A 54,643-nucleotide genomic window follows, 5' to 3' on the forward strand; every position below is an offset into this window, starting at 1 on the left:
AGGGCTATAGCCCTGCAACCGCTGCTCGTCCGGAAGATTGTATAGCATGCTGTAATTGTGCTATAACTTGTCCGGATTCAGTAATTAGTGTTATTAAAATCGGATAAGGGGTGTAAAAATGACAAAAGTATTGATGAAGGGAAATGAAGCGGTAGGTGCAGCTGCAATTAAAGCAGGATGTAAATATTTCTTCGGTTATCCGATTACACCGCAATCAGAAATTCCCGAATATTTATCAAGAGAGCTTCCAAAAATTGACGGTTGCTTTTTACAAGCAGAATCAGAAGTAGCTGCAATTAATATGCTTTATGGTGCATCAGGTGCAGGAGCAAGAGTTATGACATCTTCTTCTTCTCCAGGAATCTCTTTAAAACAAGAAGGTATTTCTTATATGGCAGGCGCTGAGCTTCCATGTTTAGTTGTAAACATGATGAGAGGTGGCCCAGGCCTTGGTTCTATTCAACCATCACAAACTGATTATTTCCAATCTACAAGAGGTGGCGGAAACGGTGACTACAGAACAATAGTCCTTGCTCCTTCAACTGTTCAAGAAATGGTTGACCTTGTAATTTTAGGATTTGATCTTGCTGATAAATATCGTAACCCAGTTGTTCTTATGGGAGACGGAGTTTTAGGTCAAATGATGGAACCTGTTGAGTTTAAAGAATCTGGAGTAGAAAATATTCCTGATAAACCTTGGGCTGCAACTGGTCAAGGAACAAGAAAAGAAAGAAATATTATTAACTCTATCTATCTTTCTCCAGAAGAAATGGAAGAACATAGTTTAGATTTAATGGCAAAATATAAAACAATCGAAGAAAATGAAGTAAGAGTTGAAGAAATTGGTCTTGATAAAGATTTAGACCTATTATTCTCCGCTTATGGAACAAGTGCAAGAGTTTGCAAAACTGCTATGACTATGCTTGAGGAAAAAGGATATAAGGTTGGTATTATAAGACCTATTACTTGCTGGCCTTTCCCCTATGATTCATACAAAAAAATACCTGAATCTTGTAAAGACATTCTTGTTGTAGAAATGAATCACGGACAAATGACAGACGATGTTAAAATTGGAACTCAAGGAAGACAAAATATTCATTTCTTCTGCAGACTTGGAGGAATGATTCCTTCTGCTGAAGAAGTTTATGAAGCAGCACTTAAGATTTTGGAGGAAAGAAAATGAAAAAACCGGTTTTAAATGAAAATGAAAAATGTATGTACGCATATTCAGAAGGTTTAACCGATGAACCATTGCACTATTGCCCCGGTTGCACTCACGGAATTATCCATAAACTTGTTGCTGAATGTTTAGTTGAAATGAACTTACTTGATAAAGCAATAGGAGTTTGTCCTGTTGGATGTTCCGTACTTGCATACAAGTACTTTAACTGTGATATGTATGAAGCAGCTCACGGTAGAGCTCCTGCTGTAGCAACAGGTGTTAAAAGAGTTCATCCAGATAAATTTGTATTTACTTACCAAGGTGATGGAGACTTAGCATCAATCGGTACTGCAGAAATAGTTCACGTTGCTCATAGAGGAGAAAAAATTTCAACAATATTTGTAAACAATGCTATTTATGGTATGACCGGAGGTCAAATGGCTCCTACAACTTTAATAGGACAAGTAACAACAACTTCTCCTTATGGTAGAGATGAAGCTTGGTCAGGTAAGCCTATAAGAATGGCAGAAATGCTTGCAACAATTGACGGTGCAAAATTTGTAGAAAGAGTATCTGTTGATACACCTGCAAATATTAGAAAAGCTAAAAAAGCTATTAAGGAATGTTTCCAATGTCAACTTGACGGAAAAGGATTTGGTATTGTAGAAGTTCTTTCAACTTGTCCTACTAACTGGGGACTTCCAGCTGTAGATGCACTTCAATGGTTAAGAGATAATATGATTCCTTATTATCCTCTTGGAAACTTTAGAAGGGGTGAATAATATGACTACAAGAAAAATTGTAATGGCAGGTTTTGGTGGTCAAGGTGTTATGGCAATGGGACAACTTATTTCTTATGCCGGCATGCTTGAAGGTAAACACGTATCATGGTACCCTTCTTATGGCCCTGAAATGCGTGGGGGTGCTGCAAACTGTTCAGTTGTTGTTTCAACTGACCCTGTTGGAAGCCCTATTATAGCAGTTGCAGATGATGTAGTAGTAATGAACGAACCATCACTTGAACTTTTTGAATCCCATGTTAAACCAGGTGGAAATCTTTTATTAAATTCTTCCTTAGTTCAATCTGAACCTACAAGAAAAGATATAAACATTTATAAAATTCCTGTAAATGATATTGCAGGACAAATAGGTAATCCAAGAGTTGCCAACATGGTTATGCTTGGTGCATACTTAAAAGTTACTGGCCTTGTTGAAAAAGATTCAATTATAGCAGCTTTCACTAAAGTTTACGGAGATAAGAAAAAGAAATTAATTCCTATAAACGAAAAAGCAATAGGCGAAGGTCAAAATGCTGTTGGCAGTCCTCAAGCAAGTAACTTAGAAGGAAAAGTAAACAGAACTCCTGAACAAAACTACAGCTTAAGAGGCGGAGAAAATCCACAAGAAATCAGTTACATTAATGACATCAGAAAAATGGATAAAGAAGACGAAGAAAAAATATTCTCCAGTGAACTTAATATTGTAAAACAAGCTCTATTAAATGAAATTGAAGGTATTAACTACTTTAAAGTAAGTGCTTCACAATTTAGTGGACAAGAAACAGCTAAGATTTTTGAATCTCTTGCTCATCAAGCAGATGAACATGTTGAATATTTAATGAGACTTAAAGATCAAATTGAAAAACACGAAGCAGGTATTTTTGATAAAATTAAATCAGCTTTTGAAACTCAAAAAGAAGAAGAATGGTCAAAAATCAAAGCAGAAAGAACTCCAATGGCTCTTTCAATTTTCAATTTGGGTATGACCATTAAGAGAAACAACATAGAATTCTATGAAAAAGCAAGCGAAAAATCAGCTATTGAAGATGCAAAAAAACTTTACAAAGAGCTTGCTTATTGGGAAAATTTCCAACTTGGTCAATTAAAAGAACAATATGAAATGTTAAAACGTGAATGGTGGAGCGATCAATCCTTTGCACCATATTAAAATTAAGTAATTTATTTTAATAAACATAAATTTACACACTGTACAAAAAAGGTGATGAGAAAATATAATCTCATCACCTTTTTAATTTTTTTATTATTTCAATTTAATTTTATTTGTGTTATTATATATGTGTAAAAGAAATTATCCTTTTGTATTTTTCTTATTTTTTATTTTTTTACTTTCCTTAAAGAAAAACCGACTATAAAAAGTCGGTTTTTCTTTTTTTTATTTTAAATATTTTTTAAGTTCATCAACCTTATCAGTCTTTTCCCAAGTTAAATCCAAATCATCTCTACCAAAATGTCCATAAGAAGCAACTTGTTTGTAGATAGGTCTTAAAAGATCCAAGTTTTTAATTATAGCTGCAGGTCTTGGATCAAAATGCTTTTTAATAATTTCTTCAATTTCATTGTCGGAAAGTTTTCCAGTTCCGAAAGTTTCCACATAAATTGAAGTAGGTCTTGCAAGGCCTATAGCGTAAGCAAGTCCAATTTCACATCTATCTGCAAGTCCTGCTGCAACAATATTTTTTGCAATATATCTTGCATAATAACAAGCAGATCTATCAACTTTTGTAGGATCTTTTCCGCTGAAAGCACCGCCGCCATGACGAGCGTATCCACCGTAAGTATCCACAATTATTTTTCTTCCAGTAAGTCCCGCATCACCCATAGGACCTCCAACAACAAATCTTCCTGTAGGATTTACAAAATACTTTGTATTTTCATCTAAAAGATCTTTTGGAACAATTTCATCAATTACATATTTTATTAAGTCTTCTTTTATCTTTTCATTTGAAACTTCCGGTGAGTGTTGAGTGGAAATAACAATATTTTCTATTCTTACAGGCTCATTATCGTGATATTCCACAGTAACTTGAGTCTTTCCATCTGGTCTTAAATAATCTAATTTACCACTTTTTCTAACATCAGTAAGTTTTCTTGCAAGCTTATGAGCAAGACTTATAGGCAGGGGCATAAGTTCCTTTGTCTCTTTGCAAGCATAGCCAAACATAATTCCTTGGTCCCCTGCTCCAAGCTCGTCAAAATCTTTTGCTCCTTCTTTAAATCTGTCAACTCCCATGGCAATATCTTGAGATTGTTCTTTAACTGCACATAAGACTGCGCAGGTGTCAGCATCAAAACCGTATTTTGCTCTGTCATATCCTATCTCGCGAACTGTATCTCTTACAATTTGTGTAAAATCAACATAAGTTTCTGTGGAAATTTCTCCCGTAATAACTACCATACCTGTTGATGCCATTGTTTCACAAGCAACCCTTGCCTGCGGGTCTTCACTAATTATGGCATCAAGAATTGCATCTGAAATTTGATCGCAAACCTTGTCCGGATGTCCTTCTGTAACGGACTCCGATGTAAATAACCATTTTTTCATTTGTTTCCTCCGATATATTCTATAAAAATTAATACCTAAAATAAAAAAACCTTAAACCGAAAGTTTAAGGCTGTCCTTATCTTCCGGAATTATCCGTGGGATTTAGCACCACTTACAGGTTGCCGGGTTTCATCGTGCCCATTCACTCCACCACTCTCAATAAGGTATTAACTTCAAGTATAATATCACAAGTTTTTTTTTAATACAAACAAAATTTATTAAAAGTAAAAATTTTAATAAAAATAAGATACAATATTCATAGGTGAAATCATGATAAAAATTGACGGTTTAGTAGAAAAAATTATTTATAGAAATGATGAAAATGCTTGGACTGTTGCCTTAGTTACTACAGAAGATGGAAGCCTTACAGTAACAGGCAATGCTATAAAAATTGAAATTGGAAAAGAATATACCTTTGAAGGAGATTTTTTTGTCCACAAAAAATTTGGCGAACAATTTTCCTTTAAAAATTTAAATGAGCATATTCCTACTTCAAAAGACGGCATTATAAAATATTTGTCTTCAGGCTTAATCCCCTTTATAGGAAGCAGAATGGCTGAAACCATCTATAAAAAATTTGGAGATGAAACTCTTTTAATCTTAGATAAGGAGCCAGAAAAACTTCTTCAGATTCACGGTATAGGCACTAAAAAATTTGAAAAGATATCAGAATACCTTAAAGCAAATAAAAAGGCCTCTAAGGTCATATATGAGCTTTACGGGTATGGAATTAGTCCATCGGCTGCCTTTAAAATTTACACTTTATACGCAAATGAAACTTTAAATGTAATAAGGGAAAATCCCTATAGGATTGCAGACGAAATAAAGGGCATAGGTTTTAAAACAGCAGACTCCATCGCCCTTAAATTAGGCTATAAAAAAGATTCCAAGGAAAGGATAATATCAGCCTTAAAATGGACTATAAATTATGCAGTTAATGACGGCCACACCTATCTACCAAAAGATGTCCTTATAAAAAAATCCTCCAAACTTTTGGAAATTAATGAAGATTTAATTGAAGATCAAATTATAAATTTACAATTCAGTAAATATTTTTATCTTGAAAAAATAAATGATCAAATAAATTGCTACAAAGCCTCAATGTACAAGGAAGAAAATTATGTTGCCGGAAAACTTACAAAACTTTCCTTGCAAAAATTTGAACTTAAAAATAATATTGAAAATTCTATTAAAGAAATTGAAGAAAGAAAAAATATAAAACTTGCAGAAAATCAAAAAGAAGCAGTAAAAGAAGCTTTAACAGGAGGCCTTACAGTTATAACAGGAGGCCCCGGCACAGGAAAAACAACAACTTTAAAAACAATAATAGATTTGGCAGAAAAGGAAAATTTAAAAACAGTTCTTGCAGCTCCAACCGGTCGTGCAGCAAAGAGAATGGAAGAAGCAACTTTAAGAGAGGCTTCAACTATTCATAAATTATTGGAAATCACTCCTAATAGCGATTATTTTGAAATTGAAGAAATTGACGGAGATTTAATTATAGTTGATGAATGTTCCATGGTGGATTTGTTTTTAATGAGCACCCTTCTTAGGGCAGTAAAGGATAATTCCAGGCTTGTCCTTGTGGGAGATAAAGACCAACTTCCCTCCGTTGGCGCAGGCAATGTCTTGTCCGACATAATAAATTCAAAAATAATAAATGTTGTCTACTTAAATAAAATTTTTAGACAAGAGGAAGGCTCTCTTATTGTAAAAAATGCCCACTTGATAAACAGCGGAAAAATGCCCCTTATAGACAATAAATCAAAGGACTTTTTCTTCATTCAAAGCCCCAATGTAAATGAAAGTTTAAATACAATAGTTGATCTTGTTAAAACAAGGCTTCCCGACTTTAAAAACTATGATTCTTTAAAGGATATACAAGTTTTATCTCCAACTAAAAAAGGTCTTACAGGAGTTGACAACTTAAATAAGGTCTTGCAAGAAAATTTAAATCCTCAAAATAAAAAAGAAGAGATAAAATTTATGGACACAATTTTTAGGCCTGGCGATAAGGTTATGCAAATAAAAAATAACTATAATCTCCAATATAAAATCGAAACTGAAAATTATCATGAAGAAGGTCAGGGAATTTTTAATGGAGAGCTGGGCTTTATAGAAAGTGTCGATGCAGACTCTGACACCATGACAATTGTTTTTGATGATGTAAAAAAAATAGAATACCAAAGAGAAAATTTTTCGGAGCTTACTTTGGCTTATGCAAGCACCGTCCACAAATCTCAAGGTTCGGAATTTCCAGCAGTAATAATTCCCCTCCACTCAGCCCCCTTTATGCTTATGACAAGAAACATAATCTATACAGGTATAACTAGGGCAAGTCGCATGGTCGTCCTTGTAGGAGAAATAAAATATTTAAAAACTATGGTGGAAAACAACCATCAAAATAAAAGATACTCATCTTTAGACAGAAAATTAATCGAAACAATGGAAAAGAGAAAAATTTATGGTTTTATATAAGTGTTCAAATTGCAGAGATGAAATTTACAAAAATTATCTTTGTAAAAATTGCTTTTCCCTCCTCAATTTTATAAATGAAGAAGTGGAAGAAGAAAATTATAAAATTTATATAATTTTAAAATACCAAGGACTTTTAAAAAATCTCCTTATAAATTTTAAATTTAAGGACTCAACCTTTCTATCAAAAGTTTTTGGAGATATTATGGCTGAAAAAATTTTATCCATGAATTTAATTTCAAAATATGATTTTTTCTGCCCTATACCTATGTATGAAAAAAATAGGCTTAAAAGAGGCTATAATCAAGTGGAATTAATTGGAGATTATATTAGTTCAAATACCCTTATGCCCTGTAAAAAAGCTTTGAAAAAAATAAAAGCTACAAAAGACCAGGTGGGCTTAAATAAAATTCAAAGAGAAAAAAATTTAAAAGGTGCCTTTTTTGCAGAAAATGTAGAAAATAAAAAAATACTTTTAATAGATGATATCTTTACCACGGGCTCAACTATAAAAGAAGCAAGAAAAGAACTAATAAAAAAAGGCGCCCTTAAAGTGGACGCTCTTGTTTTATGCTCTTGAATATTGGTCTTTCATATAATACTTGTCAATGTAATCCTCAAAGTTAATGGACTCATCTCTATAAGTTCCATCATCAAAAATTTCCACAATTCTATTTGCTATTGTTGAAATAAATTGATGGTCGTGAGAGGTGAAAAGTATATTTGACTTATAATTTATAAGACCGTTATTTACAGCTTCAATACTTTCAAGATCCAGATGATTTGTAGGTTGATCAAAAATCAATACATTTGCCGGTTTAAGCATCATTTTTGAAAACATCATCCTTACCCTTTCTCCTCCAGAAAGAACATTAGCTTCTTTTAAAACCTCATCTCCGGAAAATAACATCTTACCCAAAAAGCCTCTTAAATAAATTTCCGATTGTTCCTCAGAATATTGCCTTAAGAAATCTACCAAATTTAATTTTACATCTTCAAAAAATTTTGTATTATCTTTTGGAAAATATGAGTAAGTTATAGTTTGTCCCCACTTAAATTCTCCCTGGTAATCTTCATCAGCCTTTGTTATTGTTTCAAAAAACTTGGTAATTGCCAGTTCATTCCCTATAAAGGCAATCTTATCATCTTTATTTACCCTCATGGAAAAATCTTTTAATAAATATCCCTCATCATTTTTTAGAGAAAGATTTTCTATATTTAAAATTTCATTTCCAACTTCTCTTGAAAGATCAAAGCCTACAAAAGGATATCTCCTGGAAGAAGGTTTAATATCATCAAGAGTTATTTTATCAAGAAGTTTTTTCCTGCTGGTTGCCTGTCTGCTCTTAGACTTGTTTGCAGAAAAACGTCTTATAAATTCTTGAAGTTCTTTAATTTTTTCTTCTTTTTTCTTATTTTGATCCTTTGCCATCTTTAGAGCAAGTTGAGAAGAATCATACCAAAAATCGTAATTTCCCACAAATAAAGTAATCTTTCCAAAATCTATATCCACCATGTGAGTACAAACTTCATTTAAAAAATACCTGTCGTGGCTTACAATAATTACAATGCCTTCAAAAGCCGCAAGAAAATCTTCAAGCCAGATAACTGCTTTTATATCAAGACCGTTTGTAGGCTCGTCAAGAAGTAAAATATCCGGCTTGCCAAAAAGAGCTTGAGCAAGAAGAACCTTAACCTTTTCAGATTCTAAAAGTTCGCTCATATTTTTATAATGAAGATCAGTTCCTATTCCAAGACCCTGTAAAATTGTTGAAGCTTCAGATTCAGCTTCATAACCGTTCATTTCCATAAATTCCCCTTCAAGAGCCGCAGCTCTCAAACCATCTTCATCTGAAAAATCCGGTTTCATATATATGGCATCCTTTTCGGTTTTTATATCATATAATTTTTTATTGCCCATAATTACAGTGTTAAGAACATCATATTCATCAAAAGCATAGTGGTCCTGAGCAAGTTTACTCATTCTGGAATTTTTATCCATGGAAACATTGCCGCTTGTAGGATCTTTTTCCCCTGCAAGAATTTTTAAAAAAGTTGATTTTCCTGCTCCATTAGCCCCTATTACTCCATAGCAGTTGCCAGGAGAAAAATTTAAATTTACATCATCAAAAAGTTTTTTATCTGGAAAAATTACACTTAAATTATTTACACTTAACATTTTTCACCATCCTTAATTCCTTAGAAATTATATCATAAAAAGATATTTTATCATGAATATTTTATTTATATAAGGGTAAATATTTTACGAGGTGATAATATGAAAAAATTATCTTTATTTTTGGCATTTGTATTTTTATTTTCATCCCTAGTTACATACCCTTATGCAAGCCAAAAAAAAGTTAAAACGTCAGACACTAAAGAAATTGAAAAAATTAAAAGTGTCTTTAATATTAAAGATAATATAGAATCTTTTAATATTAGTGAAAGCAAGAGCGAAAACACTTATAGGAAACGCTACAATTGGATTTTTAAAGATAAAAACTCAATTACAGTAGTTCTTGATGGCAAGGGAAATATTATAAACTATTTTAGCTATAATGCTAAAGACTCTAAAAAAACCATAAATGTGGATAAGGATTTGATTGTAAAAAAGGCAAATGAATACCTTGAAAAAATAAATCCTCAACTTTTAAAGGACTTTAAACTTGAATCAACTAAATATTTTCTTAACAGCGGCCGTGTAAATTTATTCTTTTCAAGATATTACAAGGACATTAAGTTTTTATACTCAGACATAAATATGGAAATTAACCTTTCAGACCTTTCCCTATTTTCTTTTAACATTTCTGGTTATTATGAATATCCTAAGCTGCCTGAACCTAACCCTAAATATTCTTTAGAAGACGCTGCAAAAGAAATGAATAAACTTTATCCTCTAAGACTTTACTACAGTCCCTACACTGAAAATAAGGCGAAACCTGTCTATGGAATTTCTCAATTTGACTATCTTGATGCAGATACTCTTAAACCTGCAAAAAATATAAGAAATATGCCCTATGAAGAAGGTGCTAAAAGTGAAGACGCCATGGATGCAAGTGAAAAAAATTCTTTAAGTCCAGAAGAAGAAAAGGGCTTAAAGGAAAGAAAAGAAACAAGGGAAATAAAAGATGCCACAGCTGTGGTTAAAGATTTAGTTCCTAAAAATCTTAAATTAACATCTTCATCATTATCAAAGATGGATAAGGAATATGTAATAAATTTGGATTATTCTAATAATTCTGATTACAGATCTTTTACCCTTGACGGAAAAAATTTAAATATTTTGTCTTACTACAAGGAAAGCCAAAATATGAAAAAGGCAAATATCGACAAGAAAACTGCCTTAAATTTAGGAAAAAATTTTTACAATAAGTATTCTTCAAAGATTTCCCCTATTGATTTTAATATTTACGATTATTCTTCCCGTCCAAAGGATACAAGAATTAGTTTTTACCAAGTTAAGGACAATATACCGATTTTAAACTCCGGTCTTGACCTTTTAGTTGCTAATGGAAGTAAGGAAGTTATAAATTATAATATCGATTTATTTAAGGGCGACTTTGACAAAATCCCTGAAGATATTAAACCTCTTGATGAGGCTTTAAAGGCTTATTATGAAAAACTTGGCTTTGGTCTTGTATACACCCTTGAAAATAATAAGCCAAAACTGGTTTATGGTTTTACTAAAGATTTAAGCTATATGAATCCTAAAACTTTAGAGGTTAAAAAAGCAAAAATAAATTATGAAAACCTTGAAAGCTCAAAATATAAAAATGAAATTGCAAAATTAGCTGACTTTAATATAGGAATTAAAAATGCTGATGTAACTAGGACTGCCACTGAAAAAGATTTAGTCTTTTTACTTATGGTATGTGATTTTTCAGGAGAAAATATTCCTGTTCCCTACGAAAATTTTTCTGTAAGTAATTCAGATTTTTACAGAAGTTTTGAAGGTCTTAAAGACGACAGACCTTTAAAACTTTCTGTCGCAGCTAAAAATATTTTAAAAGCTAGAGGCATGATGTATTTTGAAGACATTAAAAATTTAGATGCTTTCAACAAAGATTTATTTAAATCTTTTAAAGATGGGGACCTTGCTTATTTGGCAAATGCCTATGCTTTAGGTCTTTTTGAAAAAGATGAGATAAAAACTGATGATTTGAAGCTCGATTATTTACTTCATATTATTTATAATTTATTGAATAATTTTAAGGGATAATGCTTAAATTTTATATGTTTATAATTTTAAAAGAGGACGGAAAACCGCCCTCTTTTTTATTATTAATGCAGTAATGGATTTTACGGTTTCCGTTTTTTACTTTTGTTGGATTTAGGGACTAATTTATTTATCAGCGTGTATAATGTGGGAGAAAAAAATAAATATTTTTTATAAATTATTTTTTTATGCTCTATGTAGAGCATTTTTAAAATTATATTCTAATTTTTAATTAACATTAATTTTAAATTATTTAAGAAATACTTTCATTTTAAACAAACTTCTTATTGCCACAACCTTTGAAAATCCTGTAGGGACCGGTTTACCGGTCCGCGTGTATAATGTGGGAAAACAAAACCTGCATTTGATTTAAAATTTATTTTAAATTTACATTTTTATTTTATTTTATGTTTTTTCAATTTATATTTTTTCTACATTTTTTCTTTCTCTTTTTTTATTTTACATACATAACGCGATGGGGACTAATGGACTTGCGATTGTCCCTAACGTCCCCCTCGCGGCTCCCCCCTCCTTACCCCTCGAAAGGCTTTTTAAAGGTGGAAAAGCTTACGCTTTTCTTTCCTATTGTTTCTGTGGAGGTTGAATATATATTTACCTTTTTTCATTTTTCTATTTTATTTCAAATTATTCGGCTTACGCCGCCGGACCAATAAATTGGTCCCTACATTCCCTTGCAAAGGTTCTAATCTTATGAATCCTTTCGCATAAATTTACCCCACATTCCGGCGTGGATTCCATGTTCGGATGAAATTATAATAAATTTGTGTGTGGGATTTTGTGGGGCCTAGGGACCGGTTTACCGGTCCGCGTGTTTTTTGTGGGAGAAAAAAATAAATATTTGATTTAAAATTTATTTTAAATTTACATTTTTATTTTTATTTTTTTTTTAATTTTTTCAACATACATTTTTTCTTTATTTTTTCTTTTTCGTTTTTTTATTTTGTTTCAATAAATTCGCCTGACGGCGGCGGACCAATAGCAGATATTTGCAGCCAAAGCAAAGATTTGGGCAAATAGTTGCATGAGACCTACCACGATTTTTTTCAAAAATCGGGTTAGGTCTTCAAATTGGTCCCTACACGGGGTTTTATTTTCAATTGAAATTTTCTTTTATTTATACTTTTATTTGCATTAAAAAAATCCATTGAAATTTCTTCCAATGGATTTTATTTTGTATAATTATTCTATTTCTGCTTTTAATTTCTTTTCTCTGTCAATTGCTTCTGTTAATTTCGGAACTATTGCGTTTAAATCTCCTACTATTCCCAAATCTGCAACTTCAAAGATTGGTGCTGTTTCGTTTTTGTTTATTGCGATTATTAAATCAGATTCTTCCATTCCTGCCAAGTGTTGGATTGCTCCTGAGATTCCAAGGGCAAAATAAACTTCAGGTCTTACTGTTTTACCTGTTTGTCCTACTTGACGGTCTTTTGTAATCCATCCTGCGTCTACAACTGCTCTTGATGAAGAAATTTCTGCGTCAAGGACATTTGCAAGGCCTTCAAGATTTTCAAATCCTTCTGGTCCGCCGATTCCACGTCCTGCTGATACAAGGATGCTTGCCTCTGTAATATCTTTTTTCTTTGATTCTGCTTTTTCAATGCTAACTATTTTAACATTCATATCGCTTGGTTCAAAGTCTATTTTTTCTTCTATTACTTGACCCTTTCTGTTTGGATCATTTTCAAGAGCTTGCATAACTCCCGGTCTTACTGTTGCCATTTGAGGTCTAAATTCTTCACATAGAATTGTTGCCATAAGGTTTCCGCCGAAAGCAGGTCTTGTCATCATTAATAATTTTGTTTCTGGATCTATTTCAAGTTTTGTACAGTCTGCTGTAAGTCCTGTATGGATTCTTGATGCAAGTCTTGGTGCTAGGTCACGTCCAATTGAACTTGCTCCGTAAATTACAATTTCAGGATCGTATTTTTTAATGATATTGTAAATTGCCTTTGTGTATGGTTCTGTTACATATTCTTTTAAAATAGGATCTTCTACAATTATTACTTTATCTGCACCGTGGTGAATTAAAAGTTCTGCGTGTTGTTTTACATTTTCACCAATAAGCATTGCTACTACTTGTTGACCTAAGTCATCTGCAAGTTCTCTTGCTTTTCCAAGTAATTCTATACCTACTTTTTGTAGTTGGTTATCTCTTTGTTCTATAAATACAAATACGTCTTTGCTCATCAAATTCACCCCTTATATTATATATTTTTCTTGTAACTTAGCTACAATTGCTTGGGCTGCTTCATCTGCGTTTAGGTCTGTAAGAAGAACGCCCTTACCTTTTCCTTGTTTAGGGAATGATTTTTTAACCTTTGTCGGTGATCCCTTAAGTCCTATGTCTGCAAGGTTAAGTTTATCTTTAATGTCTTCAAGTCCCCAAGTTGTGATTTCTTTTTGGTAAGCGTCAAAAACGCCGCCTACTGACATATATCTTGGTGGAGCAAGTTCTGTTAGAGCTGTAATTAAGCAAGGAAGCTTAACTTCCAAATTGTGGTATCTGTCTTCAAATTGTCTTTTAACTTTTATGCATCCGTCTCCAAGTTCAAGTTCTTCAACGTAGGAAACTTGAGGTAAGTGCAAGTGTTCTGCAATTTGAGGTCCTACTTGAGCTGTATCACCGTCTATTGCTTGACGGCCTGTAATGATTAAATCATAATCTAAATGTTCAAGAGCTCCTGCTATTGTGCTTGATGTTGCCCATGTGTCCGCTCCTCCGAAAGCTCTGTCTGTTACAAGAATTGCCTTGTCAGCTCCCATTGCAAGAGCTTCTCTTAAAGCAAGTTCTGCTTGTGGCGGTCCCATTGATACAACTGTTACTTCAATGTTTTCAGGATCTTTATCTTTTATTCTAAGTGCTGCTTCAAGACCTGATTTATCATCAGGGTTAATGATACTCGGAACTCCTTCTCTAATAAGTGTATTAGTTACAGGATCAAGTCTAACCTCATTTGTATCAGGTACTTGTTTTATACAAACTACTATTTTCATATTCTCCTCCTATTTAACTCCCATCCAGCCTGAAACTACCATTCTCATTACTTCTGAAGTACCTTCGTAGATTTCAGTTATCTTTGCATCTCTCATCATTCTTTCAATTGGATAATCTCTTGTGAAACCATATCCGCCGAATAATTGAAGACATCTTCTTGTTACATCTGATGCATTTTCAGCTGCAAATAATTTTGCCATTGCTGCAAAATGTCCATAAGCTTGTCCTACACCCTTTGTATGAGCTGCTCTATAAACTAAAAGTTTTGCAGCTTCAGTTTTGGTTTTCATATCAGCAAGTTGGAATTGAGTATTTTGGAATTGAGAAATACGTCTTCCGAATTGTTTTCTTTCTTTTGTATATTGAACTGTTTCGTCAATTGCTCCTTCTGCAATACCTAATGCTTGAGCAGCAATACCTATACGTCCTCCGTCAAGAGTCTTCATTGCAAGACCGAATCCCTTGCCTTCACGGCCAAGTAAGTTTTCTTTAGGAATTCTGCAATTTTCAAAAATAAGTTCGCAAGTAGAAGATGCTCTTATTCCCATTTTGTCTTCAGGTTCTCCGACTCTGAATCCAGGAGTTCCTCTTTCAACTATGAAAGCTGAGATTCCTTTTGTTCCCTTTGATTTGTCAGTCATGGCGATAATTATAAATACATCTGCAAATCCTGCATTTGTAATAAATATCTTTGTTCCGTTTAAAACATATTCGTCCCCGTCAAGAACTGCTGTTGTTTGTTGTCCTGCAGCATCTGTACCTGCACCGGGTTCAGTTAAACCGAAAGCTCCTATCTTACGTCCTGATAGTAGGTCTGGTAAATATTTACGTTTTTGTTCTTCTGTTCCGTTTTCATAAATAGGAGCAGCGCAAAGTGAAGTATGTGCTGATACAATTACACCTGTAGTTGCACATTTTTTTGATAACTCTTCAACTGCCATTACATATGCAAGGTAATCTGCGCCTTGTCCACCGTATTCCTTTGGAAATGGTATGCCGAAAAATCCATATTTAGCCATTTTTCTAACATTTTCCATTGGCGGCTCATCTGTTTTGTCGATGTCTGCAGCAATAGGTTTAACTTCATTTACAGCAAATGCTTCATACATTTGTTGTAAAAGAGCATGCTCCTTATCCATTCTAAAATCCATTTAAAGTCCCCCTTAAAATTTTTATATACTATGTTAATTAAATAACATTCTTTAATAATTATATCACTCCAATATAAACTTGCAAGTAATTTCAATTTTTTTCAAGGACTTTATAATGCTTAAAAAGCCTTATATTTTTTAACCTATTATTTTATTTTTCATAAAGTTTTTTTCTTAATATTGCTTTATATTCTTCCACTCCCGGTTGGTTAAAAGGATCAACCCCCAAAATTTTTGCAGAAACTTGGCAGGCATATTCAAAGAAATAAAAAATACAACCTAAGTTAAATTCATCAATTTTTTCAATTTCCAATAAAAGTTGATTGCTACTATGAGATTTCATAACAGCTTTTCTTGTAAGATCGTTAAGCTCATTTAAAGTCATATTTAAATTGAGACCGTAATCTTCTAAAGATACTTCCAGATTTGAATTTGAATTTAAAGGGGAAATTGTAGTTTCAAAAAACATCTGCCTTCCCGATTGAATATATTGGCCTAAACTGTGGAGGTCTCTTGAATTAATGACATAAGTTGGTAAGATTCCCTTGCCCTCTTTTCCTTCACTTTCGGCAAAAAGTTGTAAAATCCATTTTAATAAATATTCCAAATCCGGTTCATATACTGTAAAGATTTCAACAAAAAGATCTTTTTCGTAAAATTTGTTTCTGTAAGTTGCATAGGAAATTGCATGATCCACATTGACACTTAAAGCACCATCTATAACTTTATCAACATCAATTCCTGCAAAGGCCATAGGAACAAGGCCAACACAAGTTAAAACTGAATATCTGCCCCCAACTTCTGAGGAGATTTCTATAAAATTATGACCATTTTTTTGGCATGCCCTTCCAAGCTTTGAATCTAAGGACTGGCTCATAATAAAAATTCTTTTATTATAGTCTATAAATTTATTTTTCATAAATTCTCTCATGTATGTGTAAGCAATAATAGTTTCAAGGGTATTTCCCGATTTGGAAATGACAAGAAGGGCAAAGTCTTCATCTAAATCCGATAATTTTTGTAAAGCGGCTCTTGTAGAAAGACTGTTACCTATAAAATGTATTTTATTTCCCTTTGGATTTAAAGCATTAATTGCAGCTTCAGCTCCTAAAAAAGATCCTCCTATCCCTGCAACTACAAGGGTTTTTCCTGCCCTTTCAATTTCTTTTGCAATGCCCTTTGCTCTGTGGGCTTCCCCTCTTAAAAAATTAAAGTCCGTCCACAAATAATCTGCATTTCTATATTTTTCTTTATTTTCTTCAATTTTATCTTCTATAGACCTATCAAAATTATATTTATAAGCTTTAAAATTCATTACAACACCTTAAATAACACGCAAGTAATGTCATCTTGCTGGTCCCTATATTTATAAAGTTCAAGTTCTTCTTTTATTACATTTATTTCATCAATACTATTTTCATTTAAAATATCGGCGATCCTTTCAAGACCGAAGGGCTCTCTGTTTTTATTTACAGTTTCCACAATTCCGTCAGTCATAAAAAGGAGTTTGTCGCCGCAAAATAAATCCACTGAATTTTCCTCATAATTTATATGATCAAAGATTCCGGAAATGGGAAAGCCTCTGGAAATAAGTTCATAAGAATTTCTATCACGAGTTAAAATGGGACAGGGATTGTGTCCTGCATTGGAAAAAAGAAAGTTGTCTTTTTTTCTGTTATAAACCCCATAAAAGCAGGTGAAATAAATTCCCGGATCAATATTTAAAGAAGAAAATCTGCTTTTTATCTCTTCAAGAGTCCTGGATGGACTAAGAAGAGTTTTTGTAGAAATATTTTTAAACAAAAGACTTATAAACATAGTTATAAGGGAAGACTTAAAGCCATGTCCCATAACGTCTGCTATATAAATTCCCATATTGTCTTCGTTAATTTCAAATACATTAAATAAATCTCCGCTTAAAATATTTGAAGGACTGTAAAAATAATCTAACTTTAAATTTTTAAAAAATCCCTTTTCCGGAATAAGAGACTTTTGAATTTTTTGAGCATCAAGCATTTCAAAAGTGAGTTCCTTATTTTTATTTATTATTTGTCCCTGAAGTTTCTTCTCCATAGTTACATTTCTAAAAACTTCAACCACTCCAACTATTTCCCCTGTCTCAGAATGCACAGGAGAGCATTTAACGGAGTAATAATTCCCCTTGATGTATTCCTCTCTTTGAATGATTTCCCCTGTCCTGAAGGACCTCTGAGCCACAGAGACGTTACAAAAAAATCCATCCCCCGGCTCGCAGGTCATAGTTGTTTCATCTGCCCCAAAAAATTCTTTCATTGCTGAGTTGACAAAAATAACATTATTATCCTTATCTATGACTCTGACAAGGTCGGCAATTCCGTTTAAAACTATATGATTAATATTAAAATCAAATTTTTGTCCACTCATTTTTTCACTCCTATTTTTTAGGTTTCGGTCCGTAATATTGATAGTAATAAGTTCTTATGCCTCCGTTGTAAAGTTTTCTATTTCTGTCGGCTTTCTTATTAAAATCTTTTTCAAAATTTTCATCTGATGTAATTATATAAAAAGACCAGGTTTTTAAACTTTTGTAAAGTTTTCCAAGTTCTTTTTGTAGATCACTTACTTGGTCTTTAATTCTCACTCCGTAGGGAGGATTTGTAATTAATACTCCATAATCATCAGGAAGATCCAAATCAAATATATCTTTTTTAAAAAAAGTTATATCTTGGCTTAAATCCATTAGTTCTGCATTGTTTTTTGCAATTTCTATGGCCTTATAGGAAATGTCGCTGGCAACAATATCCAATTTTTTATTTAAGAGTATCTCCGAATAACACTTAGACTTTTGATCTCTAAAGTCTTTTTTGTCCGTAAAGGAAAAATTTTCAAAATCAAAATTTCTCATAAGACCTGGTGCAATATTTCTTCCTATCATGGCAGCTTCAATGGCAATAGTTCCCGATCCGCAAAAGGGGTCGCATAAAAGTCTTTTGGAATTCCAATAACTTAAACTTACAAGACCTGCCGCCAGGGTTTCACTAATAGGTGCCTTATAATTTATTTCCCTATAGCCTCTTTTGTGAAGGCCCTCGCCTGAAGTGTCTAAGGTTATTGATGCAATATCATCTAAAAGAGACACTTCAAGTTTATATCTTGGTCCATCCTTTTCAAAATAAGATTTTTTATAAATTTTTGAAAGTCTAGTAATAATGGCTTTTTCAGTTATCCTTTGACAATCTGAAATTGAAAAAAGTTTGGATTTTCTGCTTCTTCCTTCAACAATAAAATTTGCATTTTCAGGAATAAAATCCTCCCAGGGAAATCCTGAAACTCCATCAAAAAGTTCTTCAAAACTTAAAGCCTTAAAGTTTAAAAATTCTATTAAAACCCTATCTGCTGTTCTAAGTCTTAAATTTAACTTATATATGTCTTTTAAATCTCCCTCAAGAGCCAATCTTCCGTTTTCAACTTCAGCCTTATAACCTAAGTTTTCCAGTTCTCTTTTAAGGACGCTTTCCAGTCCAAAAGTGGTTGTGGCTATAATTTTCATGAATCTTTATACTCCTTTGCCCATTTAAAAATATATAGGGCATAAAGACCTATAACTATAAGGCCAAATAAAATATCTTCCCATCTGAAAACTTCCCTGCCCTTATAGGCCCTAAGTCCGCATCTTACAATTATGTATAAAATAATTGCTAAAGAAAAAAATATAAGCTTTTTTATTCTTCCCTTTTTACTTAAATTTTTATTTTCAATTTTTAATTCTTTTTTTACCTGTGCCTGCCTTTTTTGAGCTTCTCTTCTCTTAATTTTTTCTTTTTTCCAGGCATTTTCTATGTAAGAAAAAAATCTTTCTTTTAAATCTTTTTTCATAAAGCACCTCTAAACTATTCTAACCTTTAATTACTTTATTTAAAAGAGTGAAGAAAAATTAATTTAAAGGACACATATATAGTATAATAATTATTTAGAAAGAGGAGGTAGAGAATGAATATTTTAGTTTGTATAAAAATTGTTCCTAAAGTTTCAGATGTAAAAGTTGACAGAGAAACTGGAAATTTAATAAGAGACGGTGTAAAGAGCATAATCAATCCCCCTGATGTCCATGCTCTTAAAATGGCAATAGATTTAAAAAATAAAACTAAGGGAAAAGTTACTGTAATCACTATGGGACCGGAATTTGCAAAAGAATTTTTAAGATATGCCATTGCAATGGGAGCAGATAAGGCTTATATAATAAGTTCTCCTGATTTTAGAGGATCCGATACCCTTGCAACAAGTTATGTTCTATCAAGAGCTGCAAAGACAATTGATAATTTCGATTTGGTTTTAACAGGCTCTCAAACTATTGATGGAGATACTGGTCAAGTAGGGCCAGAACTGGCAGAACACTTATCCTTTAATCAGGCAACTTATGTTTCAGACCTTGAATATATAGACAGTAAATTAATAGCTAAAAGAAATATTTTTAACGGAATCGAAAAAATTCAAGTGGAACTTCCTGCTTTAATTACAGTTTTAAAGGGAAATGTAAATATTAATGACTATAAGGATAAGGTTGATGACAGTCTGGAATTTAAAATTTTAAGTCCTGAAGATATAGGCGCTGATCCTGAAAGAATTGGTCAAAAGGGTTCTACAACTCTTGTGGCTGAAGTTTTCCCTCCAGAGGAAATTTCAAAAGGTAAAATCTTAGAAGGACAAACTGAGGAAAAAATTGAAAAAGTTCTTAAAATCCTTAAAGATAAAAATTTTATAAGGTAGGTGAATAAATTGGAAAATAATAAAAATATATGGATTGTCCTTGAACAATATAAGGGTTCTTTAACAAGTCTTTCTAAAGAAGTTCTATCAAAGGGAAGACAAGTTGCAGACTCTTTAAACTCAAATCTTATAGGTCTTGCAATTTCTAACAAGGCAGATGATCTTGCAAAGGAAGCTATTTCTTATGGAGCTGATAAGGTAATAAAAGTTGAAGATCCTCTTTTAAAAAATTATTCTACAAATGCTTGGACAAAAATCCTTGAAACTTTAATAAAAAAATATAAGCCCTATACAATTTTTATAAGTGCTTCTGAAAACGGAAGAGATTTAGGGGGAAGAATTTGCTCCAGAATGGGTCTTGGCCTTGTAGCTGAATGTTCCCAAATAGAACTTACAGAAAATAAAGATGATATAAAATGGATAAGGCCTTCTTTCAGCGGAAAATTATTATCTGATATAAGAATAACTACAAAACCTATGATAGGAACTATAGGACAGGGAGCTTTTAAAGCAGGTAAAAAAGATTTAAGTAGAATCGGAGAAATTATAGAAGAAAAAATTTCTATAGATGAAGACGAAATAGGTTGTAAATTTATTTCCTTTGAAGAAATTCCCTTTGATACAAATTCAGTAAGACTTGATGAAGCTGATGTTATAGTAGCAGGAGGAATGGGACTTAAAGATAAAAAAAATTGGCACTTAATTGAAGAACTTGCTCAGGCCCTTCATGGAACAAGCGGCGCAACAAAACCTCTTATAGACAATGGTTGGCTTGATAAAAGTAAACAAATAGGAATTTCCGGCACAAAGGTAAAGGCAAAACTTTATATAGCTGTTGGAATAAGCGGTGCCCTTCAACATAGAAAGGGTATGGAAGATTCAGACCTTATTATTGCAATTAACAATGATGAAAATGCAGATATATTTAAGGTTGCCCACTACGGAATAGTTGGAGATTTGTTTGAAATCCTTCCAAAAATGACTGAAGAGATAAATAAAAATAATAATAAATTAAATTAAATTTTAAGGCGTAAATAAGTTTTTGCGCCTTTTTATTTTGTAAATTTAGAAATTTTTTAGTTTTTGTTAAACTTTTTGTAACTTAATATTCTTTATCCTTGTGTTATACTTAATTCTGAGGGGTGATATTATTAAAAAACTCATTGAAATAAAAGATTTATATAAAATTTATAAGATGGGTGATGAAAAAGTTCGTGCCCTTGATGGGATAAATCTTGATATTTATGAAGGAGAAATTTTATGCCTTTTAGGAACATCAGGAAGCGGAAAGTCAACTTTATTAAATATGGTGGCAGGTCTTGACAGACCAACTTCCGGTCAAATTATTATTGGCGGAATACATATAGAAAAACTTTCCGAAGATCAGGTTACAACTTTTAGACGACTCAACGTCGGTTTTATCTTTCAATCTTATAATCTTATTAAAACTTTAAACGCTCTTGATAATGTTGCTCTTGGTCTTATTTTTAAAGGCCTTGCAAAGAAAAAGCGTGATGAACTTTCTAAGGACATCCTCGAAAAAGTTGGCCTTGGGGACAGAATTTACCATAAGCCCAACGAAATGAGTGGTGGTCAACAACAAAGAGTTTCCATTGCAAGAGCTTTTGTAGATAAGCCGAAAATTATGTTTGCCGATGAACCTACGGGAAATTTGGATACAAATACTTCCTTTGAAATTATGGATTTAATGTGTTCTATGGCAAGAAATTATAATCAAACTTTAATTATTGTTACCCACGATACAGAAACAAGTATATATGCCGACAGAATTGTGGATATGAGAGACGGCAAGGTAATAAGCATAGAAGAAAACAATGCAAAAATTCCAAAGGGAGGACAAAAGGAAGAATGAAAAAATTTTTAACTATATTTTTAGCATTAATACTGACATTTACAAGTTTTCCAAGTCTTGTAAGTGCAGGTTCAATTACAGAAAATGTGGGCAAATTAGATGTTGTTGCTGACCAAACAACTAATTTAAGCGAAGGCGGAGATGCAAAGGTTGATGTTACAATAAAAAATAATATTTTTTATACACAAAAGCCTATTCCTGAAAATGTAAGTAAAGAAGAAAAAAATAAAATTGAACAAGAAAATGCATATGAAAAAGATAAAGCTGTAGCAAAAAATCTTACAGTGCAAGCTGTTATAGTAAATCCAGAAAAAGTTTTTATAAAAAATGACGGATACGTATTTAAAAATGGTGTGAACATAGACCCTAATTCAGAAAGACCCGGTCATTTTAGTATAGTAGCGGAAAAAGATTTTACTACAAAAACTGTAGCTGTAAATATTATTCTTAAATACTATTTGAATGGACAATTTCAAACTCAAACTGAAACTATTTATGTAAGGGTTAATGCTCCGGAAAAGCCTATTAATCCTGCTATTGAAATAAGAAAAGTTGATTCTCTTTGGATTGACACTCAAGAAGCTGGAAGAGATTTTCAAGTTCCCTTTGAAATTGTAAACACAGGGGACACTATTGCAAAAAATATTAAAATAAGCCTTGAAGGTTTAAAAGATAACACAATCACTCTTACAAATGGACTTTCAACTCAGGATATTACAAGTTTAAATCCCGGCCAAAGTCAATTTATTACTTATAATTTAAAAAGTAATAAGGCCCTTGCTGCCGGTTCTTATATGCTGACTTTAAAGTATTCTTTAACTTCTGAGGGTGGTAAGGCTCCTATTAGCGGAGATTATTCTTTTTCTTTTAATATTAAAAAACCCAGCCAAGAGCCTTCAACTATTGAATTTAAAAATGTAACCTTCCCTAAGGGTGCAATTTCAAGAAATCAAACTGCAAATATAGGTTTTGATTTAGTAAATACAGGAAGGCTTCAAGCTAAAAATTTAAAAGTTTCAGCTCTTAGTGAAAATCAAGCAAGTCTTGCTTCAAAATCAGTTTCTCAAGTTTTATTAAAAAGTCTTGCTCCAGGAGAAAGTAAACATTTTAATTTTTCCTTTATTGCAAGCCCTTCTGCTGCAACAGGAAATTATCCCGTAACTTTAAAGGCGGACTTCTATGACGAAAGTTCCAACGACCTTCAATCTTCTTCACAAATTGCAGGTGTATTTATTAAAGCTCCCAAGGAAAAACAACCGGGAGAAAAAGACAACTCACCTACTCCAAAATTAATTATTGAAGATTATTATTTTGAACCTAATGTTATTGAAGCTGGCAAGCCTTTTAAAATGTATCTAAAGTTTTATAATACAAATACAAAAAAAGCTGTAAAAAATATAAAAATATTTTTAACAAGTGACACTCAAGAATCAGTTCCTCAAGGAGATTCTGGTTCCAGTGGAAGATCAATGTCAGGAGGATCTGCTCCTACTGCTTCAGTTTTCACTCCTACTGAATCTTCAAATACTTTTTATATTGCAAATATAAATCCTGGAAAAAAAGTTGATAAGGAAATAACTCTTACAACTGTTCCCGATACTGCTGCAAAAACTTATACAGTTGTTGCAAACTTTGAATATGAGGATGCTGAGGCCAATAAATATACGGACACTGCCCAAATTGGAGTGCCTGTTATTCAACAAGCAAAACTTGATGTGGGAGAAATTTTACCTCAAAGTGAATTTATGCTTGGTATGGACACAAATTTAAGCGTTGATTATTACAATACAGGTAAAGCCGTTCTTAACAACGTCATGGTAAAAATTTCAGGAGAGGGTTTAAAATTTGATACTCCAACTTATTACAAGGGTTCTTTTAACCCTGGCTCCAGTGATAATTTTTCAGTAAACATAACTCCAGAATCTCCTGGTCACAAAAAATTTGTTATTACCTGGACTTTTGAAGACTCCATGGGAGAAAAACAAGAAGTTACTCGTGACTTTGAATTTGATGTAGCAGATATGCCTAAAGAAGATGAAGGAGCTCAAGAACTAGCTCCTAAAAAAAGTGGAGGCATATTAGGAAAAATAATCGGAGGTCTTGTTCTTATAGCTGCGGCTGTTGGTACAGGAATTTTAATTAAAAAAAGAAAAAATAAAAAAGATGACGAGGATATGAGTCTATAATGAAAATTCGTGACTTAGTTAGCATGGCCCTTAGAAATCTTGCTGCAAGAAAGCTCAGAACTTTTTTAACTGTTCTTGGGGTCTTTATCGGTGCAACTTCTATTATTATCATGCTCTCCATAGGTTTCGGTTTTAAAAAAATTAACGCCGACATGATTGCCCGCATGGGAGATATGAAAACTTTAGATCTTCATACTGACTTTTCTTGGAGCGAAGAATCAGAAGCAAATGCTAAAAATGCAAAGAAGAAAAAATTAAATGATGCCGCCATAAAAGAGGTCAAAAAAATTGAAAATGTAAAGGCTGTAATTCCTATTTATTCTGGCTATATGCAAATAAGAAGTGGCCGTTATGAAGGTTTTTCAAGTTTTACGGCTATTCCCAATGAAGAATTTGAAAATTACGGTTTAAAAATTGTTGAAGGTAATCTGCCAAGAAAAAATGCAAATGAATTTATTTTTGGAGGCGGTGTTACCCAATCAATGAGCGACCCAAAAAGATCCGGTTTTTCAGGAGAAAAATTAAAACCTTTAAAATCAAAATTTTCTATTTTTCGATTTAATCCTGAATTTCCAACTGATAACAATAATATGGATGGCGGAGGAGCTTATATGGAGGAAGATCCTTCAGAAAATTCACCTCAAAAGGAACCGCCACAAGTTCCAATTAAGGTTGTGGGCCTTCTTGAAAACAATCCTAACAACTGGATGCAAAACAGCAGCATTTTTATGTCCATAGATACTTTTAAAGATTTATCCAAATCCTTTGGCTATGGCAATCAAGTTTCAAAACTTAAACAATATAACAACATAAAGGTTGTCGTTGATGATATTAAAAATGTTGAAAGTGTTCAGTCTCAAATTAAAAGTTTAGGTTATAATCCCAGTAACATGGCTGCAGACTTTTTAAAACAGTCAAACCAGCAAATAGAAATTATTCAAGTTGTATTTGGTGGAATAGGTGCCATATCTTTTATTGTTGCTGCCATAGGAATTACAAATACAATGATTATGAGTATTTATGAAAGGACAAAAGAAATCGGTGTAATGAAAGTAATAGGAGCTTCAATTCGTGATATTCAAAAATTATTTTTAGTTGAAGCTGGTATAATAGGTGCAATAGGAGGAATAGTCTCAGTAATTTTCAGTCTTATTGCCTCTAAAATAATAAATTACTTTTTCGGTGGATTCTTTATGTCCATGGCAGGAGAAGAAGGAGCAATGATTGATCCAAAGCTTTCATTGATAACTCCCTTTCTTATAATAAGTTCAATTTTATTTTCAACTTTTATAGGAGTTTTATCAGGATATCTTCCTGCAAGACGAGCAATGAAACTTTCTGCCCTTGATGCCATAAGAACAGAATAAAAAAATAAACCGGTCGTAATTGAAATTTTATTTTCAAATTACTTCCGGTTTTTTATTTTTTTATATATTTTTTGCAGGAGACAAAGTGGTCTTTTTTTACTTCTATCATTTCATAGGGGTTTTCGCAACTGTCTTTTTTCCCACCGCATCTGTCTCTATATTTGCATCCTTCTTTTAATTCTTCATTAAGTTCATTTTCTCTTCTATATTTTATTTCGTTTGATTTATCCCAGGGATTTTGCTTGGGTATGGCTGATAAGAGGACTCTTGTGTAGGGATGCATGGGATTTTCAAAAAGTTCTTTTGTCGGTGCCATTTCTACTATCTGACCAAGATACATTACTGCTATTCTGTCTGCTATGTGTTCTACTACTGCCAGGTCGTGAGATATAAATATTATGGATAGGGACATTTTCTCTTTTAATTGGTTTAAGAGATTTATTATGTGAGCTTGTATTGATACGTCCAGGGCTGATGTAGGTTCGTCTGCTACTATTAATTTTGGATTTACTGCAAGGGCTCTTGCTATTCCTATTCTCTGCCTTTGTCCTCCTGAAAATTCATGGGGATATCTTTCATAAGTGTATTTTGGAAGTCCACAAATTTCCATAGTTTCCAATACTTTTTCTTTTAATTCTTTTCCCTTTAGCTTTTCTATATTTATAAGACCTTCTCCTACTATTTGTCCGGTTTTTCTTCTTGGATTTAAGGAAGAATAGGGGTCTTGAAATATCATTTGAACTTGACCTCTGTATTTTTTTAGTTCCTCATTTTTTAAATTTTTTATGTCTTTTCCTTGAAATTCAATTTTTCCTTCCACATCATCATAGAGGTTTAATATACATCTTGCTAAGGTGGATTTGCCACTTCCTGATTCTCCTACTATGCCCAGGGTCTCTCCTTCAAATAAATCAAGGCTTACATTATCAAGGGCTTTAGTTAAAATCTTTTTTTTATGAAAGTATTTTTTTAAGTTTCTTATTTTTAGAATTTCATTCATTTTTATCACCGTATAAATAACAGGAGACTTCATGGCCATCTTTTTCTATTGGCCTCGGTTCTTTTACCTTACATTTTTCCATTACAAAGGGACACCTGTCGCTAAATCTACAATTTTCTTTAAAATCAACGGGGCTTGGAACAGATCCTTCTATGTTAAAAAGTTCCTTTTGCTCCTGTCCTATTAAGGGTCTTGATTTTAAAAGACCTTTCGTGTAAGGATGAAGGGGATTTCTAAAAAGTTCTTCTACTTTTGCTTTTTCTATTATTTTTCCTGCATACATTACTAAAACTCTATCAGCTATTTCCGCTACTACTCCTAAATCGTGGGTTATAAAGAGGATTGAAGTTTCCATGGATTTTTTTAAATTCATCATAAGTTTTAATACTTCTGCTTGTATTGTTACGTCTAAGGCTGTTGTAGGTTCATCTGCTATTAGAATTTTGGGGTCTGATGCAAGAGCCATGGCTATCATTATTCTTTGTCTCATTCCTCCAGAAAGTTCATGGGGATAGGCCTTGTAAATGTTTTTTGCCGATGGTATTTCTACTTTTGCTATCATTTCTATGCTTTTTTCTCTTGCCTCTTTTTTGCTTAAGTTAAAGTGCCTTCTATAAATTTCATCAATTTGATAGCCTACTTTTAGGGCTGGATTTAAACTTGTCATAGGTTCTTGAAAGATCATGGAAATTTCTTTTCCTCTGATTTTTCTCAATTCCCTATCTTTTAATTTTAAAAGGTTTTGCCCTTCAAAATTTATTTCTCCGCTTATTTCTGCATTTTTACTATTTAAAATTCCAATTATCGCCTTTGCTGTTAAACTTTTTCCGCAGCCACTTTCTCCTACAAGGGCCACTGTTTCGGATTTTTCTATTTCAAAATTTACTCCATCCACTGCTTTTGCAAGTCCATCTTCAGTTTTAAAATGAATTTTTAAATCTTTAAGCTGTAAAATCATCTTGACCTCCTAAGCTTGGGATCCAAAGCATCTCTTAAAGAATCTCCCACTATATTTAAAAGAAGTATTGTTATTGCTATGGAAAGTCCTGGAAAAAGAGACATGTAGGGGTAATCTCTAATGTAGGATCTGGCTTCAGACAACATTTGTCCCCATTCGGGTCTTGGTGCTTCTATTCCCATTCCTATAAAGGAAAGGGAGGCTGCTGAAAGTATGCTTGTTCCCACTCCTATTGTAGCTTGAACTATTATAGGGCCTAGACAATTGGGAAGTATATGAACAAATAAAATCCTATTTTTATTTGCTCCTGATACTAAAGCAGATTCAATGTATTCTTTCTCTTTAATGCTAATTACACCAGACCTTACCACTTTTGCATAGGAGGGCACTGATGACAGAGAAACTGCAAGGATTAAATTAAACATACCATTCCCTAAAGCTGCCGCTAAAGCTATGGCAAGGACAAGAGATGGGATGGATAAAATAATATCCATAATCCTCATAATAATTTCATCGAATTTGCCGCCGTAGAAGCCTGCGTAAGCCCCGATTAAAGTTCCAAGGACTGATGCTATTAATACTGAAGAAAAACCGATCTCAATGGATATACGAGCTCCGTAGACCACTCTTGAGAAGATATCTCTACCCAATTGATCTGTCCCCATTAAATTTTTTATATTTGGACCTAAAAATTTATTTTCAGGATGTTGCTCAAAATATGTGTATGGAGCTATAAAATCTGCAAAAATTGCAATTCCTATTATGATTATTAAAATTATAAGGGCAAACATAGCCACTTTAGATTTTTTAAAATATTTATAGGTGTTCATAATTATTTGTACTCCGCTTTTATTTTGGGATCAATGAAGCCATATATAATATCAACTAAGATACTTATTATGGAGTAGGATATGGCTATAAAAATTACTCCTCCTAAAACAAGAGGATAATCTCTGGTTTTCACTGAATCTACCATAAGTCTTCCAAGGCCTGGTATGGAAAAAACTGTTTCAGTTAAAACTGAACCTCCTAAAAGTCCTCCCATTTGAAGACCTATTACGGTTATTACAGGAAGCATTGCATTTTTTAGGGCATGAACAAAAATTATGGTACTTTCTTTAAGTCCCTTTGCCAGGGCTGTGTTCATGTAATCCTGGTTTAAAACTTCAAGCATGGATGATCTTGTCATTCTCATAATAATTGCACTGGATTGAAAACCTAAAGCTGCTGCAGGCATAATCATCTGCTTAAAGGAGTTAAAACCTGAGGGTGGCAAAACTTTTAATCTTACGGAAAAGATAATTATTAAAATAAGACCTGTCCAAAATATAGGCATTGCAAGTCCTATCATACCAAAAACTGTAAGAATTTTATCTATTATTCCCTCTCTATTTATTGCTCCTATAACTCCAAATAAAATCCCCACAAAGGTGCAAATTAAAAGAGCAAGTCCCGTAAGTTTTAAGGTATTTGGAAAGACGCTTAAAATCATTTTTGAAACAGGCTGGCCTGTTATATAGGAAGTCCCCAAATTAAATTCAGTAATAAGTCCCTTTAAAAATCTGAAATATTGAACAAAAAAAGGATCTTTAAGCCCCATAGACTGGCGAAGAGCCTCTACAACTTCTTCCGGTGCATTTGCTCCGGCTCTTGCATAAGCTGCATCTCCCGGGCTTAGATATAAAAGTAGAAATACAATAAAACTCACTCCGACAATGGTCGGAATGAGTATTAGAATACGTTTTAAAATATATTTAGCCATAATTATTTACTTTCTTTAAAGCTTAGGTTCCAAAGATTTTGTGCGTAAGTTGGTAAAAGTTCGAAACCTTCTATTGTATTTTTTATTCCAACAACAGTTTCTCCGTAGTGGATATACTTGTAAGGTTTATCTTTTATAGCAAGTTCTTGTGCCGCCTTATAGATTTCAGCTCTCTTATTTTCATCTGTGGTGTGAAGACCTTCTATAATAAGTTTATCCATTTCAGGATTTGTATAGGCACTGTAGTTTGGTCCTTGACCTGCTTTATTTGAATGGTAGGGTGAGAAAAATTCATAGTGAGTATCATGAGCTGAAGGACTCCAAGACATAATAAACATATCGTCTTCTTTTGCCTTTAAGGCTTCAACCATTGCACCCCATTCAAGTTTTACTATTTGAAGGTCAATTCCATATTCTTTCAGTTGTTCCTGCATCATTGCAGCAACATCATTTCTCTGTTGATTTTCATTTACATATATCTTTAAAAGTGTTCCCGGCTTTACTCCTGCCTCAGCAAAAAGCTCTTTTGCTTTTTCCTTATCTTGTTTTATAGGTTGAATTTGATCTGCAATGGAATATGAAAAGTTTGGATTTACAGGACTTGTAGCAAGTTTACCTACTCCCATAAAAACAGTGTTAAAAATTGTTTCCATATCTAAGGCATAATCCATAGCCTCTCTTGCTTTTATATTGTCAAAAGGTGGTTTTGAAACGTTTAAAGAGATAAAATGCACTGAATTGTCAAGCCTTCTCATTAAACTTAAGTCCTTATTTTCTTCAACTTTTTTAATGTCATTAGGAGCAATTTGATATGCTATATCCACATTTCCACTCTCAAGCTCTATAAGTCTTTGAGAAGCTTCTGGAACAACTCTTAAAACAATTTTGTCAATCTTAGGTGCTTCTTGCCAATAATTTTCATTTTTTGAAAGACTTATAGTGTCAAGTTTTGTCCAAGAATCAATTTTAAAGAGACCTGTTCCCATAGGTTCCTGAGCAAACTTTTCTCCCTTTGCTTCCACATCTTTTTGTTGAACTATTGCCCCAGATGGTCCTGCAAGAGCTTCCATAATAGTTGCATCAGCTTCCTTTAATTTAAATTTAAAGGTTTTATCGTCAATTTTTTCAAAAGAATTCCTATCTATACTTTGAAATACATAGCCATATTGATCGCTTCCTGCAACTCTATCTAAAGAAAAAATAACATCGTCAACAGTTAAATCATCACCGTTTGAAAATTTTACCCCATCTTTTATCTTTATAATAAAGGTTAAATCATCAGGTTTTTCTATGCTTTGAGCAAGGCAATTTACAATTTTATTATCTGCAGTTTTTGCAAGAAGACCCTGAAAAATTTGCTTCATTACATTTTCAGAAAAATCATCATTATAACTAATAGGGTCAAGACTTGTTGCATCTGCAGCAACAGCTACATTTAAGGTCTTTTCATCTGTTTTTGATGAACCTGATGAACAGGCGCTTAAAATCATAGCCAAAGATAAAATAACTATAAATAATTTTTTTCTCATATTTCCCCCTAAACTCTCTCTATTTGAGCTCCAAGAGCCCTGAACTTTTCTTCTATATTTTCGTAGCCCCTATCTATATGGAATATATCACAAATAGAAGTTTGCCCTTGACTTACAAGGCCAGCTAAAATAAGGGCTGCTCCTCCTCTTAAATCAGTAGCTCTAACTTCTGCGCCTATTAATTCTTTTCCACCTTTTACAATGGCTTCTCTTCCTGTTAAGGAAATATCGGCGCCTAATTTTTTAAGCTCTTCAGCGTGCATAAATCTATTTTCAAAAACAGTTTCCCTTGTAACGGAAATTCCATCAGCACAAGTCATAAGACTCATAAATTGTGCCTGCATATCTGTAGGAAATCCCGGATAGGGTAAAGTTTTTATATTAAAGGGTTTTATATCTTTTCCTATAACCCTAATGGACTCATCATACTCAATTACTTGACTTCCTGATTCAATAAGTTTTGCAATAATGGGCTTCATATGACTGGGAATACAATTTTCCACCAAAACATCTCCGCCGGTAATAGCTGCTGCCACCATAAAGGTTCCCGCTTCAATTCTATCGGGAATTATTTGGTGACTAGTTCCCTTTAAAGATTCAACCCCGACTATTCTTATAGAAGATGTGCCTGCCCCGTAAACTTTTGCTCCCATTTTTTTAAGAAAGCTTGCCAAGTCGACAATTTCCGGCTCCATTGCCGCATTTTCTATAATAGTTTCTCCTTCTGCAAGAACTGCCGCCATCATAATATTTTCAGTAGCTCCTACAGAGGGAAAGTCCAAATATAGGGTGTCTCCCTTTAATTTTTCCGCACTGGCAGTTATATTTCCCGGTTCCTCCGTAATTTCAGCTCCTAAAGCCCTAAAACCCTTTAAGTGCAAGTCAATTGGTCTTGCTCCTATGGCACAACCTCCAGGAAGGGAATTTACAGTTTTTTTCATTCTGGCAAGAAGAGGACCCATTACTAAAAATGAAGCTCTCATCTTATTCATAAGTTGGTATTTAGTTTCATAGGAATTTATATTTTTTGCATTTATTTTAATTTTATTTAAGCCAATTTTTTCAACTTCTGCTCCCAATGAGGACAAGACTTCCATCATTATTTCTACATCTTTTAAGTTTGGAACATCTTCAAGAACAATATCTTCAGTGCCTAAAAGACAAGCTGCAAGTATGGGAAGAGCTGCGTTTTTCGCACCGCTTATGCGGACTTTTCCCCTTAGGGGTCCGCTTTTTTTAACAAGTATCTTTTCCATTAATCTCTCCTAAATTAGTTATACTTATTATATCATAGGCAATATAAAATTAGAAACTTAGGAATTTTCTTTAAAATAAAAGAGACGAAATCTCGTCTCTTTTTAAATTTTTTCTCTTGGTACATATGTTGTATGAAGAAGTTCATGAGCTCTTTCCCCATAGGGCTTGCCTAAATATGTTTCGTATATTTCTTTTATCATAGGATTTTCATGAGCTTTTCTTATTTTTTTATTCCTATCTATTTCATAGAGAGCTTCCTGTCTTTTTAAGAGAATCTCACTATGTCCATGATGATAAGGTTGACCGCCTCCACCTATACAGCCTCCAGGACAAGCCATTATTTCTATTGCGTCAAATTTATACTTTTTGCTTTTTATTCCTTCCAATAATTTTCTTGCATTTCCAAGACCATGGGCAATTCCAATTTTTAAATTCAAGTCTCCTATGTTAATTTCAGCTTCTCTTATTCCCTTTAAGCCTCTTAATTCTTGAAATTCAATCTTTCCTAAACTTTGTCCGCTTAACCATTCTCCGGCTGTTCTCACTGCTGCTTCTATTACTCCTCCTGTTGTGCCGAAAATTGTTCCAGCTCCTGATGATTGGCCCATTAAATTATCAAAATTTCCTTCTTCCAAATTGTTAAAATCTATGCCGAATAATTTTATCATCCTTCCCAGTTCTCTTGTGGAAAGAACATAATCTACATCTCTTAATTCTTTTGTGCCTAACTCATCCCTTGCCGCTTCAGCTTTTTTTGCAGTGCAGGGCATAATTGAAACCATAACTATATCTTTAGCAGGTATCCCAGTCTTGTTTGAATAATAAGTTTTTACCATAGTTCCCATCATAATTTGAGGAGATTTGCAAGTTGAAGGAATATCCAACATTTCAGGAAAATTCATTTCTATAAATCTGACCCAAGCAGGACAGCATGAAGTTAGCATTGGAAGAGTCTTGTTATTTTTTATTCTATCTACCAATTCACTTGCTTCTTCTATTACTGTTAAATCTGCGGAAAAATCCGTATCAAATATTACATCAAAACCTAATTTTCTAAGGGCTGTAACAAGTTTTCCAGTTGTTACCTTTCCCGGCTCCATATTAAACAGCTCTCCTAAAGCAACTCTTATTGCCGGTGCCACTTGAACTACCACATGTTTTTTAGGATTTCTTATAGCATCAAAAACTTTTTGCGTAGCATCTATTTCTACTAAGGCTCCTGTGGGACAAACTGCCACACATTGACCACAAAAAGTACATGAACTTTCTCCCAAGGGAATGTTAAACGCCGGTGCCACTATGGCGTTAAATCCCCTGTTAAGACCGCTTAAAGTTCCTACCGTTTGAACTTCATTACACATAGTTTCACAGCGTCTGCACATTACACATTTGTTGGGATTTCTAAAAATAGAGTTTGATGAAGAATCTATGTGATGTTGCATTCTTTCACCCTTATAAGCAATTTCTCTTATGCCCATTTTTTCCGCAAGAGCTTGAAGCTCGCAGTTTAAATTTTTAGGACAAACCAAACAATCTTTAGGGTGATTGGAAAGTAGCAATTCCAAATTTATTTTTCTTGCCTGAACCGCCCTTGGTGTGTCTGTTCTTATTACCATACCTTCAGTTATTTCTTCTGAACAAGCTGTACATAACTTGGGCCTTCCCTCAACTTCAACCATACATATTCTGCAGCTTGAAGGTTTATTTTCATAATTGAAATTGTCAAGTTTCATATGGCAAAGAGTTGGAATATCAACCCCTATTTGTCGTGCAGCCTCAAGGATTGTAGTCCCCTCACTTACTTTTAATTTTTTATCATTAATTACACAATTTACCATATTCCACCTCTATTTCGGTTCAACAACTGCATTAACGGGACAAACTTTAAAACAAGTTCCGCAAGATATACATTTTTCTTCGTCAATTTCGTGCTTTTCTTTTACTTGTCCCTTTATACAACTAATAGGACATTCCTTAGCACACCTGTGACAACCTATACATTTGGCCTTATTTATGGTGTAAGTTTTTTTAACTTCATGCCTTGCATATTTCAAATACTCGTCCGGGAAATATTTAATAGTTGATAAAATTGGATTTGGTGCTGTCTGTCCAAGACCGCAAGCAGCAGTATCGATGATATTATGGCAAAGGTCCTTTATCTTTATAAGATCTTCCTCGCAAGATTTTTGCTCTAAAAGTTTTTTAAGCATTTCCAAAAGCCTTTTAGTTCCCAAACGACATGGAGTACATTTACCGCAGGATTCATCTTGAGTAAATTCAAGATAAAACTTTGCAATTTCCACCATATCATTGTCTTCATCCATGACAATTAAGCCTCCGGACCCCATCATTGCACCGATTGCCTTTAAATTTTCATAATCTATAGGTGTGTCTAAATTTTCTTTTGTAATCATTCCCCCTGAAGGTCCGCCGATTTGTACCGCCTTAAATTTTTTGCCATTGGGAATTCCTCCACCTATGTCATAAACTATTTCACGAATTGTAATTCCCATAGGGACTTCTACAAGACCTACATTATTAACTTTGCCTGCCAGGGCAAAAACTTTCGTTCCCTTGGAATTTTCCGTACCCATGGAAGCGTACCATTCCCAGCCATTTAAAATAATCTTAGGTATGTTTGCATAAGTTTCAACGTTATTAACCGTTGTAGGCTTGGACATATAGCCCTTTACACTGGGAAAAGGAGGTTTTCTTGTAGGTTCCCCTCTTTTACCCTCAACAGAATGAATAAGAGCAGTTTCTTCTCCACAAACAAAAGCTCCTGCACCATAACGGATTTCTATATCAAAATTAAACTTACTGTTAAAAATATTTTTTCCTAAAAATCCAAATTCCCTTGCCTGATTTATTGCAGTTTTAAGTCTATGTATAGCAAGGGGATACTCAGCTCTTATATATACAACTCCATAATTTGCCCCTGTGGCATAACCACCTATGGTCATAGCTTCAATAATAGAATTGGGGTCCCCTTCCAAGATGCTTCTGTCCATAAAAGCTCCCGGATCTCCTTCATCAGCATTACAGAAAATATATTTTTCCTTGCTCGGAGTATTATATGTATTTTGCCATTTAATGCCCGTTGGGAATCCTCCGCCCCCTCTACCTCTAAGACCTGATTTTTTTATTACATCTATAACCTCTTGAGGAGTCATCTCAGTTAAAACTTTATACAAAGCTTGATAGCCGTCATAAGAAATATAATCTTCTATATTTTCAGGATCAATCTTTCCACAATTTTTAAGAGCTACACGAGTTTGCTTTTCATAGAAACTCATATTATGTTGGTTGGAAATAGCCTCTCCATTTTTAGGATTTTTGTAGAGAAGTCTTTCAATAGGTCTCCCGTGAATTATATGTTCAACTACAATTTCATTTACATCTTCCGGCTTTACATGAGTATAAAAAACATTGTCCGGCTCAACTTTTACAATGGGACCTTCGCCGCAAAAGCCGAAACAACCTGTTATAATAGCTTCCACATCACGAATCTTATAGTGGTCCAAAGCCTTATCAAAATTTTCTTTTATTAAATCACTTCTTGCAGAAACGCAACCCGTTCCCTTGCAAATAAGTATCTGCAACCTTAAATTATTCATGAGCCACCTCGTCTGCATATTCAAGAGTTTTGTTTTTCATTGAAGCAACCTTTAAAATAAAATTCTTAATAGAATCAGTTTTTAAAGAATTGCACTTTACATTGGCACAAACATTAAAATTAATTTCTACATTGAATTTTTCCTTTTGATTGGGGTCATCTTTAAATAAAAATCTGCAATTTCTCAAGCCATGGCTGCTAACAAAAGTCTTTAATTCATTAAAAAGCTTTTGAATTTCAGCATACTTTTCACTTTCATTTCCTGTTATAAAAATCTCTATAACATCATCCCTATGTAAATCTCCTAAATCTCTTAATATAGTTTTGTCATGCCTTGATTCTTTTATTGCAATAAGTTTTTCCAATGAATCTATTTTAGCCATATAAACCTCCCATTTTGCGAAATCAACTTTCTTCTTCCTTAGCTTCTTGTCTGTGAGTTTTTATAATCTCCTTTACATCTTCCGCCTTAACATGGCCGTATATCTTGTTATTTACACGAACAACAGGTCCTATGCCACAAGCACCCACGCATCTTATAGAATTTACATTAAAAAGACCATCCTCACTTAAACCATCAAGATCAACCTTTAGCTCTTGTCTAAAAGCATCCATAATTTCCTGACTTCCCTTTACAAAACAAGCAGTGCCCAAGCAAACATCAACTTTAAATTTCCCCATCTTTCTCTCATTGAAAAAGGAATAAAAAGTCACTATGCCGTTTATTCTGCTGGCAGGTAAATTTGTAAGCCTTGCAATATAAACTTGAAGCTCCGGAGGTAAATATCCAAAAATGTCCTGAGCATAATGAAGAATGCTTATAATATTGTTCTCCTTGTTTTCAAAAGTGTCTATGTAGTCTTTCAAACTCTTTAAAAGAGCATTGTCAAGACCGATAGTTTTTAACTTCATAACTATCACCTCTTCTTTATTGTACCTCAATGAAAATGTTTTATCAAAAAAAATATTCAATTAATAAAAATATGCGTTTTTATAATTATTAATTATATTTTTTGTTATTTTATAATTTATTTGTAAATTTCCTTATTTTTTTAAATTTGTAATTGTAATTGATAGTTGTTTTTAGTTATGACTTTTTATTTTTCTATTTGCTTTGAATTTTATTGAAAATGTTTTCTTTCATTTTTGATAATCAAAACTTTTTATCATAGTCCTTACATACTCTATGGTAGAAGAACAAATTCAATATTTTTTATAATTTATTTTTTACGCTTCACGTAGAGCATTTTATTTTAAATTTTTTCAATTTATATTTTCTTTATAATTTTTCTTTTTCATTTTTTATTTTGTTTATTTCGCCTTCGTCGCCGGACCAATAGCAGATATTTGCAGCCAAATCAAAGATTTGGGTAAATAGTTGCATGAGACCTACCACGATTTTTTTCAAAAATCGGGTTAGGGCTTCAAAGTTGGTCCCTACAAAGATTGTAAGCCTTTTGTGAGCATGTAGGGACCGGTTTACCGGTCCGTGTGCCTATGGTGGGAGAAAAAACATTGCATTTTTTATCAACTACTTTCTAAACAAAAATACCCTCCTTACTTTTACCAAGTAAAGAGGGTATTTTTAATCTTAAAAAGTTTTAATTAGTTTTTGTTTTATTTATAGGTTGAATTTATTTAACAAGGATGCTTCTATAGATGGTAACTGTTTTAGTATTCTTATTCCAAATGATGTCTTTCCCATCTTGAAGTCCTAATGCTCTTGCTATGTTTCCTATTGATAGCATTGCCCTTCCGTTTTTGATTTCTGGTTTTACATCTCCTCTATATACTGTACCGTTTACTATAATCTTGTCAGTGTCTATAGGTATTTCTACTTTAGTGCTGCCGGCTAAAAGTACGACAGTTCTTGTCCTTTGTATCCATTCAACATCAATTCCTAAGCCTTGTGCCACATATCTTACAGGGAGCATGGTTCTTCCGTCTTTAATATATGGTGCTAAATCCATCATAATGTTTGTAGATGATCCGTTTATTTCTCTATTCATTACTTTTGTTCCGATGGTTAGTTGTATCTTCCAATTCATTTCCAAGGATTTTTCTTCTTTTGGTTTTGGTGCTTCGTAAGCATAGTTCCATCTTGGATATATTATCCATGGTCTTGTTGCTACTTACATTATTGGCGGTGAAGTCTTCGCCACTATGGATTCCCTTTTTATATAGGATATGTCTAGGTCGTCATCTAACATTAGCCAGTCGCCTTGTTGTATTCCAACTACGGTAAATTCAAGGGGACCATCGTCAACATATACTTCCTAGGAGTACCTCATTTTGTCGACCTGATCATGCCACTTGTTTCCTTTATAATCTGTGAGCTGGTCCGGTATATATTCATCCTCGCTTAGATAAGTTGTGTCGTCGTTTTTACTCTTGTGTATATAAAGCTCGTAGTCGCCTAAGTCGTCTTCTGTTATGTCTTTCCACTTGTCTATGGTTTCGATCTCTTTAAATATGCGTGGATCTATGTTATATTCGCCAATCTTTATTGGTGCTATAAGCTTACTCGAAGAGAGCTCTTCTGTGTTCACGCCTTTATTCTCTTTCAAGGGATCCCAGGCCAACTCGTACCAAGTGTACTCAAAGTCAGTATCTACAATATGACTAAAGATTTCTGTCTTTCTATATGCGGCAAAATATGGAATGGTTACGTCTGTTGCTGGATCTTTAAATGGTAGTTCCGGTTCGAGCCTGCCTGCAAGGATTACAACCTTGCCTTCATTTTCACTTTTTATTTTTCCATCGTCTATGTATACGGCTTTGCCAAGTGTTCCTTTTATTTCTGGAAGTTCTACCAGGATTAATATTCCTAGTCCAAGTAATAATACTCCTGCGATGATTAATATTATTACCTTTTTCATATTTTCCCTACTTACTTTTTATTTCTATGGAAATACAGTTCCTTTATATATATTTTAATTTTTCTTTTACTTTAGCACATCACCCGAAAGAATGAGATGAGTAAATTTTTTTAAAAAAGCTCTCCTATTTTTAAGGAGTGCCTCTATTTTTTATTCAGACGTTTAATATGATATTATTCTGCTTTTACGTGTAACTCCCGTGGTATGTCTAAGTTGTCTGTTTTTATAAATGTTCCTGTTAAAGAAGATAAAATAAAAAGACTGGAAATTAATCCAGTCTTTCTTTATTCGTTTAAATTTTATTGTATTTTAAAGATTTTTCAATTAAGACTAAGTCTACACCCTCAAACCCATTAAAAAATATAGGGAATTATTTTCTTGACAGCAATACCAAATTCTCAACATGGCTTGAGTGGTCAGTATTGATAAATTTTTGTATTTTCCAAACGCCTCGTATGTGGAAATAGGTCAATTAATTTTTTAATCTATATCATCCTAACTACTTTAATTGGCAAAAATATTTTATATAAATGAAGAGGACGTCCTGTTACGGTTTCAGCTAAAACTCTTACACGGGAATAAACGGCTGTCATTTGCATAGCAGTAAATTCGTTGACATTCCTCCCTGCCGTTGTCCTCCCAAACAAAAAAGACGATGAAGAAATCCTCTCCCCGTCTTTAGGTTTATCTTTCTACTTAATTATTAAATTTAAAATGTTTATAGCGCCATCTCCTAAAAGTAGTTATGAAAAAAGCACCTACTAATGTAGATGCTAATTAATTATTCCCATGTCTTATCTTTTAAAATTTCTGCAATTTGATCAACTTCTGGTAAGTTATCACTTTTTAATATTTCTGTTAAATCAAATATTTTTGCCCCCATTGAACCTCCTTTAGATACCTTTCTAAAGTCTGTTTCATAAAATTTATCAACAAAAAAATATTTATGATTATAATTTTTCAAATCATAACCATAGGAAAGGGCATCTTCCATTGCTTTAACAATTGTATTCTTACGTTCGTTTGTTATTTCACCTAATTCAGCTTCATATTCAATTTCTCCATCTTTTTCTATAGCAGTAATTATTGCACATACCTTACCTATTAACCTTACGCTCTTTTGCTTGTACAGGCCTAAATAAGCATATGGGCTATAACCTCTGTCTGCATCATGGTAATAAACATTGTTTTCTTTATTAAAATCAAAAGTTGTACTTGCAAGTTGCATTCTTAAATATTTCCATGAATCTGATGTAGGAATAAGGCCATCTTTATAACAATAATCTCTATAGTCATCCAAAATATCTTTAATTTCGTAATCTCGATCGTCAATAACATCTTCAATTGCATTTGCCATAAGCTCAAAAGTTGTGTTTATATGCATAACAGGATATTTTTGAGTTTTGTTATAATCTTTTAATTGTTCGTTAAAATCGTCTAACTTTGTTTTTTCCATCAGTTCAGAAGAAAGTGTTATTAATAATTTCTTTTTTTCATCTTTAAATGATTTTAAATGATTCATTAATTGACTGGAGTAAAACCAATCTGTCATCTTTGTCTCAACAACAATTTTAAAACCTTCTTGAGTAATAGTTGCATCCGGAATACTATCTACGCTTTTTTCTTGTAAATTAAAAACTATCTCCGGCTCAAAAGAATCCATAAAAAATTCGCTTTTTAGAAATCTAAAAAATTTATTGGGCGAATAAGAATATAGTCTTGAAAGTAATAACATTGTATTAGCAGTAGCTACATTTTCTTTTTGATGATATCTTTGAAAATAATGTATTCTCATTATATTCTCCTTTAAAATAAATACTAAAATATCTAATATTCGTCATTCAATATTTCTCTAATTGGTAAAACTATATTTTCAAATAAATCTTTTTTCCTCTTTCTGCAGGCAGGATGGTATGTCTTAACTATAATCGTATCATTATAGGTTAAATAGCTTAAATAGTCAGAAATATAAGTCCATGAACTAGTATCTAAATTAAGAATGTTTTTAATAAATGTATCTCCTGTTCCTCCACAAATTATAAGGTCAGGTCTACATATTTCGACTTGCTTTTTTATATATTCTCTGTCTTCTTTCGCAAATTTATCTATCTCAGAATCGATTGAGGTTGCCCTCCCAGGAGTCTTTTTTAAGTTTATAACAGAAATAGGAGCAAGATATTTTTTCCTATCGTTTTTATCTATATCTTTAACAGTTTCAAAATCTATTTTATTTATAATGCCTGCACTAAATCTAGAAACATTGTTCCAGATACATCCGCCAACAGCACCATCTCTTAAAAATTCTGTTAGGTCATATCCGCCATCATCTTCTTTTTCATTTGTTTCTTTTAAAATAAAAGTGATTTTCGGATAAGCATTTTTATAAGCATAAAAATCTACTATCCCATCAGAAGAAAAATATTTATATTTCTTTTTCCATTCATTAAACAGTTCAGCTTGCTTTTTTTCAATATTTAACAATGATATAAATCCCCTCTGAAGTAATCTCTAAGAAAAATTGATACAACTGTCGCCTTTGGCCAAGCATATGCAACCGCATCTAAATAAGCTTTGATTTCTTGATCCTTTATCTCAAACTCAGGTTTTTTTCCCATAGCTATGGCATATGCTAATTTCGCAGCGTCTCCAAGACCATATCCCTCATCTCTCAAGAGCATGAAAATATCTTCTCTCGTCTTAGGATATTTAGAATCAATAAATTTTGTAAATATATCCGATTTATCTCTCAAGGTTGCTTTTGATAAAGCTAAAAATTCTACCATTTCTTTAAAACTTACTACTTCTTTTGGTTGCACTTCTATTTCTAACAAATTCTTCATAGCATCGTCAAAAAGATATTTTCTGAAGTTATCTACATTAATATCACTTTGCAAATTTTTCCCAAAAAATTTATCAAAAGAATAATCATTGAAAATTATAGTTGTTTCTTTATAAGAAACTTTTTCTTTATGTCCGTTCTTGTCAGATTCCTCTAACTCGAAAGTTGGATCAAAACTACCTTCAAGTAAAGTCTTCACTTTATCTAAATATTTCATTTTTAAATAAACTTCAAAGTGTATATCTTTATTTAAGTTTAATGTATAATCTTCTGAAATATTAAATCCACCCCTATTAAGACCATCCTTTTTAGGTAAATCTACGCCATACGATGCTGCATCATCAAAGGTAATCTCTTTTATATGTGGGTTATAATAATGAGCTGGAATCGGATTTATAAAGTCTAAATCTAATAGATAAAGAGATAGCATAGCTGTTGGAAATACATAAATATTTTCATCCTTAAGCATTTCTTTAATACTCAGTAAAGCTTGAATTTCTCCAAATCTCTCATGATTTTCAAAGTAATCAAGTTCTTTTCTAATTCTTTCTTTTACATAATCATTGTTGGGATACATTTCCTCTGCCTTATTATTAACTAATTCTCTGATATTCATAAATAAACACCTCCACAATTTGTTTTAATATACCCAAATTAAAATACAACCAAACAGATATCATCATAAACAGACTCACTTGTATAATTTCCAAATCTTATCGCCCTATCAACATCCACTATTGTTTCAATAACTCCATTTATTTTACCATAGATTTCCCTTATTTGCCTTTATATTTCCAGCGGGATAGTTTACAAATCCCATTAAATTCTTTTGAAAGTTAACTAGCTCTTTATTATAAAAGGCACAATATTTTAAACAGACCTCCAAAAGTTAGACTTAAAACCAACCAAATAGGTGCAATAACATTTCTTCTATTTTTTCTTAATATATTATATATGTCTACAATGTCTACACACCCCTACGATTTTACTATTAATATGTTCCCTCATAGTATTTTACAAATAGAAAAATGGCTTTTAAGATTTATCCTAAAATCCTAAAATCCATTGATTTCAACAGTCTTATAGCCTCTTATCTTATTTTCTTGACATCAATACTACAGTCTCCACATGGCTTGAGTGGTCAGTATTGATAAAATTTAAATTTTTAGGAAAGCCTAAGGTTATCGTTAAAAGGTATTACCTCGACAAACTGGGAGTTGTCAGCTTACAAGCTTACTCGCTAATTTGTATACTTGATTTATTTCTTTGCTTTCTAACTTCCAGTTGCAGAGTTCAGCTTTAATTAACTCTGGAAATTTTTTACTAATATCTCTTAAAGCATTCCCTACCGATTTTCTAACATATTCACTCGTATCTTCTTTTAATGCAGCAATTCGTCTGATAGCTTCATTCGGATTATCTTTGAAATATGGTCTACTTGTCCATATTCTAAGTCCCTCTGTAACTGCTCTCCTTGTATTAGGATTATTGTTTTTTAACCATTCATCAATTATTGGAAGTGCTTTTTCATATCCTATTTTCTTGCAAAATTCATCAAATGCCTTCGCCAATACTTCCTGAACTCTCCAATTATCATCTTTGGAAACTTCATCTCTCATAAATGCTAAAATATCATCTTGCTCTGATAAGTATCCAAAAAGAAATACACCATACATTCTAACTTGATAGGCATCAGATTTATATGCTAAAAATGCTAATTTTCTTATATACTCATTATCATTAGATTTGTAATCTGCAAAGGCTCTTTTTTCCTCCTCTTTGAAGCCATTTTCTATCAACGAAAATTCTTTTTCTAAACTCACGATATATTCTTTCATGCAGCTTCATTTCCTCCTAACTTCCAATTTCTCACTTTGCCACCTTTTCAAATCTTATTAATCAGCTTTCTTTTGAATACACTGCAGCCATCACTTTCTCCAATAAATTCAAAATCATTTTTCATCGCAATTCGTTTGGAATTTTCCTGGTTCGAGGCACACTCAATAATCAAGTTTTTCCCTATATTTGAACTACGATTTATAAAGGCTTTTGTTAATTCATTGGCATATCCTTTCCCCCAGTATCTCTTATTTAGTATCCAACCAAGTTCGAAGGAGTCTTTGTCATACTCATAAAATATTACATATCCGATAAACTTCTGACTAAAATCTTCCACCGCATAAATCAAAGGAGGATCAATCAGTGCGACACTATTTAGAAAATTCGCTATTTTTTCCCATGAAAAAGGCGGTTCTATAAATTCCATGACATCGTCATCTGAAAGTAGAAAATAGAGTTCCGTTAGATCATTAACTGTTTTCAAAATAATATTCTATTGTATTATTTAATTTATATTTTCAGTTAGAAAAACTGGGATTTGTTTTCTCACAGCATTCAAATTTTCTCATAAAAAACAATATCCTTTCAGTCTATTTATTCTGCACTTGTCCAAAAATCCTCTACAGTTTCATTAAACTCTTGTGGCACATCCATATTGACACAGTGTCCTGCATTTTCAAAAATGGCTACCCTACAATTTGGCTCACTTATTTTCCATTGTTTTACTGCCTCTAATTCCATTGGAATATCAAAGCTTCCACATCCAATCAACAAAGGGTAATTTCGTTTTCCAGTTTTATACTTATTTATCATACAATTGAGCCTTGCCATAAATATAAATGATTTTTTAGGAAAAAGTATGTTCATATCAAAAAACTCATCTTGTGCCTGTAAAGTATATGCAGAAATTTTCTTGTTCTCTTTTGCAAACCACTTAATCGAAAAGAGAGCTTTCAACATCATCACCTTCTGTTTCGCACCATTTTGCTTTTGCATTTTAATATCAACATTATTGATATCATATCCTCCAAAGCAAGCCATTGAACTTACTAAGTTTGGATAATGATTCGCAAAATCTTGTGCCAATACTGCTCCTAATGAAACACCGACAATATGTACTTTTTCAATATTTTCCACCTTTAAGATTTCGAATATCCATTCTGACATTTTATCTATGCCATCCCCTTTTTGGGTATCCGTTGACTGCCCATGACCAATAATGTCAACAGCCAAAATATTGTATTTATTGTGAAAGTATTCAAACTGTGATTTGAACATATTATGATTGACAAAAGCAGCGTGAATAAAAAGTATCCATTCAGTATAATCTCTTCCACTGATAAAATATGTGATTGGTGAATTAACTAACTTTATTGATTTCATATCTTGCTTCCTATCATTTCATCAAGAAGTTTTTGTCACCACTCGATATTGAATTTCATAAGATCTTTTCCATATCGAGTTGCAGTAAACTGATAATGAAGAATATCCTTGTTTTCATCAAAACTTTGAATTTTTCTGCTTCCTTACAAAGTGCATTCAACATATCATAGTGTTTTTTTAACTTTAAAATATACTCTTGTAATCCCAACTCACGTTTCTCTTTTGTTGAAAAGCACATAAAGTATAATTTAGCCAATTCAGGATTTTTGATGTTCTGTATTTCCATTGGAGCGGATACCCACTCAATGAAATTTTGTTTTCCACTATCCGTTATTGAATAATTTTTTTATATCGCCCATTTTCAATAGCTTCTTCATACTTAATATATCCACAATTAAGCAATTTTTTTATAGCAGCTTGTATACTTCCCATACTGGTGCTATACATCAAATTAAATGGAGCTTCATACCAGATATATCCTATAAGGGCTGTATAGTAGAGCTTTTCAACTTTGCTTATTCCTCGCTTCCTAAATCGTTCTTTGTATCTCCACACACCATATCAATACAAACATAAACATCAATATAATTTTTCAGGACTTTTTTTCGTCCTCCATCGCCATCTTCATTAAAGACATAATGCTTGTAAAACTGCTTAAAATGCAAGATTTCTAAGTTTACATCTTTTGTATTAACGCTATGGTCTCCACGGAGTTATCATTGTCCAAACTTAAATTGATGTCTTTATCTATCAAAGGAAGCTTGAAAACAACAGATTTTACCCACCTACCGAGTTCAGACTTTTCATCATATATTTCAATTTTTTCTATCAATTCATTAAATAATCTCTTCTTGTCGACATCTGAAAGCACTGAATATAGTTTATGAAAATTGATTAAAATCTTATAGACATTATCAGAAGTTATCTTTTCTTCTAAGATAGCTTCTTTTCTTTTCCTACTGTCTGAAATTTGTAATTCTACATAATCTAATTGATCGTAAATAGCATCTAATCTTAGATTTAGGTCTTCAGATTTTCTTTCATAATGCTTATCTTCAAAGTCTAAAGAATCTATTTGACTTATTAGAGATACTTTAGTACCTAGTAATTGTCTTTCTTTAGACAAATGTTTATTGATTAGTTTATCAATTTCATCAGTATCAATTTGGATATTGATTTTTTCTTCTAATTTTTTAGCAAAGCCTGGATTACTAATTATTTGCGTTATTATCGTTGCTACTTCTTCATCAATTATTTCTGTTTTAATTTGCTTATTAAAGTCACATTTGTGCCCATTCATTAACTGACGATGTTTGCATCCGTAATAGTAATAGTCCTTGTAATGGTCTCCATTTTTCTTGCGTTTACGGCTTTTATTTCCATATAATCCTGCACCACAAACTGGACATTTTATTAGGCCTGACAATAAATAAGTTTTTTCATTTTTGCCTTTATTAACCTTTTCGTATTTCTTGGCTTGGGCTTTTCTCTTAGTTCTAGTTAATTCCCAAAGTTCATCATCAATAATTGCTTCATGGATTCCTTCACTCAGTATATAAGTATCTGTTTTTTCTTGTACTACCTTCCCTGTAAGTTTATCTTTTTTTCCCCTTCTCCTGCCGTAGGCAATTTTACCATTGTAAACTGGATTATCTAAGATTTGTCTAATTAAAGAAGCAGAAAAATAAGGCGATGTTCCATTCTGTCTAATAGGTTTTTTAACATCTAATGAAACCAGATATTTTGCAACTCCGTTTGCTCCCATATCTGAATTTGTATATAGATCAAAAATTATTTTTATTGTCTTAGCTTCTTCTTCATTAATTATTAATTCTCCATCTTTAAGGCTATATCCGGTAGGGGCAAAACCACCATTCCATTTTCCTTCTCTCGCCTTTTGTTTGCGGCCTTCCATTGTTTGAGAAATTATATTTTCACGCTCCATTTCTGCTACCGCTGAAAGAATGGTTATAACCAATTTTCCTGCGTCTTTAGAGCTATCGAGGCAATCATCAACTGATACCAAGTGCACTCCATGTTCTTCCATTACCTGCAAAGAATTTAGTGTATCAGCTGCGTTTCTACCAAATCTAGATAGCTTGAATACGAGAACACAATCAATGTTGTCTTTTTCTTCTTTGATATCATCAAGCATTGTTATGAAATTATTTCTTCCAATTAATGTTGTCCCTGATTTGCCAGCATCTTTATATACATTTACTATCTCTATATCATAGGCTTCAGCGTATTGTTTTATTCTCTCTTCCTGAGCATCAAGGGAATAGCCGTCAATTTGCATAGAAGTAGATACACGAGTATAAATATAAGCTCTTTTCTTTTTCATAGAAACACCTCACCTAATAAAAGTTTGGACATAATAGCAAGACTATTTTGTACCTATATTTTACTATATTGCATATTAAAAACCAACAAATATATCTAATTTGTTGGTTTCGTGCCTTCTTTGTTATTTTCTTTATTTTCCATATCTAAATTTTCTGGTGGTGCCTCTAGGCTATTGAAATCTATTGGATCTGCATATTTCTCTATAAATTCCTGTATAAGACGAGCAAGTCCGTTTAACTCATCAGCCATGATAACCACCTCCTTCAAAAAATTCTTTTATTTTTTATATGTCAGAATTTTTTTAGAAAGAAGTTTTATTAATTATTAGTATTTATTTTCTACTCTTTTTTTATCCAAATAACTTTATTGCATATTAAAAATAGAAGATTGATGAGATGGAGAAATTGGAGCGTATAAAGGAGGATATGAAAATTAGAAGTATGCAGAAAACAAAAAGAAGGAAACAATATATTTTTTATTTGGAAAAGAAAAAATTTATCAATTGATATTGGCAAATTAAAATCTCGCTCTATCGGACTGCGGATTTACAGCAGTAGACCTGGAATAAGGCTCATCTATTTTGACGATATTAAAGTCCGGCTACGGTAACTATATTGCTTCATGATAGTTGAAGGTCTTGAATTGATGCCATTAAAATTCATGATCTCAATGGTTCTTCAAAATATATTTATTAGAAGAACCTAAATGGTAATTTTAAAAAGCAAAGCTTTGAAAATTACCAGTTTAGGCAGGAAAAAATACGGTTTAACAATTAATTTATGAAATATTTAGGAAAAAATGAGGAAAAATAAAAATGAAAATTATCTGTTTATCAAATGGCAAAATCTAATGGTTATGACACAACGGTGATTACTGAAGTGAAATAACAATAATATTTAAGCCTGTATTATTTAGATTTTTAGAGCATCTTAAGCTCATAAAAAAAGGAGGAGGCTAATTAACAATAATATAGTAATTTAATTTATTAGGAGGAGTTTAATAATGGCAAGAAACAAAAATAGTTTGCAGTACGAGTTATTTAAAAAAGCATCTGCTGGTCTAAAAGGAAATACAACAAGAAAGCAATATAGGTATGCCTGCAAGAAATTTGCATCATGGAGTAAAGAACAAGGCATAAAACAAATAGAAAAGGTAGATGAAGATTTGATTCAAGAATACTCTTTTCATTTACAAGAAGATCCTTTTGGTTACTCTGCTGGTACTATTCATACCTATCTTGCCCCTATATGCAAGGCTCGTGGAGTTAGCATGAAAGATATTAGTAAACCTAGAAGAAAAGCAAATACGATAACTAAAGGTAGACAAGAAGAAGCAAATTCTCATGGTAAAGTTCAAGAAACTTATCCTGAATATCAAAGACTGATAACTCTACAAAAAGCACTAGGCATACGAAGAAGTGAATTAGGACAATTAATACGTGGAGACTTGAAACAAGGAAAAGATGGATATCTATATGTTCATGTACGCAAAGGAAAAGGCGGTAAATCAACTTACCAATTAATATTACCTAAGGATGAAGAAGTAGTTAAAAAAATTTTCTTCGAAAAATCTATGGGAGAAAAAATATTCAACTCAGAAGAAATGAACAACAAAATTAATTTACACGCTATTAGAAGAGAACACGCTATAGATGTCTACCAGTTTTTTGAAGAAAGAATAGAGAACGAAGATGGCTTTGAAAAGGTACTAAAAGATAGGCTTATTAAAGCTTTTATAGACGGAAATAAAGACTTATATGACACCAATAGGTCAAAGTATGACTCCAAGCTATCACGCTTTATTAACGATGTGAGAGATGATCTATACATCTTAAGAGGCGAAAACAAACAACGAGCCATCCAAAATGGAAGACCCGTTGTTTATAATCGCTTAGCACTAATGGCTACTTCTGTATTTGCTCTCAGTCATTGGAGACTTGATGTAACTATTGTTAATTATATTGTCTAAAGCTCTGATGCTTAATTAAAAACATTTCTGACATATAAAATACAGGAAGTAATACATAGTAATATATTGGAGGTATATCAAATGAATAAAATAATCAGAATACTTAGTCAAGAGTTCATAAAGCTAAAGGAAAATCGAAAATACAGAATAGCTAAACCTTTTAAGGCTTATAGATATTTAGACAGTCTGGAATTCATTACCGAAGACAATGCTCTTTACGGAGTAATATATGAACTTTCCGCCGGATATTTCATAGTTCCTATTGCTGATCTCGAACCTGAAAATGTTCCGTCTAAAGACGAGTTGGAAAAAGTACGTAAAATAATAAGAACAATGATTGTATTGTATACTGAATACTACTTTCACGATGTAATGGATTTCTTCTGCACGGAAATATTGCCAGATAGAATCATACATATAAACGAATTTTTATTATTATTTGAAAAATATAAAAACGAAAGAAACTTAAAATTAAATTAGTAGAAAATATTACTTCCTAAACTTAAATAGTCTGTTCTATCACAATTTGGAACAGACTATTATTCTTGTGTTCTGCAACTACCATTTATTAAACATTAAATAACATGTATGAATTTGTTGTTTACCTTGATTTTGCATATAGTTTCAGTAATAAAGTATCTTTCTATTATAGGATAACAGGATTAATGATATAATTAAATTATTCCATATACTCCTTCAACCAACAAAATCTAAATACTAAAAGCTTTCTTTGAAAGCGAAAAATCTTAGATTTTAAAAAAAGGAAATTGTGGAAATTAACTAAAGTTTATTCACAGATTTTATTATAAAAATATTAGTGAGGTTAAATTTATGTGTGATAAAATAAATGATTTTATGTATCTTTATATGTACCATTTAGAAAATTTCTTATTTAGTAGAAGAAAAGAGTTAGCTAAAATTAGCTTCCAGTCAGATGAAGCTAATACAGACAGACCTTTAAAAGAATATCTAAAAAATTTAATAGAAAATGAATTTAATTGCATCCCTTCAAACTCAGAAATAGCTAACGTAAATATTGAAGGAAAAAAATATTCATCTTTAGAAGCATTAGGTGATATGTATATCTCTAAAGTATTATTACCGGAAGAAATAACACCAGAAATTAAAGCCAGTATTAAAGAAACTAAGTCTTCCACATACACAAACCCTGACATATGCTTTGTTGTTAGGGATAATCTCTCTTCATTCTATGAAGCGATTGAACTAAAATCTACAAAAAGAGATTCTATCCCAGGATCAAGTATTCAACAAATCCTACCTGATCAATGGGTAATATTTATTAAACATACAAAAACAGATACTGACATAGCCACTGGAAAATATATTAATACAATTAACTCTAAAATGCAGTTTCCAGATAGAAGTCCAAGGCCACAGGTTTCTTTTATAGAACTAAAAAATTGGAATAAAAAATATAGGTCAATAAAGAATAATAGCTTAATTTATGCCAAAGATGAAAATGCAAGCGAAAAATTTCAATTAATATCTGATTGGCAAAACGTATTATCAAATAGATGGATTGAAATGCTTTTTGAATCTAATACTAGTGGAAAAAACGAACCATGGTATAACAATAATATGAGAAAATTTATTTTATCTTTTTTAAATAAATACGAATCATTAACCACTGAAGAACAACTCGATTTTAAATTAAAAGTTAAAAATTCAATTATTGAATAATAGTCAATAGCTAGCTTCTTATCAAGCTAGCTACTGTCTATTTAAAATAGATATCCCATTTTTCTTTAATTGATTGTGCAATATTATAGGCTAAAACACACGGAACTGCATTTCCAATTATTTTGTATGCATTACTTGCACTTAATGCAACATTATCAGGCGTTTTACTTAAAATAAACTCATAATTATCTGGGAATGTCTGAAGCCTTGCACATTCTCTAACAGTCAATCTTCTCTGCTTCATGCCTTTTGCAAGCTCATCGTCATTTTTTCCACCATTTTCTTTACTTAATCTTCTAAATTCAATGTTTCCATGGTGTTCTGATCGAATGGTTGGTGAAATTGAATCAAGATTAATTTCTACATTTCCTTGACCTTTTGGAAGATATTTTGCTTTTGAATACTTTTTTTGAGCTAAATCCTTTGAATATTCAGGCTCTGGCAAATCTCTTAACACCTCTCTGGAACTTAAATAATCAAATAAATTATTACCTTCAACATTATAAGAATGTGTTGGTTTAGGATAAGGATCAAAGTCAGGATTATTGTCCAAGTCGAGTAAGTTAATTAGCGCTTCTTCTCTTAAAGCATCCTTCTTAAATCCAAAAAAAATTATTCTCTCTCTTGATTGTGGTACACCATAATTAGCTGCCTGTATAACCTTTGCTGGAATAACTAAATATCCACTATCTGCTGCTTCTGCAAAATCTTTTTCCATAATTTCTTTAACATCATCTAATGATATTAAACCTTTTACGTTTTCAGCAATAAATAGTTTAGGCTTAACTATTGTAATTACTTCTTTCATCCAAATATATAACTGTCCTCTATTTTCTATTGTAGGTTCATTATTGTCGGTGTTATTTTTTCCATCATGACTTTTTGAAGAATTAAAGCCTTGTCTTTTTCCTGCTACAGAAAAATCTTGGCATGGGAATCCTCCAGTAACAATATCAATATTTTTAGGAAAAACTTTTTCCCCGGCATAATGCTTCTTTACAATATTAACAATACTATCTAGTTTATAAATTTCATTGGCATCTGGTGTTCTATGCTGGAAATATGAAACCCATGCTGCTTTAGCATCTGGTCTGATATCATTAGCAAAAACAGTCTTAAATCCAGTTTCTGCTAATGTAACCCAATCTCCATTATCTTCATCAATCCAATCAGGATTTATATCTGTATTTATTGAGCGTTTTAAACATTGAAAGCCACCCTCTAAACCTATATCCATTCCACCACAACCACTAAACAATGATAGTACTCTTTTGTTGTCAGTCATGATCTTCTTCCTCTATTTGGTAATTTATTTCCACGATATCTGTTAAATCACATTCTAACGATTTACATATTCTTTCTAATACTTCTAATGATACATATCTATTATTGCTCATTTTAGTTATTGTACTATTTGATACGCCTGTCATATTATGTAAATCTTTTTTGGCAATTTCTTTATCAATTAACATTTTCCATAATTTTTTGTAGCATACCGACATTTCTATCCTCCTCATTACTGACTATATAATAGCATAAATATGACGATATCTCAACATTATTAGTTATATGTCGTTATCGGCGTTTTATTTTAGTTGTGCATCATCATTTCCCACTTTATTTGTTAATGATAAGTCATTTAGAGTTAGAAATGTTCGTCAGACATTCACTTAATACACAAATATCTATTATTCAGTTTTGCAATAAAATTAACTTCTTTTTCTTCATTAGAGCTAAGAGCAGTAATGTCAATAATATAAGAAGTCTGTATCTCTAAATACACTGTTATTGCGTTAATATGTTCTTTAATATCATTAGAATAATCCCTATATAGCAATAATAAATCGATATCATTTGAATGTTTTTCTTGGTTCAGTATAGAACCAAAAATATAAACTTTATCAAAGCTTTGGAATATGTCTATGTTTTCACTAATAGTATTGATTATATTTGTCTTATCTAAATTTATTGACATACACATAAAATTCTTCCATTGTTAATAAAGTCACATCAAAGATTTTAGCTACCTCTCTTGCTTCTTTTGAAATACAGTTTTCTCCATTCCAATTATGCAAATTTACAATCACATCATTTGGCTTTGGAGACATATTATACAAAAATGCTTTACTTAAGCAATATTCATATACAAATTCAATAATAGTATCATTTACGATAATTTTTCTTAGCTTATTGAAATTTTTATATTCAAAATTGATACCTCTAGAACGTAAATATGTTAAGGCAAAATTTAAACTATCTAATCTAACACCTACTATTCTAAAGCAATTATTATTATGATAAATTTGTCTTATCTGAGGTGCATCATTCAATAATATTTTTTCTCCATCCTTTTTTAAAATATATGGATTGTCTACTCCTAATACCACATCTTCTAAAGTGTTCTCTTTTCTCATTATTTTTATTAGTTCCTCTAATGACTCTGTATTAGGTAGTATCTTTCCCTTTATAGGATTAATTCCGAAAATTGAGTATATTTCTTGTGGAAAAAGAACAGATCTATACTTTTCTATATCTATTCTGGTATTTTTGAATTCATCAACATGAGTAAGAAAATTTTGAATTACTGCTAAATTTGAATACTCCTTTACTTTGTGATGTTGAAATAAATTTAAGTTTTTCTCAAATATTAACTTTAGTTTTTCATTATTTTCTAATAATTGAGGTTCAAATTTTTTCCATAAATTCTTATTACCGGTCAAGTAGTAGTTATTATATATATTATTATTTTGATTCAATATTGGTACTACTGACTCTTTTAACTCATTAAAAGAAGTATATTTAACAGAAAAAAAAGCTTCCAGCTCTTTTCTCCTAATTTCTTTCCATTCTTTTACATCGCTTTTTGTAAAGAAACCAATTTTATCAAACTTTTTATGACAATTAGGACATAAAATTATTAAATTATCATATGAATTATCCAAAGTTTCATAGTATGCTTCAATATGCGCCTGTTCTATGATATCTTTATTATTAATAAACAATTTTTCTTTACACTCAGGATTCATACAATATCCCATGGATTCAGCCCATAGTTTGCGTTTTATATTTTCTGGAATCGCTTTTCTTTTCATATTTTTCCTTCCATATTTTATATTATCTCAACCCGTTCCAAGGCTCTTTAATACCCTTTTATTACTCTATTGAACTTTTATGATAATTCATCTAATACAATTTCAACTTTAACATGCTCTTTTAAATCTTGTTTCGATAATGAAGCTGCCATCTCCTCATATCTTGAGTTAACAGTATGAATATTAATGTAAATTGTGAGAAAGATTAGTATATAAGAATAAATGATGGATTTAATCTATGGTTAATCCTTTAGATGGTTTCGATGCATTTTTAAAAGTATTCCTAATTTTTTTCGCCTCATTTTCTCCTTCAATTGATATTTTGCTAATGATATCTTTAGATTTCACAAAATTTGTAGGTAATTCTATTCCTATTGCTACCCCCTGATATTTTGTATCATAAAATTTCGCATTATTTTTATCAATAGATAAACATCTATTACCACTGGATAAATAAAACTTTCCTCCCAATTCTTTACATAATGTACTAGTCATGTACAATCCAAAGCCTGAATTTGACCAAAAATCATTAAATTTATTTTTAGATGTTGGAGAAAATGCCCTTGAAATACCAGGTTTTATTGCAAATTGTATAGCTTCCTTATCATCAAATATATACTCCCTATGAAAACGATTATTACGCAAACTGCTCTTAAGACCAATACCTTCATCAACTATAGCTATTTCAGCTTTACCTTTAGTTGGCCAGTACTGACCACAAACCCATGCATTATCTGTCTCAGAATGTTCTGAGATATTTCTTATCATTTCCCTTAAACAATATGATAATACTATTTCTAATTCTTCGTTGCCATGAGCTATTATCTTTGATAACTCTTTAGACTTCCTTATATAATGTATTTAGGTTGTTAAAGGTAACCTATAACCCTTTTTCGACTAAGTATTATTCAGGTTTGCTGTATAATATTGTTATTAG

Annotated in this window: 50 protein-coding genes and 1 riboswitch (1 of these 51 only partly in view); of the genes, 15 read left to right on the top strand and 35 right to left on the bottom strand. The window is 32.2% G+C overall.

Features of this window, described 5'->3' with window-relative positions:
* The 4 genes in view from J2S72_RS03770 to J2S72_RS03785 are tightly spaced (at most 11 nt apart) and all read left to right on the top strand, a layout consistent with a single transcriptional unit that may run on beyond the window.
* Positions 1-107, top strand: partial view of a 4Fe-4S dicluster domain-containing protein gene (locus J2S72_RS03770; protein ID WP_023055842.1) — the final stretch only. The gene continues 112 nt to the left of window position 1, outside the view; 107 of the gene's 219 nt are visible here — the last part of the coding sequence; its start codon lies beyond the left edge, outside the window; it ends in the stop codon at positions 105-107.
* 11 nt (positions 108-118) lie between these two features.
* The gene (locus J2S72_RS03775; RefSeq protein WP_307494995.1) at positions 119-1,183 is read left to right on the top strand and encodes a 3-methyl-2-oxobutanoate dehydrogenase subunit VorB; all 1,065 of its coding nucleotides are present in this window, start codon (positions 119-121) and stop codon (positions 1,181-1,183) included.
* Positions 1,180-1,944: a thiamine pyrophosphate-dependent enzyme gene (locus J2S72_RS03780; protein WP_023055869.1), complete on the top strand. Its 765-nt coding sequence runs from the start codon at positions 1,180-1,182 to the stop codon at positions 1,942-1,944. The genes J2S72_RS03775 and J2S72_RS03780 overlap by 4 nt, the downstream gene beginning before the upstream one ends.
* A 1-nt stretch (position 1,945) precedes the next feature.
* Positions 1,946-3,109: a 2-oxoacid:acceptor oxidoreductase family protein gene (locus tag J2S72_RS03785; RefSeq protein WP_023055882.1), complete on the top strand. Its 1,164-nt coding sequence runs from the start codon at positions 1,946-1,948 to the stop codon at positions 3,107-3,109.
* A 225-nt stretch (positions 3,110-3,334) separates the two neighbouring features.
* Here the strand turns inward: J2S72_RS03785 and metK are convergent, their stop codons facing one another.
* Positions 3,335-4,504, bottom strand: a complete 1,170-nt coding sequence (metK, locus tag J2S72_RS03790) for a methionine adenosyltransferase (RefSeq protein ID WP_307494996.1) — start codon at positions 4,502-4,504, stop codon at positions 3,335-3,337.
* A gap of 73 nt (positions 4,505-4,577) precedes the next feature.
* A riboswitch (SAM riboswitch) is annotated at positions 4,578-4,670 on the bottom strand.
* Between the two features lie 104 nt (positions 4,671-4,774).
* Between metK and recD2 the strand changes: the two genes are divergently transcribed.
* Positions 4,775-6,982 carry an SF1B family DNA helicase RecD2 gene (gene recD2 / locus J2S72_RS03795; RefSeq protein WP_307494997.1) on the top strand — a complete coding sequence of 736 codons (2,208 nt, stop codon included), beginning with the start codon at positions 4,775-4,777 and terminating at the stop codon, positions 6,980-6,982.
* Positions 6,969-7,559: a ComF family protein gene (locus tag J2S72_RS03800; protein WP_307494998.1), complete on the top strand. Its 591-nt coding sequence runs from the start codon at positions 6,969-6,971 to the stop codon at positions 7,557-7,559. Before recD2 ends, J2S72_RS03800 begins: the two co-directional genes overlap by 14 nt.
* Here J2S72_RS03800 and J2S72_RS03805 read toward each other — a convergent pair.
* Positions 7,548-9,158 (bottom strand): ABC-F family ATP-binding cassette domain-containing protein, encoded by a 1,611-nt coding sequence (locus J2S72_RS03805; protein ID WP_307494999.1) that lies wholly within the window; start codon positions 9,156-9,158, stop codon positions 7,548-7,550. The genes J2S72_RS03800 and J2S72_RS03805 overlap by 12 nt on opposite strands.
* 99 nt (positions 9,159-9,257) lie before the next feature.
* On the opposite strand from J2S72_RS03805, the gene J2S72_RS03810 reads away from it, so the two are divergent.
* Positions 9,258-11,198, top strand: a complete 1,941-nt coding sequence (locus J2S72_RS03810; protein ID WP_307495000.1) for a YcdB/YcdC domain-containing protein — start codon at positions 9,258-9,260, stop codon at positions 11,196-11,198.
* Positions 11,199-12,395: 1,197 nt separating this feature from the next.
* Here the strand turns inward: J2S72_RS03810 and J2S72_RS03815 are convergent.
* The 7 genes from J2S72_RS03815 to J2S72_RS03845 all read right to left on the bottom strand — a co-directional run bounded on the left by J2S72_RS03815 (position 12,396) and on the right by J2S72_RS03845 (position 19,220).
* On the bottom strand, positions 12,396-13,406 hold the full coding sequence (locus J2S72_RS03815) for an electron transfer flavoprotein subunit alpha/FixB family protein (RefSeq protein ID WP_023055476.1): 1,011 nt from the start codon (positions 13,404-13,406) through the stop codon (positions 12,396-12,398).
* A gap of 12 nt (positions 13,407-13,418) precedes the next feature.
* Positions 13,419-14,213, bottom strand: coding sequence for an electron transfer flavoprotein subunit beta/FixA family protein (locus tag J2S72_RS03820; protein WP_023055465.1), 795 nt, complete (start codon positions 14,211-14,213; stop codon positions 13,419-13,421).
* Positions 14,214-14,222: 9 nt separating this feature from the next.
* Positions 14,223-15,365, bottom strand: a complete 1,143-nt coding sequence (locus tag J2S72_RS03825) for an acyl-CoA dehydrogenase (RefSeq protein WP_023055449.1) — start codon at positions 15,363-15,365, stop codon at positions 14,223-14,225.
* 151 nt (positions 15,366-15,516) lie between these two features.
* Positions 15,517-16,680 (bottom strand): phosphoglucose isomerase-related protein, encoded by a 1,164-nt coding sequence (locus J2S72_RS03830; protein WP_307495001.1) that lies wholly within the window; start codon positions 16,678-16,680, stop codon positions 15,517-15,519.
* Positions 16,680-17,768: a SpoIIE family protein phosphatase gene (locus J2S72_RS03835; protein ID WP_307495002.1), complete on the bottom strand. Its 1,089-nt coding sequence runs from the start codon at positions 17,766-17,768 to the stop codon at positions 16,680-16,682. Before J2S72_RS03835 ends, J2S72_RS03830 begins: the two co-directional genes overlap by 1 nt.
* A gap of 10 nt (positions 17,769-17,778) precedes the next feature.
* On the bottom strand, positions 17,779-18,894 hold the full coding sequence (locus J2S72_RS03840; RefSeq protein WP_307495003.1) for a THUMP domain-containing class I SAM-dependent RNA methyltransferase: 1,116 nt from the start codon (positions 18,892-18,894) through the stop codon (positions 17,779-17,781).
* On the bottom strand, positions 18,891-19,220 hold the full coding sequence (locus J2S72_RS03845) for a hypothetical protein (protein ID WP_023055445.1): 330 nt from the start codon (positions 19,218-19,220) through the stop codon (positions 18,891-18,893). The genes J2S72_RS03840 and J2S72_RS03845 overlap by 4 nt, the downstream gene beginning before the upstream one ends.
* A 114-nt stretch (positions 19,221-19,334) precedes the next feature.
* On the opposite strand from J2S72_RS03845, the gene J2S72_RS03850 reads away from it, so the two are divergent.
* The 5 genes from J2S72_RS03850 (at position 19,335) to J2S72_RS03870 (ending at position 25,537) form a co-directional block, all read left to right on the top strand.
* Positions 19,335-20,111 (top strand): electron transfer flavoprotein subunit beta/FixA family protein, encoded by a 777-nt coding sequence (locus J2S72_RS03850; protein ID WP_023055472.1) that lies wholly within the window; start codon positions 19,335-19,337, stop codon positions 20,109-20,111.
* A gap of 9 nt (positions 20,112-20,120) precedes the next feature.
* On the top strand, positions 20,121-21,131 hold the full coding sequence (locus J2S72_RS03855) for an electron transfer flavoprotein subunit alpha/FixB family protein (protein ID WP_023055455.1): 1,011 nt from the start codon (positions 20,121-20,123) through the stop codon (positions 21,129-21,131).
* Between the two features lie 175 nt (positions 21,132-21,306).
* Positions 21,307-21,984, top strand: coding sequence for an ABC transporter ATP-binding protein (locus J2S72_RS03860; protein ID WP_052648940.1), 678 nt, complete (start codon positions 21,307-21,309; stop codon positions 21,982-21,984).
* Positions 21,981-24,170: a COG1361 S-layer family protein gene (locus tag J2S72_RS03865; RefSeq protein ID WP_023055457.1), complete on the top strand. Its 2,190-nt coding sequence runs from the start codon at positions 21,981-21,983 to the stop codon at positions 24,168-24,170. The genes J2S72_RS03860 and J2S72_RS03865 overlap by 4 nt, the downstream gene beginning before the upstream one ends.
* Entirely contained in the window at positions 24,170-25,537 is a 1,368-nt protein-coding gene (locus J2S72_RS03870) for an ABC transporter permease (protein WP_023055450.1), read from the top strand. The genes J2S72_RS03865 and J2S72_RS03870 overlap by 1 nt, the downstream gene beginning before the upstream one ends.
* Before the next feature lie 52 nt (positions 25,538-25,589).
* Here J2S72_RS03870 and J2S72_RS03875 read toward each other — a convergent pair whose 3' ends face one another.
* The 21 genes from J2S72_RS03875 to J2S72_RS03975 all read right to left on the bottom strand — a co-directional run bounded on the left by J2S72_RS03875 (position 25,590) and on the right by J2S72_RS03975 (position 47,194).
* Positions 25,590-26,537, bottom strand: a complete 948-nt coding sequence (locus tag J2S72_RS03875) for an ABC transporter ATP-binding protein (protein ID WP_023055444.1) — start codon at positions 26,535-26,537, stop codon at positions 25,590-25,592.
* Positions 26,530-27,495 carry an ABC transporter ATP-binding protein gene (locus tag J2S72_RS03880; protein WP_023055448.1) on the bottom strand — a complete coding sequence of 322 codons (966 nt, stop codon included), beginning with the start codon at positions 27,493-27,495 and terminating at the stop codon, positions 26,530-26,532. The genes J2S72_RS03875 and J2S72_RS03880 overlap by 8 nt, the downstream gene beginning before the upstream one ends.
* The gene (locus J2S72_RS03885; RefSeq protein ID WP_023055446.1) at positions 27,492-28,325 is read right to left on the bottom strand and encodes an ABC transporter permease; all 834 of its coding nucleotides are present in this window, start codon (positions 28,323-28,325) and stop codon (positions 27,492-27,494) included. The genes J2S72_RS03880 and J2S72_RS03885 overlap by 4 nt, the downstream gene beginning before the upstream one ends.
* A 2-nt stretch (positions 28,326-28,327) precedes the next feature.
* On the bottom strand, positions 28,328-29,257 hold the full coding sequence (locus J2S72_RS03890; RefSeq protein WP_023055458.1) for an ABC transporter permease: 930 nt from the start codon (positions 29,255-29,257) through the stop codon (positions 28,328-28,330).
* A 2-nt stretch (positions 29,258-29,259) separates the two neighbouring features.
* The gene (locus J2S72_RS03895; RefSeq protein WP_023055453.1) at positions 29,260-30,786 is read right to left on the bottom strand and encodes an ABC transporter substrate-binding protein; all 1,527 of its coding nucleotides are present in this window, start codon (positions 30,784-30,786) and stop codon (positions 29,260-29,262) included.
* A gap of 8 nt (positions 30,787-30,794) precedes the next feature.
* A complete protein-coding gene (gene murA / locus J2S72_RS03900) occupies positions 30,795-32,042 on the bottom strand; it encodes a UDP-N-acetylglucosamine 1-carboxyvinyltransferase (protein ID WP_023055474.1) in 1,248 nt (415 codons plus the stop codon).
* Between the two features lie 102 nt (positions 32,043-32,144).
* Positions 32,145-33,881: an NADH-dependent [FeFe] hydrogenase, group A6 gene (locus tag J2S72_RS03905; protein WP_023055471.1), complete on the bottom strand. Its 1,737-nt coding sequence runs from the start codon at positions 33,879-33,881 to the stop codon at positions 32,145-32,147.
* 9 nt (positions 33,882-33,890) lie between these two features.
* Positions 33,891-35,660 (bottom strand): NADH-quinone oxidoreductase subunit NuoF, encoded by a 1,770-nt coding sequence (locus J2S72_RS03910; protein WP_023055464.1) that lies wholly within the window; start codon positions 35,658-35,660, stop codon positions 33,891-33,893.
* Positions 35,653-36,042, bottom strand: a complete 390-nt coding sequence (locus J2S72_RS03915; RefSeq protein WP_307495004.1) for a hypothetical protein — start codon at positions 36,040-36,042, stop codon at positions 35,653-35,655. The genes J2S72_RS03910 and J2S72_RS03915 overlap by 8 nt, the downstream gene beginning before the upstream one ends.
* 22 nt (positions 36,043-36,064) lie before the next feature.
* Entirely contained in the window at positions 36,065-36,571 is a 507-nt protein-coding gene (locus tag J2S72_RS03920; RefSeq protein ID WP_023055451.1) for an NADH-quinone oxidoreductase subunit NuoE family protein, read from the bottom strand.
* Between the two features lie 722 nt (positions 36,572-37,293).
* On the bottom strand, positions 37,294-37,707 hold the full coding sequence (locus J2S72_RS03925) for a copper amine oxidase N-terminal domain-containing protein (RefSeq protein WP_155803727.1): 414 nt from the start codon (positions 37,705-37,707) through the stop codon (positions 37,294-37,296).
* Between the two features lie 228 nt (positions 37,708-37,935).
* Positions 37,936-38,538 (bottom strand): hypothetical protein, encoded by a 603-nt coding sequence (locus tag J2S72_RS03930; RefSeq protein ID WP_023055477.1) that lies wholly within the window; start codon positions 38,536-38,538, stop codon positions 37,936-37,938.
* A 781-nt stretch (positions 38,539-39,319) separates the two neighbouring features.
* Positions 39,320-40,333: a hypothetical protein gene (locus J2S72_RS03935; protein ID WP_023055468.1), complete on the bottom strand. Its 1,014-nt coding sequence runs from the start codon at positions 40,331-40,333 to the stop codon at positions 39,320-39,322.
* 32 nt (positions 40,334-40,365) lie between these two features.
* Positions 40,366-41,019, bottom strand: a complete 654-nt coding sequence (locus tag J2S72_RS03940) for a uracil-DNA glycosylase domain protein (protein WP_023055460.1) — start codon at positions 41,017-41,019, stop codon at positions 40,366-40,368.
* Positions 41,013-41,993 (bottom strand): hypothetical protein, encoded by a 981-nt coding sequence (locus tag J2S72_RS03945; RefSeq protein ID WP_023055463.1) that lies wholly within the window; start codon positions 41,991-41,993, stop codon positions 41,013-41,015. Before J2S72_RS03945 ends, J2S72_RS03940 begins: the two co-directional genes overlap by 7 nt.
* Positions 41,994-42,597: 604 nt before the next feature.
* Entirely contained in the window at positions 42,598-43,215 is a 618-nt protein-coding gene (locus J2S72_RS03950) for a DNA alkylation repair protein (protein ID WP_023055475.1), read from the bottom strand.
* A gap of 47 nt (positions 43,216-43,262) precedes the next feature.
* Entirely contained in the window at positions 43,263-43,700 is a 438-nt protein-coding gene (locus tag J2S72_RS03955) for a GNAT family N-acetyltransferase (protein ID WP_023055461.1), read from the bottom strand.
* A 110-nt stretch (positions 43,701-43,810) separates the two neighbouring features.
* Positions 43,811-44,599 (bottom strand): alpha/beta fold hydrolase, encoded by a 789-nt coding sequence (locus J2S72_RS03960; protein ID WP_023055454.1) that lies wholly within the window; start codon positions 44,597-44,599, stop codon positions 43,811-43,813.
* Between the two features lie 330 nt (positions 44,600-44,929).
* Complete coding sequence (locus tag J2S72_RS03965) at positions 44,930-45,154, bottom strand: hypothetical protein (RefSeq protein ID WP_155803728.1); 225 nt, start codon at positions 45,152-45,154, stop codon at positions 44,930-44,932.
* 121 nt (positions 45,155-45,275) lie between these two features.
* Positions 45,276-46,943 carry a recombinase family protein gene (locus J2S72_RS03970; RefSeq protein WP_307495006.1) on the bottom strand — a complete coding sequence of 556 codons (1,668 nt, stop codon included), beginning with the start codon at positions 46,941-46,943 and terminating at the stop codon, positions 45,276-45,278.
* 95 nt (positions 46,944-47,038) lie between these two features.
* Entirely contained in the window at positions 47,039-47,194 is a 156-nt protein-coding gene (locus J2S72_RS03975; protein ID WP_307495007.1) for a cobalt ABC transporter, read from the bottom strand.
* Positions 47,195-47,947: 753 nt separating this feature from the next.
* Here J2S72_RS03975 and J2S72_RS03980 point away from each other — a divergent pair.
* The 3 genes from J2S72_RS03980 (at position 47,948) to J2S72_RS03990 (ending at position 50,614) form a co-directional block, all read left to right on the top strand.
* Positions 47,948-48,913: a site-specific integrase gene (locus J2S72_RS03980; protein ID WP_307495008.1), complete on the top strand. Its 966-nt coding sequence runs from the start codon at positions 47,948-47,950 to the stop codon at positions 48,911-48,913.
* Between the two features lie 81 nt (positions 48,914-48,994).
* Positions 48,995-49,393: a hypothetical protein gene (locus J2S72_RS03985; protein ID WP_307495009.1), complete on the top strand. Its 399-nt coding sequence runs from the start codon at positions 48,995-48,997 to the stop codon at positions 49,391-49,393.
* 351 nt (positions 49,394-49,744) lie between these two features.
* On the top strand, positions 49,745-50,614 hold the full coding sequence (locus J2S72_RS03990) for a hypothetical protein (RefSeq protein WP_307495010.1): 870 nt from the start codon (positions 49,745-49,747) through the stop codon (positions 50,612-50,614).
* Positions 50,615-50,651: 37 nt separating this feature from the next.
* On the opposite strand, the gene J2S72_RS03995 is transcribed toward J2S72_RS03990, so the two are convergent.
* The 5 genes from J2S72_RS03995 to J2S72_RS04015 all read right to left on the bottom strand — a co-directional run bounded on the left by J2S72_RS03995 (position 50,652) and on the right by J2S72_RS04015 (position 54,474).
* Positions 50,652-51,899 carry a DNA cytosine methyltransferase gene (locus tag J2S72_RS03995; protein WP_307495011.1) on the bottom strand — a complete coding sequence of 416 codons (1,248 nt, stop codon included), beginning with the start codon at positions 51,897-51,899 and terminating at the stop codon, positions 50,652-50,654.
* Entirely contained in the window at positions 51,892-52,116 is a 225-nt protein-coding gene (locus J2S72_RS04000) for a helix-turn-helix domain-containing protein (RefSeq protein WP_307495012.1), read from the bottom strand. The genes J2S72_RS03995 and J2S72_RS04000 overlap by 8 nt, the downstream gene beginning before the upstream one ends.
* Before the next feature lie 164 nt (positions 52,117-52,280).
* Complete coding sequence (locus J2S72_RS04005; protein WP_307495013.1) at positions 52,281-52,589, bottom strand: hypothetical protein; 309 nt, start codon at positions 52,587-52,589, stop codon at positions 52,281-52,283.
* Positions 52,570-53,706: an HNH endonuclease signature motif containing protein gene (locus J2S72_RS04010; RefSeq protein WP_307495014.1), complete on the bottom strand. Its 1,137-nt coding sequence runs from the start codon at positions 53,704-53,706 to the stop codon at positions 52,570-52,572. The genes J2S72_RS04005 and J2S72_RS04010 overlap by 20 nt, the downstream gene beginning before the upstream one ends.
* 231 nt (positions 53,707-53,937) lie before the next feature.
* A complete protein-coding gene (locus J2S72_RS04015; RefSeq protein ID WP_307495015.1) occupies positions 53,938-54,474 on the bottom strand; it encodes a hypothetical protein in 537 nt (178 codons plus the stop codon).
* Positions 54,475-54,643: the final 169 nt, after the last annotated feature.

It is taken from the genome of Peptoniphilus koenoeneniae (genome assembly GCF_030812875.1).
In the GTDB taxonomy this organism is placed as follows: Bacteria; Bacillota; Clostridia; order Tissierellales; family Peptoniphilaceae; genus Peptoniphilus_B; species Peptoniphilus_B koenoeneniae.

What these genes read in the sequence shown, in the direction of transcription:
- J2S72_RS03780 (WP_023055869.1), top strand. Translation starts at nt 1,180, where the DNA reads ATGAAAAAACCGGTTTTAAATGAAAATGAAAAATGTATGTACGCATAT.
- J2S72_RS03915 (WP_307495004.1), bottom strand. Translation starts at nt 36,042, where the DNA reads ATGGCTAAAATAGATTCATTGGAAAAACTTATTGCAATAAAAGAATCA.
- J2S72_RS04010 (WP_307495014.1), bottom strand. Translation starts at nt 53,706, where the DNA reads ATGAAAAGAAAAGCGATTCCAGAAAATATAAAACGCAAACTATGGGCT.
- J2S72_RS03950 (WP_023055475.1), bottom strand. Translation starts at nt 43,215, where the DNA reads ATGAAAGAATATATCGTGAGTTTAGAAAAAGAATTTTCGTTGATAGAA.
- J2S72_RS03905 (WP_023055471.1), bottom strand. Translation starts at nt 33,881, where the DNA reads ATGGTAAATTGTGTAATTAATGATAAAAAATTAAAAGTAAGTGAGGGG.
- J2S72_RS03820 (WP_023055465.1), bottom strand. Translation starts at nt 14,213, where the DNA reads ATGAAAATAGTAGTTTGTATAAAACAAGTACCTGATACAAATGAGGTT.
- J2S72_RS03990 (WP_307495010.1), top strand. Translation starts at nt 49,745, where the DNA reads ATGTGTGATAAAATAAATGATTTTATGTATCTTTATATGTACCATTTA.
- J2S72_RS03960 (WP_023055454.1), bottom strand. Translation starts at nt 44,599, where the DNA reads ATGAAATCAATAAAGTTAGTTAATTCACCAATCACATATTTTATCAGT.
- J2S72_RS03870 (WP_023055450.1), top strand. Translation starts at nt 24,170, where the DNA reads ATGAAAATTCGTGACTTAGTTAGCATGGCCCTTAGAAATCTTGCTGCA.
- J2S72_RS03785 (WP_023055882.1), top strand. Translation starts at nt 1,946, where the DNA reads ATGACTACAAGAAAAATTGTAATGGCAGGTTTTGGTGGTCAAGGTGTT.
- J2S72_RS03935 (WP_023055468.1), bottom strand. Translation starts at nt 40,333, where the DNA reads ATGAGAATACATTATTTTCAAAGATATCATCAAAAAGAAAATGTAGCT.
- J2S72_RS03975 (WP_307495007.1), bottom strand. Translation starts at nt 47,194, where the DNA reads ATGGCTGATGAGTTAAACGGACTTGCTCGTCTTATACAGGAATTTATA.
- J2S72_RS03980 (WP_307495008.1), top strand. Translation starts at nt 47,948, where the DNA reads ATGGCAAGAAACAAAAATAGTTTGCAGTACGAGTTATTTAAAAAAGCA.
- J2S72_RS04005 (WP_307495013.1), bottom strand. Translation starts at nt 52,589, where the DNA reads ATGTCAATAAATTTAGATAAGACAAATATAATCAATACTATTAGTGAA.
- J2S72_RS03835 (WP_307495002.1), bottom strand. Translation starts at nt 17,768, where the DNA reads ATGAGTGGACAAAAATTTGATTTTAATATTAATCATATAGTTTTAAAC.
- J2S72_RS03930 (WP_023055477.1), bottom strand. Translation starts at nt 38,538, where the DNA reads ATGAAAAAGGTAATAATATTAATCATCGCAGGAGTATTATTACTTGGA.
- J2S72_RS03815 (WP_023055476.1), bottom strand. Translation starts at nt 13,406, where the DNA reads ATGAGCAAAGACGTATTTGTATTTATAGAACAAAGAGATAACCAACTA.
- J2S72_RS03920 (WP_023055451.1), bottom strand. Translation starts at nt 36,571, where the DNA reads ATGAAGTTAAAAACTATCGGTCTTGACAATGCTCTTTTAAAGAGTTTG.
- murA (WP_023055474.1), bottom strand. Translation starts at nt 32,042, where the DNA reads ATGGAAAAGATACTTGTTAAAAAAAGCGGACCCCTAAGGGGAAAAGTC.
- J2S72_RS03805 (WP_307494999.1), bottom strand. Translation starts at nt 9,158, where the DNA reads ATGTTAAGTGTAAATAATTTAAGTGTAATTTTTCCAGATAAAAAACTT.
- J2S72_RS03810 (WP_307495000.1), top strand. Translation starts at nt 9,258, where the DNA reads ATGAAAAAATTATCTTTATTTTTGGCATTTGTATTTTTATTTTCATCC.
- J2S72_RS03865 (WP_023055457.1), top strand. Translation starts at nt 21,981, where the DNA reads ATGAAAAAATTTTTAACTATATTTTTAGCATTAATACTGACATTTACA.
- J2S72_RS03845 (WP_023055445.1), bottom strand. Translation starts at nt 19,220, where the DNA reads ATGAAAAAAGATTTAAAAGAAAGATTTTTTTCTTACATAGAAAATGCC.
- J2S72_RS03800 (WP_307494998.1), top strand. Translation starts at nt 6,969, where the DNA reads ATGGTTTTATATAAGTGTTCAAATTGCAGAGATGAAATTTACAAAAAT.
- J2S72_RS03830 (WP_307495001.1), bottom strand. Translation starts at nt 16,680, where the DNA reads ATGAATTTTAAAGCTTATAAATATAATTTTGATAGGTCTATAGAAGAT.
- J2S72_RS03825 (WP_023055449.1), bottom strand. Translation starts at nt 15,365, where the DNA reads ATGGATTTTAGAATGGATAAGGAGCATGCTCTTTTACAACAAATGTAT.
- J2S72_RS03925 (WP_155803727.1), bottom strand. Translation starts at nt 37,707, where the DNA reads ATGAATTGGAAGATACAACTAACCATCGGAACAAAAGTAATGAATAGA.
- J2S72_RS03860 (WP_052648940.1), top strand. Translation starts at nt 21,307, where the DNA reads ATGGGTGATGAAAAAGTTCGTGCCCTTGATGGGATAAATCTTGATATT.
- J2S72_RS03890 (WP_023055458.1), bottom strand. Translation starts at nt 29,257, where the DNA reads ATGGCTAAATATATTTTAAAACGTATTCTAATACTCATTCCGACCATT.
- J2S72_RS03840 (WP_307495003.1), bottom strand. Translation starts at nt 18,894, where the DNA reads ATGAAAATTATAGCCACAACCACTTTTGGACTGGAAAGCGTCCTTAAA.
- J2S72_RS03910 (WP_023055464.1), bottom strand. Translation starts at nt 35,660, where the DNA reads ATGAATAATTTAAGGTTGCAGATACTTATTTGCAAGGGAACGGGTTGC.
- J2S72_RS03945 (WP_023055463.1), bottom strand. Translation starts at nt 41,993, where the DNA reads ATGAATATCAGAGAATTAGTTAATAATAAGGCAGAGGAAATGTATCCC.
- J2S72_RS04000 (WP_307495012.1), bottom strand. Translation starts at nt 52,116, where the DNA reads ATGTCGGTATGCTACAAAAAATTATGGAAAATGTTAATTGATAAAGAA.
- J2S72_RS03775 (WP_307494995.1), top strand. Translation starts at nt 119, where the DNA reads ATGACAAAAGTATTGATGAAGGGAAATGAAGCGGTAGGTGCAGCTGCA.
- recD2 (WP_307494997.1), top strand. Translation starts at nt 4,775, where the DNA reads ATGATAAAAATTGACGGTTTAGTAGAAAAAATTATTTATAGAAATGAT.
- metK (WP_307494996.1), bottom strand. Translation starts at nt 4,504, where the DNA reads ATGAAAAAATGGTTATTTACATCGGAGTCCGTTACAGAAGGACATCCG.
- J2S72_RS04015 (WP_307495015.1), bottom strand. Translation starts at nt 54,474, where the DNA reads ATGATAAGAAATATCTCAGAACATTCTGAGACAGATAATGCATGGGTT.
- J2S72_RS03895 (WP_023055453.1), bottom strand. Translation starts at nt 30,786, where the DNA reads ATGAGAAAAAAATTATTTATAGTTATTTTATCTTTGGCTATGATTTTA.
- J2S72_RS03970 (WP_307495006.1), bottom strand. Translation starts at nt 46,943, where the DNA reads ATGAAAAAGAAAAGAGCTTATATTTATACTCGTGTATCTACTTCTATG.
- J2S72_RS03885 (WP_023055446.1), bottom strand. Translation starts at nt 28,325, where the DNA reads ATGAACACCTATAAATATTTTAAAAAATCTAAAGTGGCTATGTTTGCC.
- J2S72_RS03850 (WP_023055472.1), top strand. Translation starts at nt 19,335, where the DNA reads ATGAATATTTTAGTTTGTATAAAAATTGTTCCTAAAGTTTCAGATGTA.
- J2S72_RS03880 (WP_023055448.1), bottom strand. Translation starts at nt 27,495, where the DNA reads ATGATTTTACAGCTTAAAGATTTAAAAATTCATTTTAAAACTGAAGAT.
- J2S72_RS03995 (WP_307495011.1), bottom strand. Translation starts at nt 51,899, where the DNA reads ATGACTGACAACAAAAGAGTACTATCATTGTTTAGTGGTTGTGGTGGA.
- J2S72_RS03985 (WP_307495009.1), top strand. Translation starts at nt 48,995, where the DNA reads ATGAATAAAATAATCAGAATACTTAGTCAAGAGTTCATAAAGCTAAAG.
- J2S72_RS03875 (WP_023055444.1), bottom strand. Translation starts at nt 26,537, where the DNA reads ATGAATGAAATTCTAAAAATAAGAAACTTAAAAAAATACTTTCATAAA.